Annotated in this window: 29 protein-coding genes (2 of these 29 cut by a window edge); 11 read left to right on the top strand and 18 right to left on the bottom strand. The window is 72.1% G+C overall.

Annotated features, from left to right (window positions below):
* The 6 genes from AB0G01_RS21755 to AB0G01_RS21780 all read right to left on the bottom strand — a co-directional run.
* Positions 1-5,659, bottom strand: partial view of a type I polyketide synthase gene (locus tag AB0G01_RS21755; RefSeq protein WP_360948213.1) — the 5' portion only. Its footprint begins 818 nt before the window's first position; 5,659 of the gene's 6,477 nt are visible here — the first part of the coding sequence; the start codon lies at positions 5,657-5,659; its stop codon lies off the left edge, out of view.
* A gap of 53 nt (positions 5,660-5,712) precedes the next feature.
* Positions 5,713-17,193 (bottom strand): SDR family NAD(P)-dependent oxidoreductase, encoded by an 11,481-nt coding sequence (locus tag AB0G01_RS21760; RefSeq protein ID WP_360948215.1) that lies wholly within the window; start codon positions 17,191-17,193, stop codon positions 5,713-5,715.
* Positions 17,190-27,707 (bottom strand): SDR family NAD(P)-dependent oxidoreductase, encoded by a 10,518-nt coding sequence (locus tag AB0G01_RS21765; protein ID WP_360948217.1) that lies wholly within the window; start codon positions 27,705-27,707, stop codon positions 17,190-17,192. Before AB0G01_RS21765 ends, AB0G01_RS21760 begins: the two co-directional genes overlap by 4 nt.
* 1,271 nt (positions 27,708-28,978) lie before the next feature.
* Entirely contained in the window at positions 28,979-29,614 is a 636-nt protein-coding gene (locus AB0G01_RS21770; RefSeq protein ID WP_360948219.1) for a hypothetical protein, read from the bottom strand.
* A gap of 2 nt (positions 29,615-29,616) precedes the next feature.
* The gene (locus AB0G01_RS21775; protein ID WP_360948221.1) at positions 29,617-30,180 is read right to left on the bottom strand and encodes a sigma-70 family RNA polymerase sigma factor; all 564 of its coding nucleotides are present in this window, start codon (positions 30,178-30,180) and stop codon (positions 29,617-29,619) included.
* Between the two features lie 262 nt (positions 30,181-30,442).
* Complete coding sequence (locus tag AB0G01_RS21780) at positions 30,443-31,291, bottom strand: hypothetical protein (protein ID WP_360948223.1); 849 nt, start codon at positions 31,289-31,291, stop codon at positions 30,443-30,445.
* A gap of 324 nt (positions 31,292-31,615) precedes the next feature.
* On the opposite strand from AB0G01_RS21780, the gene AB0G01_RS21785 reads away from it, so the two are divergent.
* The gene (locus tag AB0G01_RS21785; protein ID WP_360948225.1) at positions 31,616-32,764 is read left to right on the top strand and encodes a histidine decarboxylase; all 1,149 of its coding nucleotides are present in this window, start codon (positions 31,616-31,618) and stop codon (positions 32,762-32,764) included.
* Positions 32,765-32,797: 33 nt separating this feature from the next.
* On the opposite strand, the gene AB0G01_RS21790 is transcribed toward AB0G01_RS21785, so the two are convergent.
* On the bottom strand, positions 32,798-35,770 hold the full coding sequence (locus tag AB0G01_RS21790) for an FAD-dependent oxidoreductase (RefSeq protein WP_360948227.1): 2,973 nt from the start codon (positions 35,768-35,770) through the stop codon (positions 32,798-32,800).
* 248 nt (positions 35,771-36,018) lie between these two features.
* Positions 36,019-36,675: a hypothetical protein gene (locus tag AB0G01_RS21795; RefSeq protein WP_360948229.1), complete on the bottom strand. Its 657-nt coding sequence runs from the start codon at positions 36,673-36,675 to the stop codon at positions 36,019-36,021.
* Positions 36,676-37,022: 347 nt separating this feature from the next.
* Here AB0G01_RS21795 and AB0G01_RS21800 point away from each other — a divergent pair, with 347 nt between their 5' ends.
* The 7 genes from AB0G01_RS21800 (at position 37,023) to AB0G01_RS21830 (ending at position 44,598) form a co-directional block, all read left to right on the top strand.
* On the top strand, positions 37,023-38,096 hold the full coding sequence (locus tag AB0G01_RS21800; protein ID WP_360948230.1) for a hypothetical protein: 1,074 nt from the start codon (positions 37,023-37,025) through the stop codon (positions 38,094-38,096).
* On the top strand, positions 38,093-38,908 hold the full coding sequence (locus tag AB0G01_RS21805; protein WP_360948232.1) for a hypothetical protein: 816 nt from the start codon (positions 38,093-38,095) through the stop codon (positions 38,906-38,908). Before AB0G01_RS21800 ends, AB0G01_RS21805 begins: the two co-directional genes overlap by 4 nt.
* A gap of 126 nt (positions 38,909-39,034) precedes the next feature.
* On the top strand, positions 39,035-39,475 hold the full coding sequence (locus AB0G01_RS21810; RefSeq protein WP_360948234.1) for a hypothetical protein: 441 nt from the start codon (positions 39,035-39,037) through the stop codon (positions 39,473-39,475).
* A gap of 141 nt (positions 39,476-39,616) precedes the next feature.
* Entirely contained in the window at positions 39,617-41,710 is a 2,094-nt protein-coding gene (locus tag AB0G01_RS21815; RefSeq protein WP_360948236.1) for a tetratricopeptide repeat protein, read from the top strand.
* Positions 41,711-41,839: 129 nt separating this feature from the next.
* Complete coding sequence (locus tag AB0G01_RS21820) at positions 41,840-42,127, top strand: hypothetical protein (protein ID WP_360948238.1); 288 nt, start codon at positions 41,840-41,842, stop codon at positions 42,125-42,127.
* 310 nt (positions 42,128-42,437) lie between these two features.
* The gene (locus tag AB0G01_RS21825; RefSeq protein WP_360948239.1) at positions 42,438-43,787 is read left to right on the top strand and encodes a hypothetical protein; all 1,350 of its coding nucleotides are present in this window, start codon (positions 42,438-42,440) and stop codon (positions 43,785-43,787) included.
* Between the two features lie 262 nt (positions 43,788-44,049).
* Positions 44,050-44,598 (top strand): hypothetical protein, encoded by a 549-nt coding sequence (locus AB0G01_RS21830; RefSeq protein WP_360948241.1) that lies wholly within the window; start codon positions 44,050-44,052, stop codon positions 44,596-44,598.
* A gap of 67 nt (positions 44,599-44,665) precedes the next feature.
* Here the strand turns inward: AB0G01_RS21830 and AB0G01_RS21835 are convergent, their stop codons facing one another.
* A complete protein-coding gene (locus AB0G01_RS21835) occupies positions 44,666-45,574 on the bottom strand; it encodes a DMT family transporter (RefSeq protein WP_360948243.1) in 909 nt (302 codons plus the stop codon).
* On the opposite strand from AB0G01_RS21835, the gene AB0G01_RS21840 reads away from it, so the two are divergent.
* A complete protein-coding gene (locus AB0G01_RS21840) occupies positions 45,573-47,006 on the top strand; it encodes a PLP-dependent aminotransferase family protein (protein ID WP_360948245.1) in 1,434 nt (477 codons plus the stop codon). The genes AB0G01_RS21835 and AB0G01_RS21840 overlap by 2 nt on opposite strands.
* Positions 47,007-47,011: 5 nt before the next feature.
* On the opposite strand, the gene AB0G01_RS21845 is transcribed toward AB0G01_RS21840, so the two are convergent.
* The 8 genes from AB0G01_RS21845 to AB0G01_RS21880 form a co-directional block, all read right to left on the bottom strand.
* A complete protein-coding gene (locus AB0G01_RS21845) occupies positions 47,012-47,911 on the bottom strand; it encodes a hypothetical protein (protein WP_360948247.1) in 900 nt (299 codons plus the stop codon).
* A complete protein-coding gene (locus tag AB0G01_RS21850) occupies positions 47,908-48,654 on the bottom strand; it encodes an SDR family oxidoreductase (protein WP_360948249.1) in 747 nt (248 codons plus the stop codon). The genes AB0G01_RS21845 and AB0G01_RS21850 overlap by 4 nt, the downstream gene beginning before the upstream one ends.
* 27 nt (positions 48,655-48,681) lie before the next feature.
* On the bottom strand, positions 48,682-49,797 hold the full coding sequence (locus tag AB0G01_RS21855; protein WP_360948251.1) for a homoserine O-acetyltransferase: 1,116 nt from the start codon (positions 49,795-49,797) through the stop codon (positions 48,682-48,684).
* Between the two features lie 47 nt (positions 49,798-49,844).
* Complete coding sequence (gene cysK / locus AB0G01_RS21860; protein ID WP_360948253.1) at positions 49,845-50,822, bottom strand: cysteine synthase A; 978 nt, start codon at positions 50,820-50,822, stop codon at positions 49,845-49,847.
* A complete protein-coding gene (dapF, locus tag AB0G01_RS21865; RefSeq protein ID WP_360948254.1) occupies positions 50,809-51,651 on the bottom strand; it encodes a diaminopimelate epimerase in 843 nt (280 codons plus the stop codon). The genes cysK and dapF overlap by 14 nt, the downstream gene beginning before the upstream one ends.
* A complete protein-coding gene (locus AB0G01_RS21870) occupies positions 51,648-52,469 on the bottom strand; it encodes an arginase family protein (protein ID WP_360948256.1) in 822 nt (273 codons plus the stop codon). Before AB0G01_RS21870 ends, dapF begins: the two co-directional genes overlap by 4 nt.
* 41 nt (positions 52,470-52,510) lie before the next feature.
* On the bottom strand, positions 52,511-53,260 hold the full coding sequence (locus AB0G01_RS21875; protein WP_360948258.1) for a YqcI/YcgG family protein: 750 nt from the start codon (positions 53,258-53,260) through the stop codon (positions 52,511-52,513).
* Between the two features lie 858 nt (positions 53,261-54,118).
* Entirely contained in the window at positions 54,119-54,991 is an 873-nt protein-coding gene (locus tag AB0G01_RS21880; protein ID WP_360948260.1) for an aminoglycoside phosphotransferase family protein, read from the bottom strand.
* 285 nt (positions 54,992-55,276) lie between these two features.
* Between AB0G01_RS21880 and AB0G01_RS21885 the strand changes: the two genes are divergently transcribed.
* Positions 55,277-56,179, top strand: a complete 903-nt coding sequence (locus AB0G01_RS21885; protein ID WP_360948262.1) for a fibronectin type III domain-containing protein — start codon at positions 55,277-55,279, stop codon at positions 56,177-56,179.
* Positions 56,180-56,329: 150 nt separating this feature from the next.
* On the opposite strand, the gene AB0G01_RS21890 is transcribed toward AB0G01_RS21885, so the two are convergent.
* Positions 56,330-56,782, bottom strand: a complete 453-nt coding sequence (locus AB0G01_RS21890) for a DUF4383 domain-containing protein (protein WP_360948264.1) — start codon at positions 56,780-56,782, stop codon at positions 56,330-56,332.
* A 322-nt stretch (positions 56,783-57,104) separates the two neighbouring features.
* Here AB0G01_RS21890 and AB0G01_RS21895 point away from each other — a divergent pair, with 322 nt between their 5' ends.
* A protein-coding gene (locus AB0G01_RS21895) for a glycosyltransferase family 9 protein (protein ID WP_360948266.1) crosses the window boundary here: on the top strand, positions 57,105-57,671 show its 5' portion. The gene runs 297 nt beyond the window's last position; the window shows 567 of its 864 coding nt (coding positions 1-567); it begins with the start codon at positions 57,105-57,107; the stop codon falls past the right edge of the window.

Genomic DNA, 57,671 nt, shown 5'->3' on the forward strand with positions numbered 1-57,671 from the left:
CCAGCGCATCCAGAAACGCGTTCGCGGCGGCGTAGTTGCCCTGACCGGGGCTGCCGATCAGGGCGGCGACCGAGGAGAACAGCACGAACGCCGAGAGGTTCTGCCCCGCCGTGAGCTCGTGCAGGTGCAGGGCGGCGTCCAGCTTGGGCCGCATGACCCGCTCCACCTGCTCGGGCGTCAGCGATTCGATCACGCCGTCGTCCAGCACGCCCGCCGAGTGCACGACAGCGGTCAGCGGACGTTCCAGCGAACCCAGCAGCCCGGCCACCTGGTCGCGGTCGGCGACGTCGCACGCCGCCACCCGAACCTCGCTGCCCAGGCCCTCCAGCTCCGCGACCAGCTCGGCCACACCTTCGGCCGCCGCGCCACGGCGGCTGACCAGCAGCAGGTGCCGGGCACCGTGTTCAGCGACCAGGTGCCGGGCGAACAACGCGCCCAGACCACTCGTGCCGCCGGTGACCAGGACGGTCCCGTCGGGGTCGATCGGGGCGGGCACGGTCAGGACGACCTTGCCGGTGTTGCGGCCCTCGCGCAGGAACCGGAACGCCTCCGCACCCCGCCGCACGTCCCACGTCCGGATCGGCGAGTGGCTCAGCACGCCCTGCTCGAACAGGCCCACGACCTCCAGCAGCATCTCCTGAATGCGCTCAGGACCCGCCTCGAACAAGTCATACGCCCGATAACGAACCCCCGGGTGCTCCCGCGCCACCACCTCCGGATCACGCAGATCCGCCTTGCCCATCTCGACAAACCGACCACCACGCGGCAACAAATCCAACGACGCATCAACAAACTCACCGGCCAACGCGTCCAACACCACGTCCACACCGGCACCACCGGTCAACCCCAGGAACTTCTCCCGGAACTCCAAGTCACGCGACGACGCGATCCGCTCCTGCGCCACACCCAACCCACGCACCGCATCCCACTTCGGCGCGCTCGCCGTCGCGAACACCTCAGCACCCAAGTGACGAGCCAACTGCACCGCAGCCATACCCACACCACCCGCAGCCGCATGCACCAACACACGCTCACCACGAGACAGATTCGCCAGATCCACCAACCCGTACAACGCGGTCAGATACACCACCGGAACCGCAGCAGCCTCGGCGAAGGAGAAACCCTCCGGCATCGGCACGATCATCCGCCGGTCGGCCACGGCGACGGTGCCGAAGGCGTCCAGCACCAGACCCATGACGCGGTCGCCCACGGCCAGGTCGGTCACACCCGCGCCGACCTCCAGCACGACACCCGCAGCCTCACTGCCCAACGGCGCATCGCCGGGGTAAAGACCCAGCGCGATCAGGACATCACGGAAGTTCAGACCCGCAGCCCGAACCCCCACCCGCACCTCACGAGTGCCCAACGGCCGACCACCGTCGGAACCCAGGATCGCCAGGTCGTCCAGCGAACCCTTCCGCTCGATCGCCAGTCGCCACGCGCCGCCCGTTGACTCGGCGGGGGCGCGGCCGAGTCGGGGCGCGAGGACCCGGCCACCGCGCACGGCCACCTGCGGCTCGTCCAGTCCGGCCAGGGCGGGCCAGTCGGGCGCGGAGTCGTCCACATCCACCAGCAGGAACCGGCCCGGGTGCTCGGACTGCGCGCTGCGCACCAGACCCCACACGGGCGACTGCGCCAGGTCCACGATCTCGTCGCCCACCGCGACGCCGCCGTGGGTCACCACGACCAGGCGCGCCTCGGCCAACCGGTCAGCGGCCAGCCAGCGGCGCAGCAGGTCGAGCAGGGTCGCGGTGACCTGCCGCGCGGTCTCGGCCGCCGAACCGCCCCCGGCGGGGACCGCGACGGCGGTGAGCACCACGTCCGGCGCGGGGGCACCGTCGGCGGCGGCCCGCTCCAGCGCGTCGAGGTCGGCGAAGCGCTCACCGGCGGCGTCCAGGTCACCGAGGACGGCGACCCGCGCCGACGACGCGGAGCCCTCGGCGACCGCGATCCAGTCGAGGTGGAACAGGGAGCGCCGGCTACCGCCCTGGTCGGCCTCCAGTTGCGCGGGGTCGACCGGGCGGACGGCGATGGCGTCGACCGCCACGACCGGTGCCCCGGTCTCGTCCACGACGTCGAGACGACGCGCGGAGTCGGCGGCCGGGCTGATCCTGGCGCGCAGGCGCGGACCGCCGCCGTGGCCGAGCCGGACCCCGGACCACGAGAAGGGCAGGTCCGTCGGGTCACCCGCCGCCTTGTCGAGCAGGCCGCCGTGCAGGGCGGCGTCGAACAGCGCCGGGTGCACGGCGAACCCGGTGCCGCCCGCGTCCTCGGGCAGCGCGAGTTCCGCGTAGACGTGCCCGCCGGACCGCCAGGCCGCGCGCAGGCCCTGGAACAGCGGGCCGTAGTCGTAGCCCGCCTCCGCCAGCCTCGGGTACAGCGACTCCACCGCGACCGGTTCGGCACCTTCCGGCGGCCACACCGCCGGGAACGGCTCGGACGGTGCCGCGCCGGTGGTCAGCCGGCCCCGGGCGTGGCAGGTCACCTCGTCCTCGGCGTCGTCCGCGGCGGTCTCGGGGCGCGAGTAGACGGCCACCTCGCGGCGGCCCTCGTCGTCCGGTGCCGCGACGGTGACCTGCACCCGCCGGCCGGTGTCCTCGGGCAGGACCAGCGGGGCTTCGAAGACGAGTTCGTCGACCACGGGGCAGCCCGCGCGGCCCGCCGCCGCCAGGACCATCTCGACCACGGCCGCACCGGGCACGATCACCGTGCCGAACACGGCGTGGTCGCGCGTCCACGGCTGGGACTCCTGGGACAGGCGGCCGGTGAACACCCACTCGTCGCGGTCGGCGACCTGCACGGCCGCCGCCAGCACCGGGTGCTCCAGGCGGCCGAGGCCCGCCGCCGCCGGGTCACCCGCGCCCACGCCGGGCAGCAGCCAGTACCGCTCGCGCTGGAAGGCGTAGGTGGGCAGGGAGGTCCGCCGCGCGCCGCTGCCCGCGAAGAACGCGGACCAGTCGACCATGACCCCGGCCACGTGGGCTTCGGCCAGGGAGAGGGCGAACCGCTCCGGGCCGCCCTCCTCCCGGCGCAGCGAGCCGACCGCCGCCACCCGGTCCGCGACGTCGGCGGCCTGGGCCGTCTCGGCCACGGCCATGCCGAGCACCGGGTGCGGCGAGACCTCCACGAAGCAGGTCGTGCCGTTCTCGACGAGCGCGCGCACGGCGGGCTCGAAGCCGACGCGCCCGCGCAGGTTGCGGTACCAGTAGCCGGCGTCGAGGCCGGCGGTGTCGATGAACCCGCCCTCGGCCGTCGAGTAGAACGGGATGGTGCCGGTGCGCGGCGCGACGGGTGCCAGGCTCGCCAGCACCTCGTCCCGGATGGCCTCGACCTGCGCGGAGTGCGACGCGTAGTCCACCGTGACCCGCCGCGCCCGCACGCCGTCGCGCTCGCACGCCGCGAGCAGGTCGTCCAGCGCGTCGGGCTCGCCCGCGACGACCACCGTCGCGGGGCCGTTGACCGCCGCCACCGAGACCCGCCCGGCGTAGGGCTCCACGCGCGCCTCGACCTGGTCCACCGGGAGCGAGACGGACATCATGCCGCCGTGGCCCGCCAGCCGTTCGCGCACCGCGCGGCTGCGCAGCGCCACGACGCGCGCGGCGTCGTCCAGCGACAGCGCACCGGCCACGTACGCCGCGGCGATCTCGCCCTGGGAGTGCCCCAGGACCGCGCTCGGCTCGACGCCGTAGGACCGCCACAGCGCCGCCAGGGACACCATCACCGCGAACAGCGCCGGCTGCACCACGTCGACCCGCTCCAACGACGGCGCGCCGGGGGCACCGCGCAGCACGTCCTCCAGCCGCCAGTCGACGTACCGGGACAGCGCCGTGGAGCAGGCGGCCACCTCGGCGGCGAAGACGGGCGAGGAGTCGAGCAGCCCCACCGCCATCCGCTCCCACTGCGAGCCCTGGCCGGGGAACACGAACACGGCCTTGGCACCCGCCGGGGTCCCCTCGACCACGTTCGGGGCGGGCTCTCCCGCCGACAGCGCGCGCAACCCGGCCAGCAGCTCGCCCCGGTCGGCGGCCACGACCACGGCCCGGCGCTCCAGGTGCGCCCGCGTGGTCGCCAGCGAGAAGCCCAGGTCGAGCAGGCTGTCGTCGGGGCGGGCGATCATCTGCGCGCGGACCCGGTCGGCCTGCTCGCGCAAGGCGGCCTCGTCGCGGGCGGACAGCGGCACGGGCACGGCGGGCGGCGGCACGGCCACGGGCGGTGCGCCGGCCTCGTCGGCGGGTGCCTCTTCGAGGATGACGTGCGCGTTGGTGCCGCTGACGCCGAAGGAGGACACGGCGGCGCGGCGCGGCCGGTCGGTGGCGGGCCACTTCTCGGCCTCGGTCAGGAGCCGGACCTCGCCCGCGCTCCAGTCGACGTGCGACGACGGCGCGTCGACGTGCAGGGTGCGCGGCAGCACCTCGTGGCGCATGGCCATGACCATCTTGATGATCCCGGCGACGCCGGCGGCGGCCTGCGTGTGACCGATGTTCGACTTGACCGACCCCAGGCGCAGCGGGCCGTTCGCCCGGTCCCGCCCGTAGGTCGCGAGCAGCGCCCGCGCCTCGATCGGGTCGCCGAGCGGGGTCCCGGTGCCGTGGCCCTCCACGACGTCCACGTCGGCGGGGCCCAAGCCCGCGCCCGCCAGCGCCTGCCGGATCACCCGCTCCTGCGACGGGCCGTTCGGCGCGGTCAGGCCGTTGGACGCGCCGTCCTGGTTGACCGCGCTGCCCCGGACCAGGCCCAGGACGCGGTGGCCGTGGCGGCGCGCGTCCGACAGCCGCTCGACGACCAGCAGCCCGGCACCCTCGGCCCAGCCGACGCCGTCGGCGGCCTCGGCGTAGGCCTTGCAGCGCCCGTCCGGGGACACCCCCCGCTGGCGGCTGAACTCGACGAACACGTTGGGGCGGGCCAGGACCGTCACGCCGCCCACCAGCGCCAGGGAGCACTCGCCGGCGCGCAGCGACCGGGCCGCGAGGTGCAGGGCGACCAGCGACGAGGAGCAGGCGGTGTCCACCGACACCGCGGGCCCCTCGAACCCGAACGTGTAGCTCAGGCGGCCGGACGCGACGCTGCTCGCCGACGCGATCGTCAGGTAGCCCTCGATCTCGGGGCGGCGGTCGCTGGTGCCCGCGACAAATCCGTAGTCCTGGTACATGACACCGCAGAACACGCCGGTGTCCGAACCGCGCAACGACGTCGGGTCGATGCCGGCGTCCTCGAACGACTCCCACGCCGTCTCCAGCAGCAGGCGTTGCTGCGGGTCCATCGCCAGCGCCTCGCGCGGGCTGATGCCGAAGAAGTCCGCGTCGAACTCGCCCGCCCGGTCGACGAACCCGCCGCCCCGGGTGTAGGAGGTGCCGGTGTGGTCGGGGTCGGGGTGGTAGAGCCCTTCGACGTCCCAGCCCCGGTCGCCGGGGAACTCCGAGGTGCCGATGCGGCCGTCGGCCACGAGTCGCCACAGCTCGTCCGGCGACGCCACGCCGCCGGGGTAGCGGCAGCCCATGCCGACGATGGCCAGGGGCTCGACCGCCCGGTCCTCGTGCTCCCTCAGCCGCGCCTTGGTCTCGGTGAGTTCGACGGCAACCCGCTTGAGGTACTTGAGAACCTTCTCCTGCTGAGGGTCGGTGCCCCCGGCACCGGTGGCCACGTCGCCGTCAACGCTCATCTTCGCCTTGCTCCCAGTGGTCGTGCGGTCGTGCGGTCGCGGGGTTGGTGTGGTCACAGGTCACCGAATTCCGCGTCGAGGAGTTGGAAGACCTCGTCGGCCGTCGTGGCCGCCTCGATCTGCTCGCTGGTGCCGCGCTCGCCGTCGTCGGTGAGCGTGGCCAGCAGGGTGCGCAGCCGGCCGGCCACGCGCTGCCGCTCGCCCACCGCGGCGTCGGCCAGGAGTGCTTCGAGCCGGGTCAGCTCCTGCTCGGCGGTGGGGTGTTCGGCCGCGCCGCCCACCTCGTCGAGGAGGAGCTTGGCCACGGCGGCGGAGGTCGGGTGGTCGAAGACCAGCGTGGAGGGCAGCCGCACGCCGCTGGCCTTGGCCAGCCTGTTGCGCAGGTCCACCGCCGCCAGCGAGTCGAAGCCGAGGTCGCGGAACGCGCGCTCGGGTTCCACCGCGCCGGGCGAGGCGTGGCCGAGGACGGCCGCGACCTGGGTGCGCACCAGGTCCAGGGTGACGCTCTCCCACTGCTCGGCGGGCACCCCGGCCAACCGCTGGGCCAGCGACCCCGCCTGCTCGGCCCGGCGGGCCGGGGCGGGCACGAGGCCGCGCAGCAGCGCGGGCAGCGCGCCCGAGCGGGCCTGGACGCGCAGCGCGCCCAGGTCGAGGCGGACCGGCACCAGCAGGGCGGTGTCCGAAGTGGACGCCTGGTCGAACAGCTCCAGGCCCAGTTCCGTCGGCAGGGCACCGACGCCCATGCGCTCCAGGCGGGCCAGGTCGGTGTCGTCCAAGCCACCCGCCATGCCGCCCGCCTCGGCCCACAGCCCCCAGGCCAGCGAGGTCGCGGCGAGCCCTTCGGCACGTCGCCGGGCGGCGAGGGCGTCGAGGAACGCGTTCGCGGCGGCGTAGTTGCCCTGGCCGGGACTGCCGACCAGCGCCGCCACCGAGGAGAACACGATGAACGCAGCGAGGTCCTGACCGGCCGTCAACTCGTGCAGGTGCAGGGCCGCGTCCAACTTCGGCCGCAACACCCGGTCCAACCGCTCCGGGGTCAACGACTCGACCACACCGTCGTCCAACACACCAGCCGAATGCACCACCGCCGTGAGCGGACGACCAAGCGAACCGAGCAACCCCGCCACCTGGTCACGGTCGGCGACGTCACACGCCGCCACCCGGACCTGACTGCCCAGGCCCTCCAGCTCCGCGACCAACCCGGCCACGCCCTCGGCCGCCTCGCCCCGACGGCTGACCAACAGCAAGTGCTTCGCACCGTGCTGCCGGACCAAGTGCCGGGCGAACAACGCACCCAGACCACTCGTACCGCCGGTGACCAGAACCGTGCCTTCGGGGTCGAGAGACATCGGCCGCGTGTCAGCGGGTGCCGCCGAGGCGCGGGTCAGCCGAGGCGCGAACGCCTTGCCCTCACGCACCGCGAGCTGCGGCTCATCAGCCGACACCAACACCGACCAATCCGGCGCGGACCCATCCACATCAACCAGGACGAACCGACCCGGATGCTCGGACTGCGCACTACGCACCAAACCCCACACCGGGGACTGCACCAGATCCGGCGACTCACCACCGACCGCGATGGCCTCGCGCGTCACCACGACCAACCGGGCGTCGGTCAGCAGCTCGGCGGTCAACCACCGCTGGAGCAACGCCAAGGTCTGCCCGGTGACCGCCCGCGCGACCTCAGCACCCGTTCCCGTTGCCTCAACAACGGCCAACACCACGTCCGGCACCGAAGCGCCCTCCGCGACCGCCCGCTCCAACACGTCCAAATCGGCGAACCGCTCCGACACACCAGGCACCTCGCCCAGAGCCACCACCCGCACCGAACCAGCCGACACCCCCACCGGAGCCCAATCGACCTGGAACAGCGAGCCCGAACCGGTCCGCCGCGCACCCGCGAGCTGGGCCGGGTCGACCGGCCGGGTGACGAGCGATTCGACCGAGCCGACGACTTCACCGAGGTCACCGAGGACGTCGACGCGGAGCGCGGCGTCACCCGCCGACCCGATGCGGACCCGCACCGACGCGCGGCCCGCCCGCTCGACCCGCACACCCGACCACGAGAACGGCAGCAGCGCCGACGAACCGTCGCCGCCCAACCACCCGAGACCACCGTGCAGGGCGGCGTCGAACAGCGCCGGGTGAATCACGAACCCACCCGCCGACTCGGCGTACTCGTCCGGGAGGGCGACCTCGGCGTACACGTGCTCGCCGTCGCGCCACGCCTGCCGCACGCCCTGGAACGCGGGACCGTAGTCGTAGCCCGCTTCCGCCAGCCCGGCGTAGAGGGCGTCGACCGCGACCGGCTCGGCACCCGTGGGCGGCCACTGGCCGACGAGCGGCACCACCACCCCGGCCTCGCCGGTCAGCACGCCCCGCGCGTGGCAGATCGCCTCTCCTGCTCCGGAACGGGAGTAGACGGCGACCTCACGGCGACCGTCCTCGTCCGCCTCGCCCACCGTCACCTGCAACTGCCGCGCGCCGTCCTCGTCGAGGACCAGCGGCGCTTCGAGCACCAACTCGTCCACGACCGGGCTGCCGACGTGCGCGCCGGCGGCGAGGGCCAGTTCAACCAGGCCCGTGCCCGGCATGAGTACGGTCCCGAGGACCGCGTGGTCGCGAACCCAGGGCGCGTTGTCCAGCGAGACGCGCCCGGTGAGCACCCACTCGTCGCCGTCACCGACCTGCACCGCCCCGGCCAGCAGCGGGTGGTCCAGCCGCCCGAGACCGACCGCAACCGCGTCCCCGGACGCGGCACCGGACGCGAGCCAGTACCGGTCGCGCTGGAAGGCGTAGGTGGGCAGCTCGACGCGCTGTGCGCTGGCGGGAGCGTAGAAAGCCGCCCAGTCAACCGGGACGCCCGCGATGTGCGCCTGCCCCAGGAACCCGGCGAACGTCTCCGGCTCGGGCTGACGAGCCCGCATCGCCGAGGCGAACACAGCGTCATCACTGTCCACGGCCTGACGGGCCACCGCGGTCAACACCGCATCCGGCCCCAACTCCAAGAACCGCGTAACCCCTTCAGCCTGAAGCGTCCGAACCCCGTCGAAGAACCGCACCGCCTGACGGACGTGATCCACCCAATACCCAGGCTCGGTCAGCTCGGCAGTCACCAAACCACCGGTCAGGTTCGACACCACGGGAATGCGCGGCTGCTCGAACGTCAACCCTTCAGCGACCGCACGGAACTCCACCAACATCGCATCCATGCGATGCGAGTGGAAGGCATGACTCACCCGCAGGCGCGTGGTCTTACGGTCCTGCCACTGCGGCAACCACTCCTCCACCGCCTCAAGATCACCCGACACCACAACCGAACGCGGACCATTCACCGCCGCAATCGACAACCGGCCATGGAACGCCACCAACGAAGGAAGAACCTCCTCCTCCGTCGCCTGCACCGCCGCCATACCACCACCGACAGGAAGTGCACCCATCAAACGACCCCGAGCCACCACCAACGCGGACGCGTCAGCCAAAGACAACACACCCGCCACATGCGCCGCTGCGATCTCCCCCACCGAATGTCCAATCAGGACATCCGGCCGGACACCCAGCGACTCGACGAGCCGGTAGAGCGACACCTCAACGGCGAACAGAGCGGCCTGGGTGAACTCCGTCGAGTCCAGCAACCCAGCCTCGGGCGAACCCTCGGCCGCGAACAGCAACGCCTTCAACGACCGACCAAGCCGCGAATCGAGCTCCGCGCACACCTCGTCGAGCGCTTCGGCGAAGACCGGATACGCGGCAGCAAGCTCAGCGCCCATCCCGGCCCGCTGCGAACCCTGACCCGTGAACAACAACGCCGTCTTACCCGACACCGGACGACCACGAGTCGTCAGCGCCGCCAGACCCACCAACAACTCATCCCGATCCGACGCCACGACCACCGCACGCTCATCGAACTGGGTCCGCGTCGTCACAGAGGAAAAACCGATGTCCACCGGTTCCAGTTCGGGACGGGCGGCAAGGTGCTCGCGCAGCCGTTCGGCCTGCGCCTGGAGCGCCGACTCGTCCTTGGCCGAGAGCAGCACCGGCACCGGCCCGAAGGCGATGCGCTCGACCTGCTTCTCCTCCTGGCGGGGCGCTTCCTCGATGATGACGTGCGCGTTGGTACCACTGATGCCGAACGACGACACACCAGCCCGACGCGGCCGATCACGAGCAGGCCACTGCTCGGCCTCGGTCAACAACCGGACCTCGCCCGCATCCCAATCCACATGCGGCGACGGCTCATCCACATTCAACGACCTCGGCAACACACCATGACGCATCGCCTGCACCATCTTGATCACACCAGCCACACCAGCAGCCGCAGACGTATGACCAATATTCGACTTGATCGACCCCAGACGAAGCGGACCAGCCGAACGCTCCTGACCATAAGTCGCCAACAACGCCTGAGCCTCGATCGGATCACCCAACCGAGTACCCGTGCCGTGGCCCTCCACCGCGTCGACCTCGGCAGCACTCACCCCGGCGTTCGCCAACGCCTGGCGAATCACCCGCTCCTGCGAGGGACCGTTCGGCGCGGTCAAGCCATTGCTCGCACCGTCCTGGTTGATCGCACTACCCCGCACCACACCCAGGATGCGACGACCGTTGCGACGCGCGTCCGACAAACGCTCCAACACCAACAGACCCAGACCGTCAGAGAACCCGGTCCCATCCGCCCCAGCCGCATAGGACTTGCACCGGCCATCGGGAGCCAGGCCGCGCTGCCTGCTGAACTCTTGCAACAGGAACGGCCCGGCCATGATGGTCACCCCACCCACCAAAGCCAGCGAGCACTCACCACTGCGCAACGCCTGAGAAGCCATGTGCAAAGCCACCAACGACGACGAACACGCCGTGTCCACCGACACCGCCGGACCTTCCAACCCCAGCGTGTACGCCACGCGGCCCGAGGCCACGCTGGTCGTCGTGCCGGTCAAGCGGAAGCCCTCCAGCTCCGGCGGCATCGTGCCGCCGTAGTCCGACGCCACCACACCGCAGAACACGCCCGTGTCCGAACCCCGCAACGACGTCGGATCGAGGCCCGCATCCTCGAACGCCTCCCACGACGCCTCCAGCAACAACCGCTGCTGCGGGTCCATCGCCAACGCCTCACGCGGACTCACACCGAAGAACCCGGCGTCGAAGTCCGCCACACCCTCGACGAACCCGCCACCCGACGCATACACACTCCCGACCCGCTCAGGGTCCGGGTCGTACAACCGCTCCAGGTCCCAACCACGATCACCCGGCAACGGACCGACCGCATCACGACCCTCCGCCACCAACCGCCACAACTGCTCAGGCGAACTCACCCCACCGGGGTAGCGGCAGCTCATGCCCACGATCGCCAACGGCTCGTCCGCCTTGACGCGGCGCGCGACCGGCGCGGGCTTGCGCTCCTGCTCCGCGCCGCCCGCCTCGGTGACCAGGAGCCGGGTGACGGCCATCGGCGTCGGGTGGTCGAAGACCAGCGTCGACGGCAGCCGCACACCACTCGCCTGAGTCAGACGATTACGCAGCTCCACAGCGGCCAACGAATCAAACCCGAGCTCCTTGAACGCCCGCTCGGGATCGACAGCCGTGGACGACGGGTGCCCGAGCACGGCGGCGACCTGCGCCTGCACCAGCTCCAGCACCACGGGCAGCCGGTCACCCTCAGGCACGCCCGCGAGCCGCTGGGCCAGCGACCCGTCGGTCTGCACGCGGCGGGCCGCCGTGCGGACCAGGCCGCGCAGCAGCGCGGGCAGCAGGCCCGACCGGGCCTGCGCCCGCAGCGCGCCCAGGTCGAGCGCGACCGGCGCGAGCAGGGCCGCGTCGACCTGGTGGGCCGCGTCGAACAGTTCCAGGCCGCGTTCGGTGGCGAAGGACGCGATGCCCATCCGCGCCCAGCGCGCCACGCTCGCCTCATCCAGCGTGCCCGCCATGCTGCGCTCTTCGGCCCAGAGGCCCCAGGCGAGGGAACTCGCGGCGAGCCCTTCGGCCCTGCGCCGGGAGGCAAGGGCGTCCAGGAAGGCGTTCGCGGCGGCGTAGTTGCCCTGACCCGGACTGCCGACGAGAGCCGCCACCGACGAGAACAGCACGAACGCCGACAGGTTCTGCCCCGCCGTCAGCTCGTGCAGGTGCAGGGCGGCATCCAACTTCGGCCGCAGCACCCGGTCGAGCTGTTCGGCGGTCAAGGTTTCGATCACGCCGTCATCCAGCACCCCGGCCGCGTGCACCACGGCCGTGAGCGGACGTTCCAGCGAACCCAGCAGCCCGGCCACCTGGTCGCGGTCGGCGACGTCACAAGCCGCCACCCGCACTTCACTGCCGAGCTCTTCGAGGTCGGCGACGAGGTCAGCCGTTCCCTCGGCGTTCAGGCCACGGCGGCTGACCAGCAACAGGTGCCGCGCACCGTGCCGGGTCACCAGGTGCCGGGCGAACTGCGCACCCAGACCACCCGTGCCGCCGGTGATCAAGACCGTGCCCTCGGGGTCGAGAGGAGCCGGAACCGTGAGCACGACCTTGCCGGTGTTGCGGCCCTCGCGGAGCAGGCGGAACGCCTCCGCACCCCGCCGCACATCCCACGTCCGGATCGGCGAATGCGACAGCACACCCTGCTCGAACAGGCCCACGACCTCCAGCAGCATCTCCTGAATGCGCTCAGGACCCGCCTCGAACAAGTCATAGGACTGGTAGCGCACGCCCGGACGCGCAGCAGCAACCTCGTCCGCGTCCCGGACATCGGCCTTGCCCATCTCGACAAACCGACCACCACGCGGCAACAAATCCAACGACGCATCAACAAACTCACCGGCCAACGCGTCCAACACCACATCCACACCGGCACCGTCAGTCAAACCCAGGAACTTCTCCCGGAACCCCAAGTCACGCGACGACGCGATCCGCTCACCCGCCACACCCAACGCCCGCACCGCATCCCACTTCGGCGCACTCGCCGTCGCGAACACCTCAGCACCCAGATGACGCGCCAACTGCACCGCAGCCATACCCACACCACCAGCGGCGGCGTGCACCAACACACGCTCACCACGAGACAGATTGGCCAAATCCACCAACCCGTACAACGCCGTCAAATACACCACCGGAACCGCAGCAGCCTCAGCGAAGGAGAAACCCTCCGGCATCGACACGATCATCCGCCGGTCGGCCACCGCCACCGGGCCGAACGAGTCCAGCACCAGGCCCATCACCCGGTCACCGGGCTCAAGGTCCGCGACCTCGGCACCGACCTCCAGCACCACACCGGCAGCCTCACTGCCCAACGGCGCATCACCGGGGTAAAGACCCAGCGCGATCAACACATCACGGAAATTCAGACCCGCAGCCCGAACCCCCACCCGCACCTCACGAGTGCCCAACGGCCGATCACCATCGGAACCCACGATCGCCAGATCGTCCAGCGAACCCTTCCGCTCAATCGACAACCGCCACGCACCCACAGGCGGAACAACAGCCCGCACCAACCGAGGCACCAACACCCGGCCACCACGCACCGCCACCTGCGGCTCATCCAACCCCACCAACACAGACCACTCCGGCTCGGCACCGTCGAGATCGACGAGCAGCACCCGGCCCGGGTGTTCCGATTGCGCGCTGCGCACCAGACCCCACACGGGGGCCTGCGCGAGATCCGCGAGCTCATCGCCGACGGCGACCGCGTTGCGCGTCACCACCACAAGCCGTGCGTCGGCCGGGCGGGTTTCGGACAGCCACCGCCGCACCAGGTCCAGCGTGCGCGCGGCCACCGCGTGGGCGGTTTCGGCGACATCACCCGCCGGGGTCTCCACCGTCGCGATCACGATCCCGGACACCTCGGCCACCGCGTCCAAGTCCCAGTCGGGACCGAGGAGAGCGGTCTCCACCGCGTCCACCGCACCGGGCACGGTGACGGCGGTCCACTCGACCGCGTAGAGCGAGTCGGGACCCGACCCGCCGGCGACGGCGAGCTGGATCGGGTCGACGGGCCGCAGGGCGAGGCTGCCCACGCTCGCGACCGGCTGCCCGTGCTCGCCCGCGATGTCGATCCGCAGCGCGGAAGCACCCGTCCGGGAGATCCGCACCCGCACCCGTCCGACGCCCTGCCCGTCGAGCCGGACCCCGGTCCACGAGAAAGGCAGGTCCGCTGCGGCACCCGGCTCCTTGTCGAGCAGCGCGGCGTGCAGGGCGGCGTCGAACAGCGCCGGGTGAAGGCCGAATTTGCGGGCCGCGTCGGCGTGCTCGTCGGGTAGGGCGACCTCGGCGTAGACGTCGTCGCCGTCGCGCCACGCCGCGAGGAGTCCTTGAAAGACGGGGCCGTACTCGTAACCGATCTCGGCCAGGCGCGGGTAGAGCACGTCGACGTCCACCGGCTCGGCATCCGCCGGCGGCCACTGCGCGGGGAAGGGCACCGGGGTTTCGGAGTCCAGCGCCAGCCACCCGCGCGCGTGGCAGGTCGTCTCACGACCGCCGTCGACCGCACGGGAGTAGAGCGCCACCTCGCGGCGACCGTCGTCGTCGGCCGGGGTGACGGTGACCTGAATCTGTCTTGCACCGTCGCGGTCGAGCACCAGCGGCGCTTCGAGCACCAGCTCCTCGACCACCGGGCTGCCGACGTGCCGACCGGCCGCGAGCGCCAGCTCCACCAACGCGGTCCCGGGCACCAGCACCGTGCCCAGCACGACGTGGTCCCGCGTCCAAGGGGCGGTGTCCGTGGAGATGCGGCCGGTGAGGACCCACTCGTCCCGGTCGCCGACCTGCACGGCGGCGGCCAGCAGCGGGTGGTCCAGTCGCCCGAGACCGGAGGCTGCGGGGTCAGTGGACCAGGTACCGGGCGCGAGCCAGTAGCGCTCATGCTGGAAGGCGTAGGTCGGCAGCTCGACGCGCCGTGCCCCGGTGTGGGCGTAGAAGGCGTTCCAGTCGATCTCGACCCCGGCGATGTGCGCCTGCCCCAAGAACCCGGCAAAGGTCTCCGGCTCCGGCTGACGAGCCCGCATGGCCGAGGCGAACACGGCATCGTCACTGTCCACGGCCTGTCGGGCCATCGCGGTCAACACCGCATCCGGACCCAACTCCAAGAACCGCGTAACCCCTTCAGCGCGCAACGTCCGCACACCGTCGAAGAACCGCACCGCCTGCCGAACGTGATCCACCCAGTAACCGGGCTTCGTCAACTCGGCAGTCACCAGACCGCCGGTCAGGTTCGACACCACGGGAATGCGCGGCTGCTCGAACGTCAACCCTTCAGCGACCGCGCGGAACTCGGCCAACATCGCATCCATACGATGCGAGTGGAAGGCATGGCTCACTCGCAGGCGCGTGGTCTTGCGGTCGCTCCACTGCGGCAACCACCCCTCCACGGCGTCAAGATCACCCGACACCACCACCGAACGCGGACCGTTCACGGCAGCGATCGACAACCGGCCCTCGAACTCGACCAGAGAAGGAAGAACTTCCTCCTCCGTCGCCTGCACCGCCGCCATACCACCACCGGTCGGAAGTGCGCCCATCAGACGACCACGAGCCACCACCAACGCGGACGCATCGGCAAGAGACAACACCCCGGCGACATGCGCCGCCGCGATCTCACCCACCGAATGTCCAATCAGGACATCCGCACGGATGCCAAGTGACTCGACAAGCCGGTAAAGAGAAACCTCGACCGCGAACAACGCGGCCTGGGTGAATTCGGTCGAGTCCAGCAATCCAGCCTCGGGCGAACCCTCGGCCGCGAACAGCAACGCCTTCAACGACCGACCAAGCCGCGAATCGAGCTCCCCGCACACCTCGTCCAACGCCGCAGCAAACACCGGGTAGGCCGCAGCCAACCCCGCACCCATTCCGGCCCGCTGCGAACCCTGACCGGTGAACAACACCGCCGTCTTACCGGCAACAGGCCGACCACGAGTGGTCAGCGCCGCCAGACCCGCCAACAACTCGTCCCGACCCGACGCCACGACCACCGCACGCTCGTCGAGCTGGGCCCGCGTCGTCGCGGCCGAGAACGCGACGTCTACCAGGTTCAACTCGGGCTGAGCCACCAAGTACCCGTGCAGGCGGTCGGCCTGCGCCCTGAGCGCCGCCTCGCCCTTACCCGACACCAACACCGGCACGGGAATCGACACCGGAGCCGGAATGACGGCGGGAGCGTCCTCAACAGGCGCTTCCTCGATGATCATGTGCGCGTTGGTACCGCTGATGCCGAACGACGACACCGCAGCGCGTCGGGGCCGGTCACCGGCGGGCCATTCCTCGGCCTCGGTCAACAGCCTGATGTCACCGGCATCCCAGTCGATGTGCGGCGACGGCTCGTCCACGTTCAACGTCTTGGGCAGCACGCCGTGGCGTATCGCCTGCACCATCTTGATCACACCAGCCACACCCGCAGCCGCAGACGTATGACCGATGTTCGACTTGATCGACCCCAACCGCAACGGACCACCAGCCCGCTCACGCCCGTAAGTCGCCAGCAACGCCTGAGCCTCGATCGGATCACCCAACCGCGTACCGGTCCCGTGACCTTCCACCGCGTCCACGTCGGCCGGGCTCAAGCCCGCACTGGCCAACGCCTGGCGAATCACCCGCTCCTGCGACGGACCGTTCGGCGCGGTCAAACCGTTGCTCGCACCGTCCTGGTTGACCGCGCTGCCCCGCACCACGGCCAACACCTGGTGACCGTTGCGGCGCGCTTCGGACAAGCGTTCCAACACCAACAGACCCAGACCGTCCGAAAACCCGGTCCCGTTCGCGCCTGCCGCGTAGGACTTGCACCGACCATCCGGTGCCAGCCCGCGCTGCCTGCTGAACTCCAGCAACAGGAACGGCCCCGCCATGATGGTCACGCCACCGGCCAGCGCCAACGAGCACTCACCGTTGCGCAACGCCTGAGCTGCCAAGTGCAGTGCCACCAACGACGACGAACACGCCGTGTCCACCGACACCGCAGGCCCCTCCAACCCGAGGGTGTACGCGATCCGGCCGGACAGGACGCTGGACGTGGTGCCGGTCAGGCGGAAGCCCTCCAGCTCCGGCGGCATCGTGCCGCCGTAGTCGGAGCTGAGGCCACCGCAGAACACACCGGTGTTGGAGCCGCGCAGCGAGTTCGGGTCGATCCCGGCGTCCTCGAACGCCTCCCACGACGCCTCCAGCAACAACCGCTGCTGCGGGTCCATCGCCAGCGCCTCGCGCGGGCTGACGCCGAAGAACCCGGCGTCGAAGTCGGCCACGCCTTCGACAAACCCGCCACCCGACGCATACACACTCCCGACCCGCTCCGGGTCCGGGTCGTACAACCGCTCCAGGTCCCAACCACGATCACCCGGCAACGGACCGACCGCATCACGACCCTCGGCCACGAGTTGCCACAGTTGCTCAGGCGAACTCACCCCACCGGGGTAGCGGCAGCTCATGCCCACGATCGCCAACGGCTCGATGTCGCGTTGTTCGAGTTCGCGCACCCGGCGGTTGGCCGTGCGCAACTCGGTGGTCACCTTCCGCAGGTACGTGCGGAGCTTCTGCTCGTCGGTCGTCGAACCGCTGTCAGTGCCCTGGGTCATGCCGATCCGAGCTCCTTGTCGATCAGATCGAAGATGTCGTCGTCGGACACCGAGTCGAGGTCGTCGTCCACCTCGTCGTCCGCGTCGTGGTGCAGGCCCGCCGCCCCGGCGAGCACGGAGAGCAGTCGGTTGTTGAGGGCGCGCAGGCGTGGTTCGAACCGGGCGAGCTCCCGCTCGTCCGTCACCTGGGTCAGCAGCGCCTCGACCTTGCGCACCGCTTCCTCCAGCGGCGGAACTTCCTCCGCCGGCCCGCCGACCTCGGCGAGCAGGTACCGCCCGACCCCGACCGGGGTCGGGTGGTCGAACACCAGCGTGGACGGCAGCCGCAGTCCGCTGGTCTGGATCAGGCGGTTGCGCAGTTCGACACCGGCGAGCGAGTCGAAGCCGAGGGCCTTGAACGGCCTGCCGACGTCGATCGCCTCGGGCGAGGCGTGGCCGAGCACTGCGGCGACCTGCGCGCGCACCAGGTCGAGGACGACCCGCTCACGATCGGCTTCCGCAACGCCCACCAGCCGTTGGACCAGCGACCCTCCTGCGGACTCCGCGCGCCGGGCCGGGGCCTTGACCAGGCCGCGCAGCAACGCGGGCAGCAGGCCTGATCGGGCCTGGGCCCTCAGCACGCCCAGGTCGAGCAGGACCGGCACCTGGAACGGCGCGTCGACCCGGTGGGCCGCGTCGAACAGGTCCAGGCCGAGGTCGGTCGGCAGCGCCTTGATGCCCATCCGGGCCCACCGCGCCACACCGGCCTCGTCCAGCGTGCCCGCCATGCTGCGCTCCTCGGCCCACAGGCCCCACGCCAGCGAGGTGGCGGGCAGGCCGGCCGCGTGCCGCTTGGCCGCCAGCGCGTCGAGGAACGCGTTCGCCGCCGCGTAGTTGCCCTGACCGGGATTGCCGATCAACGCGGCGACCGAGGAGAACAGCACGAACGCCGACAGTTCTTGGTCTGCCGTGAGCTCGTGCAGGTGCAGGGCGGCATCCAGCTTGGGCCGCATGACCCGGTCGAAGTGCTGCGGGGTCAACGACTCCAGCAACCCGTCGTCCAGCACGCCCGCCGCGTGCACCACGGCCGTCAGCGGACGTTCCAACGAACCCAGCAGCCCGGCCACCTGGTCGCGGTCGGCGACGTCACAAGCCGCCACCCGCACTTCACTGCCCAGACCCTCCAACTCCGCGACCAGCTCGGGGACGCCCTCGGCGTTCGGGCCACGGCGGCTGACCAGCAACAGGTGCCGCGCACCGTGCCGGGTCACCAAATGCCGGGCGAACAACGCACCCAGACCACCCGTACCGCCGGTGATCAAAACCGTGCCCTCGGGGTCGACAGGAGCCGGAACCGTGAGAACGACCTTCCCGGTGTTGCGGCCCTCGCGCAGGAACCGGAACGCCTCCGCACCCCGCCGCACGTCCCACGTCCGGATCGGCGAGTGGCTCAGCACGCCCTGCTCGAACAGGCCCACGACCTCCAGCAGCATCTCCTGAATGCGCTCCGGACCCGCCTCGAACAAGTCATACGCCCGATAACGAACCCCCGGGTGCTCCCGCGCCACCACCTCCGGATCACGCAGATCCGCCTTGCCCATCTCGACAAACCGACCACCACGCGGCAACAAATCCAACGACGCATCAACAAACTCACCGGCCAACGCGTCCAACACCACGTCCACACCGGCACCACCGGTCAACCCCAGGAACTTCTCCCGGAACCCCACATCACGCGACGACGCGATCCGCTCACCCGCCACACCCAATGCCCGCACCGCATCCCACTTCGGCGCACTCGCCGTCGCGAACACCTCAGCACCCAAATAACGCGCCAACTGCACCGCAGCCATACCCACACCACCCGCAGCCGCATGCACCAACACACGCTCACCACGAGACAGCTTGGCCAAATCCACCAACCCGTAGTAGGCGGTGAGGAACACGAGCGGCACCGATGCCGCTTCCGCGAAGGACCACCCGTCGGGCATTGGCACGACCATCCGCCGGTCGGTGACCGCCGTGTTGCCGAAGGAGTCGGGCACCAAGCCCATGACCCGGTCGCCCACGGCCAGGCCGGTCACGTCGGCACCGACCTCCAGCACGACACCCGCAGCCTCACTGCCCAGCGGTGCCTCGCCCGGGTAGGTCCCGAGGGCGATCAGGACGTCACGGAAGTTCAAGCCCGCAGCGCGAACCCCCACCCGTACCTCGCCCACACCCAACGGCCGACCACCATCGGAACCCACAATCGCCAGATCGTCCAGCGAACCCTTCCGCTCAATCGACAACCGCCACGCACCCACAGGCGGAACAACAGTCCGCACCAACCGAGGCACCAACACCCGGCCACCACGCACCGCCACCTGCGGCTCGTCCAACCCCACCAAGGCGGGCCAGTCCGGCACCGAGTCGTCCACATCAACCAACACCAACCGGCCCGGATGCTCCGACTGCGCCGTACGCACCAAACCCCACACCGGAGACTGCACCAAATCCGGAGACTCCACCCCCACCGCCACCGCACGCCGCGTCACCACCACAAGACGCGCGTCGACCCAGCGGTCATCGGCCAGCCAGCGGCGCAGCAGCCCCAACGCGTCGGCGGTGGCGCTGCGAGCGCCCTGGGCCACGTCGTTCTCCGCGACGGTCGGAATCGGGGCGACGACGACGTCCGGCAGCTCGGCGGTCCCGTCGGCCAGCGCCGACTCCAGGTCGTCGAGGTCGGCGTACTCCGCGCCCAGCACCGCCACGCGGCCCGGCGCGTCTGCCCCGGTGTCGGTGACCTCGGTCCAGTCGACCTCGTAGAGCGAGGTGGGACCGGACTGCCCGGCCCCGGCGAGCCGCGCCTGGTCCACGGGGCGGAACGCCAGCAGCTCAACGCCCGCCACCGGTTCGCCGTGCTCCCCGGCGAGGTCGACGCGCAACCCGGAGTCGCCCGCCGACCCGATGCGGACCCGTGCCGAGGTGCGCCCGGTCTCCCGGAGCCACACCCTGGACCACGAGAACGGGAGCTGGGTCGTGGAGGTGTCACCGCCCGCCACGCGGTCGAGACCTGCGTGCAGGGCTGCGTCGAACAGTGCCGGGTGGATGCCGAAGCCCGCGCCGCCATCCTGTTCCGGCAGCACGAGTTCCGCGTAGACGTGCTCGTCGTCCCGCCAGGCCGCCCGCACCCCTTGGAACAGCGGGCCGTAGTCGTAACCCGCCTCGGCCAGCCCGGCGTAGAGGGCGTCGACCGCGACCGGCCGGGCGTCGGCGGGCGGCCACACCGCCGGGAAGGGCGCGAACGGCACCGCCTCGGCGACCAGCGCACCCCGCGCGTGGCAGGTCGTGTCCTGCCCGTCCCCGGCTTCGGAACGCGAGTAGAGCGCCACCTCGCGGCGACCGTCCTCGCCCGCCTCCCCCACGGTGATCTGGAGGCCGACCGACCCCGTCCCGGGCAGGAGCAGCGGTGCTTCGAGCACCAGCTCCTCGACCACCGCACTGCCGACGTGCCGACCGGCCGCGAGCACCAGCTCCACCAGCGCGGTCCCGGGCACGAGTGCCGTGCCCAGCACGACGTGATCGCGGACCCACGGCACCGCATCCGACGACACCCGGCCGGTGAACACCCACTCGTCCCGGTCCGCGATCCGCACCGCAGCCGCCAGCAACGGGTGGTCGACCCGTCCCAGGCCCGCCGCGACGGGGTCACCCGCGTCGCCGCCGGAGGAGATCCAGTAGCGCTCGCGCTGGAAGGCGTAGGTGGGCAGCGCGACGCGTTGTGCGCCGGTCGTGGCGTAGAAGGCGTTCCAGTCGATCCCGACGCCGGCGATGTGGGCCTGCCCCAGGAAACCCGCGAAGGTCTCCGCTTCCGGCTGGCGCGCGCGCATGGTGGAGGCGAACACCGCCTCGTCGCTGTCCACGGTCTGCCGCGCGAGGGCGGTCAGCACCGCGTCCGGACCCAGCTCCAGGAACCTGGTCACGCCCTCGGCGCGCAGAGTCCGCACACCGTCGAGGAACCGCACCGCCTGGCGGACGTGATCGACCCAGTAGCCGGGCTCGGTCAGCTCGGTGGTCACCAGACCACCGGTCAGGTTCGACACCACGGGAATGCGGGGCTGCGCGAACGTCAACCCTTCGGCCACCGCGTGGAACTCGGCCAGCATCGGGTCCATGCGGTGGGAGTGGAACGCATGGCTGACCCGGAGAAGCGTGGTCTTGCGGTCACTCCACTGCGGCAACCACTCCTCCACCGCGTCCACGTCGCCGGACACCACCACCGAGCGCGGACCGTTGACCGCCGCGATCGACAACTGGTCCTCGAAGCCGATCAGGGAGGGCAGAACCTCTTCCTCGGTCGCCTGCACCGCCGCCATACCGCCACCGGCGGGCAACGCGCCCATCAGACGACCCCGGGCCACCACCAACGTGGACGCATCGGCCAAGGACAGCACACCCGCGACGTGCGCTGCCGCGATCTCACCGACCGAGTGTCCAATCAGGACATCCGGACGAACACCCAACGACTCGACGAGCCGGTAGAGCGACACCTCAACAGCGAACAACGCGGCCTGCGTGAATTCGGTCGAGTCCAGCAACGCGGCCTCGGGCGAGCCCTCGGCCGCGAACAACACCGCCTTCAACGACCGACCAAGCCGCGAGTCGAGCTCCGCGCAGACCTCGTCGAGCGCTTCGGCGAAGACCGGGTAGGCCGCAGCCAACCCGGCACCCATCCCGGCCCGCTGCGAACCCTGACCGGTGAACAACACCGCCGTCTTGCCCGGCGTCGGCCTGCCCCGCGTTGTGAGCGCGTCCAGCCCGGCCAGCAGCTCTTCCCGGTCCGATGCCACGACCACCGCGCGCTCGTCGAGCTGGGCCCGCGTCGTCGCGGCCGAGAACGCGACGTCTACCAGGTTCAGCCCGGGTCGCGCGGCCAAGTGGTCGCGCAGCCGGTCGGCCTGCGCCCGGAGTGCCGCTTCCCCCTTGCCCGACACGAGAACGGGCACCGGTCCCGCGTAGGAACCCTCGGGCCGCACCTGCTTCTCACGCGGTGCCTCTTCGATGATGACGTGCGCGTTGGTGCCGCTGATGCCGAACGACGACACACCGGCCCGGCGCGGCCGATCACCAGCAGGCCACTGCTCGGCCTCGGTCAACAGCCTGACCTCACCGGAGGACCAGTCGACCCGAGGCGAGGGCTCGTCGACGTTCAACGTCCTGGGCAGCACGCCGTGGCGCATCGCCTGCACCATCTTGATCACACCGGCCACACCAGCAGCCGCAGACGTGTGACCGATGTTCGACTTGATCGACCCCAGTCGCAACGGACCGGCCGAGCGCTCCTGGCCATAGGTCGCCAACAACGCCTGCGCCTCAATGGGATCACCGAGCTTGGTGCCCGTGCCATGACCCTCCACCGCGTCGACCTCGGCAGCACTCAGACCCGCGCTCGCCAACGCCTGCCGGATCACCCGCTCCTGTGACGGACCGTTCGGCGCGGTCAAACCGTTGCTCGCACCGTCCTGGTTGACCGCACTGCCCCGCAGCAACCCGAGGATCTGACGGCCGTTGCGACGCGCGTCCGACAACCGCTCCAGGACGACCAGGCCCAACCCGTCCGAGAACCCGGTTCCGTCCGCCCCGGCCGCGTAGGACTTGCACCGGCCGTCCGGCGACAACCCGCGCTGCCTGCTGAACTCCACCAGCAGGAACGGTCCGGCCATGACAGTCACGCCACCGGCCAGCGCCAACGAGCACTCACCGTTGCGCAGCGCCTGGGCGGCCATGTGCAGAGCGACCAGCGACGAGGAGCACGCCGTGTCCACCGTGACCGCAGGCCCCTCCAACCCGAGGGTGTACGCGATCCGGCCCGAGACGACGCTGGGGGTCGTGCCGGTCAGCCGGAAGCCCTCCAGCTCCGGCGGCATCGTGCCGCCGTAGTCGCCCAACGACATGACGCCGCAGAACACGCCGGTGTCCGTGCCGCGCAACGACGTCGGGTCCATCCCCGCGTCCTCCAGCGCCTCCCACGACGCCTCCAGCACCAACCGCTGCTGGGGGTGGGTGGCCAGCGCCTCGCGCGGGCTGATCCCGAAGAACCCGGCGTCGAAGTCGCCGGGGTTGTCGAGGTAGCCGCCGCCACGGGTGGACAGCGTGCCCGTCCGCTCCGGGTCGGGGTCGGTCAGGCGCTCCAGGTCCCAGCCGCGATCCTCGGGCAACCCGGAGATCGCGTCACGCCCCTCGGCGACGAGTCGCCACAGCTCCTCCGGCGACGTGACCCCGCCCGGGTAGCGGCAGCTCATGCCCACGATCGCCAGCGGCTCGTCCGATGCGGCGGGCCGCGCCCGGGTCGACGTGGCTGCCGCGCGCCGGCCGGTGCCGTCGACCCGGGAGAGCAGCAGGCGGGCGACGGCCGCCGGGGTCGGGTGGTCGAAGACCAGGGTGTCGGGCAGCGTGATCCCGGCGACCTCGGCCAACCGGCCGCGCAGCTCGACGCCGGCGAGCGAGTCGAAGCCGAGTTCCCGGAACGCCCGGTCAGGGTCGACGGCGGTGCCCGAAGCGTGCCCCAGCACCGCCGCGACCTGAGCCTGGACGACGTCGAGCACGACGCGCTCGCGATCGTCCTCGGGCACGCCCGCCAGCGTGCGGGCCAGCGATCCGCCCGCTTCGCGGCGCACCTGCTTCGACACCGGCCCGCGCAGCACGGCGGGGGCCTGCTCGTCGAGCGCGTCCCGGTCCAGCCGCACCGGGACCAGCAGCGCTTCGTCCGAGCGCAGCGCCTCGTCCAGCAGTGCCAGGGCGGACGCGGTGGGCAGCGGCCGGACGCCCATCCGCGCCCAGCGCGCCAGGCCGATCTCGTCCAGCGCTCCCACCATTCCGCGCTCGTCGGCCCAGAGGCCCCAGGCCAGCGAGGTCGCGGGCAGCCCGGCCGCCCGGCGGTGCGCCGCCAGCGCGTCCAGGAACGCGTTCGCGGCGGCGTAGTTGCCCTGACCCGGGCTGCCGACCACAGCGGCCACCGACGAGAACAGCACGAAGGCCGACAGGTCCAAGCCCGCCGTCAACTCGTGCAGGTACAGCGCACCGTCCACCTTGGGCCGCAGCACCCGATCCACCTGCTCGGGCGTCAACGACTCGACCACACCGTCGTCGAGGACACCGGCGGCGTGCACCACGGCGGTCAGCGGGCGCTCGATCGAGTCCAGCAGAGCGGCCACCTGGTCGCGGTCGGCGACGTCGCACGCCACCACCCGCACCCCGCTGCCGAGGTCTTCCAGTCCGGGAGCCTCGCCACGGCGGCTAGCAAGCACGAGGTGCTTGACTCCGTGCCGCCGCACGAGGTGGCGGGCCACCGACACGCCCAGCGCGCCGCTGCCACCGGTGATCAGCACCGTGCCGTCGGGGTCCAGCGACGGCACCTCGGACGGCACGGTCCGCCCGACCGGGGCGAGCCGGGGCACCAACACCCGGCCACCACGCACCGCCACCTGCGGCTCGTCCAACCCCACCAACGCAGACCAGTCCGGCGCGGAGTCGTCCACATCAACCAACACCAACCGGCCCGGATGCTCCGACTGCGCAGCGCGCACCAAACCCCACACCGGAGACTGCACCAAATCCGGAGACTCCACCCCCACCGCAACCGCACGCCGCGTCACCACCACAAGACGCACGTCGGCCGTCCGCGCACTGGCCAGCCACCGCCGCACCAGGTCGAGCACGGTCGTGGTGACCGCTCGCGCGGATTCCGCCACGCCACCGGACACGCGCGGGACCTCGACGAGCACGGCATCCGGAGCCGGAACACCATCGGCCAGCGCCCGCTCCAGCGCTGCCAGGTCGGCGTAGTGGTCTCCCGGGACGTCGAGGTCGCCGAGAACGGCGACCCTCGCCGGCACCGCAGCGTCGGGGGCCGTCGTCCAGTCCACCCGGAACAGCGCACCGCGCTCCTCGGCGGGGCGGTCGGCGGCACCGACGGGGTGTGACGGGAGCCAGTGGCGTTCGCGCTGGAAGGCGTACGTCGGCAGCGGCACGCGTCGGGCACCGAGAGGGCGGTAGAAGGCGTCCCAGTCGATCTCGACGCCGGCGTTGTGCGCCTGACCCAGGAAGCAGGCGAAGACCCTCGCCTCGGACTGACCCGCCCGCATGGCCGAGGCGAACACCGCGTGCTCGCCGTCGAGGACCTGCCGCGCCAGGGCGGTCAACACCGCGTCCGGCCCCAACTCCAGGAACCTGGTCACGCCCTCGGCGCGCAACGTCCGCACACCGTCGAAGAACCGCACCGCTCGGCGGACGTGATCGACCCAGTAGCCAGGCTTCGTCAGCTCGGCGGTCACCAGACCACCGGTCAGGTTCGACACGACCGGGATACGCGGCTGCTCGAACCTGAGTCCTGCGGCTACCGCACGGAACTCGGCCAACATCGGGTCCATGCGGTGGGAGTGGAAGGCGTGGCTCACCCGAAGACGGGTGAACTTGCGGTCTTGCCAGTGCGGCAACCACTCCTCCACCGCGTCCACGTCACCCGACACCACCACCGAACGCGGACCGTTCACCGCCGCGATCGACAACCGACCCTCGAACTTGGCCAGAGAGGGGAGAACTTCCTCCTCCGTCGCCTGCACCGCCGCCATGCCGCCACCGGCGGGCAACGCGCCCATCAGACGACCTCGGGCGACGACCAGCGCGCTCGCGTCAGCAAGAGACAGCACCCCGGCGACGTGCGCCGCCGCGATCTCACCGACCGAGTGTCCAATCAGGACATCCGGCCGGACACCCAGCGACTCGACGAGCCGGTAGAGCGACACCTCGACGGCGAACAGAGCGGCCTGGGTGAACTCCGTGGAGTCCAGCAATCCAGCCTCGGGCGAGCCCTCGGCCGCGAACAGCAACGCCTTCAACGACCGACCAAGCCGCGAATCAAGCTCCGCGCACACCTCGTCCAACGCTCGGGCGAACACCGGGTAGGCAGCAGCCAACTCCGCACCCATCCCGGCCCGCTGCGAACCCTGACCAGTGAACAACACCGCCGTCTTACCCGACACCGGACGACCACGAGTCGTGAATGCGGTCAGACCGGCCAGCAGTTCCCGGCGGTCCGTGGCGACGACGGCCGTCCGATCGGTGAACCGGGCGCGCGTGGTCGCGAGGGAGAACCCGAGGTCGGCCACTCCCAGCTCCGGCCGGGCCACCAGGTGCTCGCGCAGGCGTTCGGCCTGCGCCAGGAGGGCCGCCTCGCCCTTGCCCGACACCAGCACCGGCACCGGCACCGCGAGCGGCTCGGCGGCGACGGGCTCGGGCGCGGCGGGTGCGGCGGTGAGGAGGACGTGGCAGCACGTGCCGCCGATACCCAGCGAGGTCACCCCCGCCGTGACCGGCTGCTCGGCGGCGGGCCACGCCTCGGCGGCGGTGGCGACGCGCAGGCGCAGCTCGTCCAGGGGGATGTCCGGGTGGGGACGGGCGAAGTGGAGGCTCGGCACGAGTTCGCGCCGGTCGACGCACAGCGCCGCCTTGATCAGGCCCGCGATCCCGGCCGCGCCTTCGAGGTGGCCGATGTTGGTCTTGACCGAGCCCACCGCGAGCGGGGTGGTGCGCGACCGCCCGTAGGCGGTGCCGAGCGCCTCGGCCTCGACGGGGTCGCCGACCCGGGTGCCGGTGCCGTGGAGCTCGACGTACTGCACCGCGTCCGGGGCGATCCCGGCCCGGTCCAGGGCCTCGGCGATGGTGCGGGACTGGGCGGTGGCGCTCGGCACGGTGAGGCCGCCGTCGCCGGTGCCGGTGCTGACGGCGCTGCCCTCGATGACCGCGTAGACGTGGTCGCCGTCGGCGATGGCCCGGTCCAGCGCCTTGAGGACGACGACGCCGCCGCCCTCGCCGCGCACGTAGCCGTTCGCCCGCTCGTCGAAGACGTGGCACTTGCCGTCCGGCGAGAGCGCGCCCGCCGCCTCGACGACGGGGGTGCTCAGGGGTGAGACGTTGAGGTGGACACCGCCCGCCAGCGCGATGTCGGACTCGCCGTTGCGCAGGCTCTCGCACGCGAGGTGGACCGCGACCAGCGAGGACGACTGCCCGGTGTCGACGGTCATGCTCGGGCCGCCCAGGCCCAGCGCGCGGGAGACCCGGTTGGCGACCATCGCGCGGCCGAGGCCGGTGAGGGTGTGGCGGGTGACGGAGCCGGACATCGCGACGAGGTCGGCGTAGTCGGCGGCCATGACGCCCAGGTAGACGCCGACCCGCCCGGTGGCGTCGCGCGCGACGACGCCCGCGTCCTCGAAGCCCTGCCACGCCAGTTCGAGGGCGAGCCGCTGCTGGGGGTCGGTCTCGGCGGCCTCCCTCGGGGGCAGGGCGAAGAAGCCGGCGTCGAACTCGTCCACGCCGTCGACGAACCCGCCGCGCTCCGGGCCGACCGCGCGGTCGGCGGCGCGGTCCCGGGTCGCGTCGACCCCGTCCCGCAGCACGCGCCAGAACTCCTCCGGCCCCGAAGCGCCCGGCAGGCGGCACGCGATTCCCACGATGGCGATCCGCTGCCTGTCCGAGCGCGCTGCGGTACCCCTCATGTCGTCCCCTCATGAAGGCGTTGGTCAATTCCCCGCCGGTGGCTCGACGGGGTGCGGTGGTGATGGGCATGTCGACGATCAGTCATGTCGTGTGGCTCTGATTCCGCGCGGACCCGACCCGGACGTGAATAGTTTTCACTCTCCGGCCGTCGACTCAGCACCTGCGCCCCGCGACCACCGGCACGAGCCGGTGCCGCGAACCACAGCTTTTCCCGGTCAAAACACGGCGCGACCTGATCCCCCTCGGAAGCAAACAACAAACAGCAGAGACACCCCGCGCACGCGTACGGCAACCACCGAGCGATGTCACGGATTTTTCGGCGGCACGGCGGTGTGCGGTGCGGGGACCGTACCTGGGAATCATGCGCGACCGACAGAAAACGACAAAACCAACTGGCGAGAAACGGCCAAATGGACGCGTCCGTACACGCCGATGGCCCCCTTTGCTGCGCCAAAGGGGCCAGTGGACCTCACGGAGCGTGCCCGCCATGTACGGCCAGACGAGTGAGGCACAGCCGAAGACCAAGCGGCGTGGCTTCGCGGGCCAGGGGTGCCACCCCCGCCGTGGTCAGCAAGTTCTCACCGCACGCCACCCGCGAGCCCTTGCGTGACGGCCGCCACCACGGGCGCGGGCCGACCAGCCCGGGGCCGGACGGGTGGTGAACAAGACGACGGCGTGCCGCAAACCGTGCTCGCGCCGTGAGTCGAGGCTCTTCACCGAGGCGCGCCGGCCAACATAATCGAAAGCGGTGATTGCCAAAGCGAGAACTGGTTCTGAAATGTTTTAGGTCTGGTTTTTCCCCGCCGAGGCGCAGCCCTGCCCGGCGCGACGCGGAGTTAAGTCTCCACTGAAATCACTATACGTATCGCATAACGTTCCACCTGCTCAGCCCGCCATGACCGAGGACTTCACTTCGGCCGGGAGGCCCCGCGCCGCCATGTGAGACGCTAAACCTTCGCCTGACCCGACGCCGACCAACTTTTCGACGTCTCGTGGACGCGGTATCGTAGCGGACCTGTTGATGGCGGGTTGCGCGACGCCGAAACATTCGTCCGGAACGTGTCCGGCAAGGGTGTTTTCCGCAGTTCGGAGATGTCCGGAACACGGCTGCCCCGGGATCACCGCCACCCCCGTCCGCTCCCCCTCGGTATCGCCCACCACGCGGGGGTGCGCCCGTCGTTCAGCGACCGCCAGGTCTTCGTCCCGTTCCGTTGCGGCACGACGCGCCTACCTGGCCACCCGGTCCGGGCTGCCGGGTGGCGGGGCGGGATCACCCGCCCAGCTCAGCCACCGGCAGCCCCATGTCCGCGCAGGTCTGTTCGGTGCCGGGGAACACCGCCGCAGCACCCTCGAAGACCTCGGTGGCCGCTGCGGCGGTCTCGTCGAGCACGCAGGCCACCAACTGCGGCACGAGGTAGGTCTCGCCGTCGCGGATCGGGCCCTGCCAGCCGTAGAGGTTGTCGCGCCAGGCCATGCCGCAGATGTTCAGCAGCCGTGCGGCGACGTCGCCTCGACCGTTGGGGTCGTTGCCGGCCAGACCGATCATCACGTGCTGGTCGGGTTCGTCGGTGGTGATGTCGGCGGTGCGGTAGCAGTAGGCGGCGGTGCGGGTGATGGGCACCGCCGTGCTGATCCGCGCCGGTGTGGACACCGTGGAGGCGGTCTGGCCGGAACCGGCGACCTGGGCCGTCCGGTCGGCATCTCCATTGCCGGTGCCGGTGAGTGCCACGACGCCACCGACCACCACGACCGCAGCGGCTGCGGTCAGGGCCGGTACGGCGGCGCGGCGGCGGCGCAGCGACCGTGCTCCGGCCTGCTCGATGGCTTCGAAGTCCAAACCCAGGGGCGGTTCCCCGGCCAGAGCCCGCTCGAACGCCTTACCCGGTCCGTCATCGTGTCCGTTCACCGCTACCCCCGCAGTCGCTCGGTGTGTCGCCGTTCGGTGTGCCCGGTCGGCCTGGGTCGTGCCGGCGGTGCCCAGTCCGGCTCCACCGGCAGGCCCAAGGCGGTCTGCAGGGCCTGCAACCCCCGGGCGCTCTGCGATTTGACCGTGCCCTGGCTGATCCGCAGCGCCGTGGCGGTCTCGGCCACGGTCAGCTCGTCGTAGAAGCGCAACACCAGCACCGCCCGCTGACGCGGCGGCACTTTCCGCAATGCCGCGCGCACGTCCAGCACCCCGCTGACCGCCTCGTCCACCGCGACACCGGTACCGGCCAGGTCGGGCACCTCGCCCAGCACCTCTCCACGCCGCGCGGCGCGTTGCGCCTCGTCCACCGCCAGCCGCGAGATGATCCGGCGGACGTACGCCTCCAGCCCGTTTTCGTCGATGCGGTGCCACTGCCGGTACAGCCGGATCAGCACCACCTGCATCAGATCCTCGGCGCGGCCCCAGTCCCCGCAGATCAGGAACGTGACACGCCGCCACGGCACCGCTCGTTCACGCACCACACGCGTGAAGTCGTGACGATCCACCAGCAAGCCTCCCCGCTATCACCACCTCATACAGCCGCCGGCGGTCGCGGGTTGCACGCACTGGATGATTTTGTGCCGGATCACCGACGTGACAGGTCGATCCGGGCACGGGCAAGCGGCTGCAACAGCCGCTGCGGGTCGTCGACGTGTCCTCCCGGCGCGGCGCGCATCCGGCGGGGCCGCCGCGACCACCTCACGCCAGACCTGCGGCCGACGGGGTGTCCCCCGCCGGCCGCGTCCCCCACCTCTCCGAGCAGAACGGCTAGCTGTCGGCCAGGTCCTCCAGACCCCGCCGGTCGAGCAGTTCGAGCCGCTGGCCGTCCGCCGCCTCGGAGCGCTTGACCAGACCCTTCCGCTCCAGGTGGCCCAGCGTCTTGCGCAGCTTCTCGGTGGCCAGCGAACCCTTGCCCTTGACCGCGAACTCGGTCTTCTGCTCGGCCGTCAGCGTCGGCGTGACGGTCTTCTTCCACTCGGCCAGCAGCGCGGCGCGCGGGATCGACGTCATGTCGCCCGCGACGTCCAGGATGATCCCGGCCAGCACGCGCCCGAAGTCGTCCTGCCGCTCCGCGTGGCGCTGGACCAACTCCTCCACCGACGCGCGCCCCTCGCCGTCGGGCGCGTCCAGCGCGACCAGCTTCTCCCACAACGCCCGGTCGGCGTCGGTGGGCTCGTGCCCGGCGTCCAGGACGGCCGTCCGGTGCGCGTCGATCGCGGACCCCAGTGCGAGCACCAGATCCGTCAGTTCGTCACGGACGTCGTCGCCGCGCAGGCGGCGCGCCGCCTGTCCGATCACCCGGTACTGCTCCCGGAGCAGCGTCTCGAAGTGGGCCGTCTTCGTGGCGCGGGTGGCGTCCTCGGCCGTGTCGCGCTGGTACTCCTCCTGGGTGATCTCCCCGGAGAGCGCCCGCGCCCGCGCGGTGGCCCGCTCGGCGGTGTGGTGCTTGCGCGCCACCGCGATCCGGTCGAGCATCGCCCGCATCACCCGATCGGTCTGCTCGACGTGGGCGTCGGAGGCCAGCAGCTTCCACGTCTCGGCCTCACGGGCGCGCAGCGTGGCGTTGATGAAGTGGTAGGCGGCCGAATCGTCGTCGGGCCCGTAGGGCAGTGTCACGTGTCGTTTCCTCGGTAGTGGTGTGCGGCCCCCCGCGGCGACGAACAGGCCCGGGTACAAGGGTGCCTGAGCGTCGTCGGGCGCGCGGTCCCGGGGTGGCCGGGCGGGCCGGGGAGCACGGCGGGGGCCGGGACGTTGAAGGTGTTGAACGGCCCTCGGCCCGACCCCGGACCCGTGCCACACTTCACCTCGTTACGCGGTCCGCCGCCCTTCGTGCACGGCGTCTGCGATGCCGCGGCGGCGTTCCGCGACCGACGCGGCCGAGGCCGTGTCGGCGGTGGTGGTCTTCGCTCGTCCGCCACTACCCACGGAGGCGACAGCGCCATGGGATTCCTCGACCCGGAACGGCTTCGCATCGGCGAGCACGGCACGCCACCGGACCTCGCGCCGCTGCGCGAACTGGCGCGGCGGATGCGCGAGGAACGCGATCGGATGCTCGGTTTCCCGTTCAACCTCGACTTCGACTACCGGCCGCTGGCGGAGTTCCTCGCGGTGCACGGCAACAACGTCGGCAGTCCGCGCACGGACAGCCACTACCGGATCGACACCAGGCCGTTCGAGGTGGCGGTGCTCGACTTCTTCACCGGGGTGGCGGGCGGCGACCCCGCGCACGTGTCCGGGTACGTGACCACCGGCGGCACCGAGAGCAACCTGTTCGCGGTGTGGGTGGCGCGCGAGCGCCACCCCGACGCCGTGCTGTACGCCTCGGCCGAGGCGCACTACTCGCTGCCGAAGATCGGCGGGCTGCTCCGCATGCCCTACGTCGAGGTGGCCACCGCCGACGACGGCACCATGGACACCACCGCCCTGCTGCGGGAACTGGTCCGTCATCCCGGCCGGGCGGCCGTGGTGACGGCCACGATCGGCACGACCGGGCGGGGCGCGGTCGACGACCTGCCCGGCATCCGCCGCGCGCTGGCGGCAGCGGGGGTCGAGCGGAGCCGGGTGCACTGCGACGCGGCGTTCGGCGGCCTGCTGGCGGAGTTCGGCGACGAGGCGATCCCCTGGAACCTCGCCTCGGGCGCGGACAGCGTCGCCCTGAGCGGGCACAAGGTGATCGGGGCCCCGATGCCCTGCGGCGTGGTGCTCGCCCCGGAAGCCGACGTCGCCGGCATCCGGTCGGCGGGCGTCGCGGTCGGTGCCGACGACGACACCGTCACCGGCTCGCGGGACGCGGTGTCGCCGCTACTGCTCTGGCACCGGCTGCACGGCCTCGGCAGGGAGGGGGTGGCCGAGCTGGTCCGCCGCTGCCACCGCACCGCCGCGCACGCCCAGCGCGAACTGGCCTCGATCGGCCGGAACCCGAGCCGGGCCAGGGGCGGGACGATCGTGCTGTTCGACGCGCCGGCCGAGGAGGTCTGCCGCCGCTGGCACCTGGCGTGCAACGAGCGGCACGCGGCCCTGGTGGTCATGCCGCACGTCACGGAGCAGCACGTCGACCGGCTGTGCGACGAGCTGCGGAAGGCCGGCTGAGGCCGGTCCTGGTGAGCGCCGGGGCCTCGGCGCTCACCCGAGCCGGACGACGCCGTCCTGCATCACGAAGTCGACCCGGCCCATGACCTCGATGTCGTGGAGCGGGTTGCCGGGCACGGCCACCAGGTCGGCGACGGCACCGCGCCGCACGCGCCCCAGGTCGGGGCGCTCCAGCAGGTCCGCCGCCACGGACGTGGCGGACTTCAGCGCCCGCTCCGCACCGATCCCCACCCGCGCCAGGGCGGTGAACTCCCGCCACGTCTCGTCGTAGGGGATCATCCCGGCGTCGGTGCCGAAGGCCAGCAGCACGTCGCTGTCGGCGAGGTGCGTGGCCGAGGTGCGCAGCGGTTCGGCGAGGTCCCGGAACTTGGTGCGCAGGAAGCCCGGCTTCTGCGCCCAGAACTCGTCGTCGTCGAGCCGGTCGAGGTGGTCGAACACCACCTGGAGCGTCGGCACCAGGTAGGTGCCGTGCTCGGCGAGCAGCGCGAAGGTGTCGGGGCCCGCCATGTTGGCGTGCTCCACCGAGCGGACGCCCGCGCGGACCGCGCGGCGCACCGATTCGTCGTTGAAGGCGTGCGCGGCGCACCGCAGCCCGAGGTCGGCTGCCGTGGCGACGAGGGCGTCCGCTTCCTCCTGGGTGTAGGTCACCGTGGCCGGGCTGTCCACCGGCGAGGAGAAGCCGCCGCTGATGGCGAACTTGATCCAGTCGGCCTTCGCGCGGGCCTGCCGGCGCACCTGGCTGATCACCTCGGCGATGCCGTCGGCCACGGTGCCGACCTCGACGCCGAACCGCGTGGTGAGCTGCGGCTCCTTGTCGCCGTGCGCGCCGCGCGCCGAGATGATGTTCGGGGCGGTGATCATGCGCGGCCCGACCACGATCCCCTCCTGGACCGCCTGGCGCAGGTCGACGGTGATCGGGTCGTCGCCGCTGCCGAGGTCGCGCACGGTGGTGAACCCGCCGTGCAGCAGCGCGCGCATCGCCGGGAGCGCCTGGAGGGTCTGCTCGCCGATCGAGGAGGTGTTCAGCCCCTCGTCCAGCACGTGCATGTGGCAGTCGATCAGCCCCGGTAGCAGGGTGTGGCCCGGCAGGTCCACCGTCCGCGCGCCCGGTGGCACCTCGGAGCCGACCGCCGCGATCAGACCTCCGCGCACCAGCACGCGCGCGTCGGCACCGCCGCACATCCGCTCGCCGTCCCACAGGTGGTCGGCGGTGACGACCACCTCGTCGGGTCCGTCGCCGCGCGGCGCGGTCGTGGTGGGCCGGGTGCGGGCCTCGTCGCCCGGGGGCGGCAGCGGACGGCCCTCCTCCCGCTGCCACACGTCGCCGGGACCGGGGTTGTCCGCCGAGGTGGTGCCGCCCAGGCACCGCAGCACGCCCCAGGCGGCGTTGAGCCCCGAGCACATGGCCCCGTTGAGCCAGCCGGTGGACCACGCCGTGTCGTCGCCGGCCAGGAACAGCGGGTTGGGTGCCTCCCCCGGCACGGCGGACGGGCCGGCGAAGTCCTTCACGAAGTGCGAGAACAGGTCCCACTGGTAGGGGTACTCACCCGGCCTGGAGAACCGGCACAGGCCCCGGAAGTTGCGCTCGCGTTCCCAGGAGATGGTGCAGGTGCCGCCGGTGGCGGCCTGCCGGCGCAGCTCCTCGGCCACGTCGGGGTGGATCTCGCCCAGCTCGCGCACGAACGCGGCCACCCGCTCCTCCAGCGTAGAGGTGCCGACCTTCATCGCGTCCTCGGCCCAGGTGAAGCTGAGCACCAGGACCGCGCGCCGGCCCCCCGGTTCGCGCGGCTCGCCGTAGTCCAGCGTGTAGGCGGCGCGCGGCAGCCGGTCGGTCAGGGTCGTGCCGTCCAGGCTCGTGCCCTCCCAGAACGGCGTCCGGGTCACCAGCGCGGTCTTGGCGGACTGCCAGTAGCTGAGCCTGCGGATGGCCCGCAGCAGCCTCGGGCCGAAGGGGGCGGGGCCGTCCGGGCGCAGCGGGGTGACCCGCACCGAGGTCTCCAGCACGTGCAACTGCGGGGTGAAGATCGCGGCGGGGAACCGGTCCGCGCGGCCGTCCTCGTCGTGCACGACGACGCCCTCGGTGGCGTCCGCGCCGACCTCCAGGGCGGTGACCGCCGGTCGCGGAGCGCCGTCGTTGACCGCCGACAGGCTGGTGAAGCGGCCGTCGGGCGTGCTGGTGCGGCGGGTCCAGAACGCCTGGGCCAGCGCGCTGATGCCCTCGGTGAGGTGCAGCACGTCCGCGCCCTCGGTGGACAGCAGCAGCCGCAGGACTTCCAGGAACCCCAGCTCGAAGAAGCAGTCCCAGGCCGCCGTGCCGACCCCCGAGGTGCCCAGCAGGCGGGCCTGGTCCCGGGTCAGGGCGGCTCCGCCGGGGTCGAGCAGGAAGCGGTGGAAGCTCCAGTCCTCGTAGCGGTCGAGCAGGTCGGCCCACCGCCGCCGCACCGCGGTCAGGTCCCGGTCGGCCACGGCGCGCTGGAGGTCCTCCAGGCCGACGCGCTCCAGCGCCGCCAACCACCCGGTGTGCGCCTGCCGGAACAGCTCGTCGCGGGGGTAGAGGTCGGTGATGCCCCGGACGACGTGGCTGACGCCGTCCACGTCGAGGACGGTGCGCGGGGTGACGTCCTCCTGGTACTCGTCGCGGAACGGCTGCCAGGTCAGCCCGAACTCCCCGGTGTACTGGAGCAGCAGCCGCGCCGAGTCGGGCACGCGCATGCAGCCCAGCTCCACGACCGCGCTGTCCTCCGGGGCCAGCCGCAGGGAGTGCATGCGCCCGCCCAGCCGCCGCCCACCGGGGCCGGCGGGGTCGCGCTCGGCCTCGTACAGGATCGGGACGCACCCGATGCGCAGCAGTTCGTACGCCGCCGTGAGCCCGCTGCCCCCGGTGCCGATCACGGCGACGCGGGTGCCCAGGGCAGCGGCGGGCAACCGGCCGATGCGCCGCCCGCCCGCCACGTGGGCGGCGTAGTCGAAGGGGAAGTCGACTTGCAGGTCTGCGGCAGGGGTCACCGGGGTCCTCCTCGGAACGGGGCCGGCCAGGCGGGTACCGGCTGGGTGGTGGCGCTCGGCGGTGGCGGCGGACCACGGCTCGGCGCGCGGCGCGACCGGGTGCGCGTGGTCCCCGGCCGGGTGCGCGTGGTCCCGGCCGGGTCGGTGGGAGCGCGGCCGATCCGCCGGTCGTCGTCCGGCGCGCGGCCAGGGCCGCCGGGAACGTCACGCCGGCGACCCCGCGCTCCCCCGTCGGGTGGTCCCCCGGTTCAGCCGGCGGCGGCGAAGTGCCACAGGTCGCCGATCACGGCGTCCATGTGCGGCGCGCTGCGGGGAATCCGCTCCGGGTCCTCGCCGGTGGCCAAGGCGTAGTCGATGACCTCCACCGCGCCGTCCACCACCTCCGGGGGCGGCTCCGCGTACTGGCGGAGGTAGGCGACGAACTCGGCGGGGACAGCGCCGCCGTCGGGCCCGTCGAGGACGTCCACCAGGGTGGCGCACGCCGCGGTCCACAGCACGAAGTCGACCCGGGCGGTCATCGCGGCCTCGCCCGCCCCGGCCTGCAACCCCAGCCAGGACACCAGTTCCGCGGTCCGCCTCGGCGCGGGTGGCAGCGGGGCCCGGCGCATCTCGTCCACGTCCAACCCGAGGGCGGGTGCCACCTCCTTGACCAGGAACGTCCTGGCCTTGCGCACCGTGTCGGCGACGAACAGGAACAACCCGTCGGGCACCTCGTGCCGGAAGCGGACCACGAGCAGCGGGTAGGCGCTGAATTCCACCTCCTGGGTCTGGAACTCCAGCAGCAGCAGGCGGTGGATCTGACCGGTGTCCAGCCGGCCCGCCCGCGCCGCCGCGATGAACTCGTTGTGCTCCACGTGCTTGCGAACCGGGATCTCGTACCGGTTCACGATCGTGCCGGCGTCCATGCTCACCTTCTCCTGATCGCTTTCGCCCCGAAGGTTCCCCTCCCGAGTCAACGCCTCCGGGAGCGGGAGCGACAGGCTTCGGGGGGAGCGTGGTGTTGAAACAGTTGAACGCCAACGGGTTCGCGGATCACCGCCGCGAGGGCGGCCCGGTCCGGCACGCGGTCCGGCACTTCGACCGTCCGGGAGGTGCAGGGCGACGCGGACTTCGCGGCACCGGTCGCCGCCACCGGCCCCGCCGACCACGATCCGCAATTCAGCGGATATCCGGAGAAGCGTTGTTCGGGCTCCTGTCACGTTCGTGCGGTTTGCTATCGTCCACGGCACCGGCCCAGCGGCGTTGGGGAGTCATGGGACCAGACTCGTTAGCGGAATCGGCCTTCGAGGTGCTCACCGCGAAGAACGCGCTCAAGTCGAGCCGGGACCACTTGCACGACATCGTGGAATCGCGGCTCGTGAACGACCCGGACACCGCCGCGTCCTGGGCGGGGTTCGCGGCCGGCGGCCAGGTGTCCCCCGACCTCACCGCCGCCCTGGCGGGGAAACTGCGCCAGGACGAGGGCTTCGCCGCGCGGGTCGAGGAGTTGGTGAACCGCGCGATGTGGCGTCGACGGCTGCTCCCGCGACGTGACCTGCTGCTCGGGGCCGGGCTGGTGGTAGCCGGCAGTGTCGCCGGTGCGATCTCCGCGCCGTTCGGCGAACCGCGAGCGCAGGAGAACGTCAAGCGGGCCGAGGAGGCCAAGGCCCGGTCCAAGGGGCTGCTCGTGGCGAAGGTGGAGCCCCAGATCCGGGTCGACGACGCGTTCGGCTGGGCGTTCGCCGAGCCGCTGTCGGACCTCCAGGTGCGGGACCTGCTGGCGGTTGAGGGCGGACCCGAGCTGGGGCCGCTGGCCGGTGCCGCGCGGCCGGTCCACATCGCGTCCAACTCGTTCGGCAAGCCCTACAACTTCACCAGGACGAGGATGACGGTCGTCAACCACTGGCCGAAACCGGTGCTGATCACCGACGTCAGGGCCGAGGTGAAGCGGACGGCACCGCTGTCCGGCGCGCTGGTGTGGGCGGGTGCGCAGGGCGGCGTACCGGTGATCGACCTGACCTTCGACCTGGAGGAGGACGAGCCGCGAGCGCGGGCCGCCAAGGAGGACGGCACGCTCGGCGAGCCGTGGACCTACGGCGAGAACGTGGAGCTGGAACCCGGCCAGACCCAACCGTTCAACGTCGTCGGGCGCGCCACGACATCGTTGTGCGAGTGGTACCTGAAGATCGACGCGGAGATCGGCGGGGAGAAGCAGGTCTTCGAGGTGAGGGACGCGGACGGGCCCTTCATGACCACGGCGTTCGCCGCCCACTACCGGCAGCGCTTCAGCTACGAGATCAACGGCGGCACGTGGGTCGAGCGCGGCGAAGGCGGGATGTTCCGGTGAGGACCGCGCTGCGGAGGACGCTCATCGTGGTCGTCTGCTTCGCCGTGGGCTTCTCGGTGAGCCGCGCGGTGCGGTGGGAGGCGGAACCCGGGCCGGTGCCGCCCACGTCGCAGAGCACGGTGCCCGCCCAGGAACCGCGCCTCGACGCCCGCGTCGTGCCCGGCGCGCTCGACGACGACGCGGCGTGGGTGCTGATGGCGTCGGAGGACCTCGCCCACGCCGAGCCGCCCGATGACGTGACCGACTGCGGCGCGTTGCGGGACTGGGCGTTGCGCGAGGGCGCGTTGCCCGCAGGCGATGCCCCGCACACGATCGAGGTCGAGGCGAACTACCGGACGACGCTGGAGGCGGTGCACGTTCGCGTCGCGCCCGATCCCACGCCGTACTCCGGGAAAGCGCCGATCGTGCGGCTGATGTGCCTGCCGCGCCCCGATTCCGCCCCGGCGGCACCCGGCCCCGACGCGGTGCGGTTCAAGGTCAACGGAGAACCCTCGCCCTTCGACCCGGTGTACAAGCAGGCGTCCCTGCCCGGCAGGCACGAGGTGCGGCCCAGGTCACCGGCGGAACTGGAGGTCGTGATCGACCTGTCGGGGTCACCCGGGCCGTTCGCCTACCGCGTCGAGGTCGACGTCGTGGAGCAGAACGAGTTCCGGAAGATCCCGGTGGGCGAGCCGCTGTTCGCCACCGAGGACGGCGGCGGGATGGGCTACTGGCCGGCGACCGCCACGTGGACGATGAGCCCCGACCGCACCCACACCTACTGCGAGCCGGTCCGCGACCCGGCTCCCGACGCGAAGCCCACGTGCACCTGACCGCACCTGCCGCCAGTGCGGTGCCTCGACATCGCGGCACGACGAGGTCGTGGCCGGGGCTGTGCGGGTGGTGGCCGCTGCGGGTGCGGTGCGCGGGGCCGGTGGCCGGCAGGCTAGTTTGCTCGGGTGAGCCTCCTCGATGACGTGGCCCGGCGTGACGGCTGGCGGTGCTGGGTGTGCGACGAACCGGTCGACCCCGACATGTCGGTGAACGACCCGCGCGGGCCCAGCGTCGACAGCCGGACCGCCGACCGCAAGGCCAAGGTCGCCGAGCGGCTCGCGCACCGGGGGTGCAACACCCGCAAGGGCGCGGTCAAGGTGGTCATCGCCTGGCCGGACCGCCTGCACGTCGCCGAGCCCGCGCCGTTGATCACCGTCGCCGGGAGGCTGGAGCGCAAGGGGGGCCGCGAGATGGTGGCCCGCTGCCCGACCAGGCAGGACGCCCAGGAGACGGCGGAATGGCTGGTGGACCGGTTCTCCCGCCTGGTGCCGGGCCTGCCGGTGACCGCCGACGTCGAGGCGGGCGGCGGCCAGTTCCTCGTCATCCTGACCACCGGCCGCCGCTGACCCGGGGCGCGTGCGCCTCCCCGCCCTCATCCATCCGGTGTCGCCGGGCCCGGTCCCGTTGGCGGCGTTCGGGCGAAATCTCTGGTTTCATTGCGTTCACGCGCATCCGCTGCGGACTCGACCTTGCGGAGAGGCGGACCCGTGACGAGGAAGAACACCGCGCACGCCCAGGCGGTCGAGGCCCTGGTCCAAGCCGGGATCGTCAATGGGGGCATCCACGTCCACGCCGGTTCGACGCCCTCGCCCACGCCCCACAACCTGCCACCCGACACGCGCCGGTTCTCGGGACGCCACGCCGAGCTCCAACGGCTGAACGCGCTGGTCAGGGCACCGTCCGGGAGCCGCCTCTGCGTACTCGACGGGCCACCGGGGATCGGGAAGACCACCCTGGCGGTCCGATGGGGAAGCGTCGAGCGGGAGTTGTTCCCCGACGGTCAGGTGTACGTCGATCTGCGCGGTTTCGACGCGGCCCGCGCCGCCGTGGGGGCGGACGCGGCGGCGCGGTTGATCCTCGGCGCACTGCACGTGCCGCTGGAATGCGTCCCGCACGAGCCGGACGCGCAGTCGGCGCTGTTGCGCAGCATGCTCGACCAGCGCCGGCTGCTGCTGATCCTGGACAACGTGCGCGACAGCGCACAGGTCCGGCCTCTGCTGCCCAACTCGCGCACCTGCTTCACGATCGTGGCCTCGCGGCACCGCCTCGACGGTCTGGACCTGCACCACGGGGCTGAACGCGTCCCCGTCGGTCCGCTGGCCCCTGACGAGGCCGTCCACCTGCTGGCCCAGCGCCTGGGAACCCACCGGGTGACCCAGGAATTCCCGGCGGTGTCGCGGATCGTGGCGGCGTGCGGAGGCCACCCGCTGGCGCTGAACATCGTCGCCGCCCGTGCCGTCGACGACCCCGCCAACTCGCTCAACCCCATCGTCAAAGCCTTGGAGAACAGAAGAGAAACGCTGCTGAACACGCTGCGGCTGCCGGACGTGGCCGACATGCGGACGATCTTCACCCTGTCCTACGACAACCTGACGCCGTCGGTGGCCGAGGGGTTCCGGTCGCTCGCGCTGCACCCCGGTACCCGGTTCGACGCGGCGGCTGCGGCGGTGATGATCGGTGGCGACCTCTTCCACGCCCGGGAAACCATCCACGAGCTGGTCCGGTGCCACTTCGTGGAACGCACGTCGGCCGGGCACTACGCCTTCCACGCGCTGACGCACGCCTACGGTCTGGAAGCAGCGAGGCAGCACGACTCCGCGGAGCGGCGGGCCTCGGTGCTCACCGCACTGCTCAACCACCAGTTGCACGCGGCCGGCCGCGCGGACCGGCTGATCAACAGCCATCGACGGGCCGTGCCGCTGGAACCGTGCCTGCACCCGGATCTCCTGCCGGTGCTCGCCAACCGCGCCGACGGCCTCGCGTGGTTCGGCTCGGAGTACGACAACGTGCTGGCCGCGCTCGCGGTCGCCGTGGACCGGGAACTCCACCACTACACCTGGCAGTTGGCGTGGACCACGTCGAACTTCGCCTACCTCACGGCGCGGTGGCAGGACTGGATCACCACCCACACCGCGGCCCTGGCCGCCGTCCGCCACCTCCGCGACCCGTTGGTCGAAGTCCGGATGCTGCAACAGCTCGCCCGCGCCCACTGCGAGAACGGCGACTACCCGCGATCCGTCGAGCTGTACCTCGCCGCGCTCGACCACCTCGACCAGCGCGGTGACACGGCCGGGCGGGCCAACGCCTTCAACGGGCTCGCGGCGGTCCAGTTGCGCGCCGGGGCGTTTCGCGAGGCGTTCGAGACCGCGTCGAAGGCGCTCGCGTTGTACGAGGACCTCGACGACGACGCGGCAACGGCGAGCACCGTCAACCTTCTCGGTCAAGCCAGTCAGGCCATGGGCGAGCTCCGGGAAGCCTCGCGGTACCACCGGCGCGCCGAGGAGATCTACCTCCGGACCGGGAACCTCTACGGGCTGGCCCACGTCGCGGACGCGATGGCGACGGTGGAATCCTCGGCAGGGCGCGAGGACGCGGCCAGGGTGCACCTCAAACAGGCGGTCAAGCTGCACCACGAGGTCGGGAACCTGTACTACACGGTGAAGGCGTGCCGACGGTTGCGCTCGCTGCTGGACGACACGGACCCGGTGGCCGGCTTGGTCGACGCAGCGGTCGCGGCACTGGAGAACAACCACCGGGCCGCCGTCGCCGAGCTCGTGGACGCGATCACCCGGTCGGGCTGACCTGGATGTGCGACCGCCGGGCGACAAGGCCTTCCGCACGCAGACCAGCGCGTTCGAGATCCGCACCACAATCGTTCCACGCGCCGATGTGAGGGTGGTTCCGGAAACCACGACGGATCGGAGTACCGCATGACGGGCAAGCGAGTCGCAGCCGGGCTGGTGGCGACGACGGCGGTGATCGGCCTGGCGTTCGGCGCGGGCACGGCGAGCGCGGGCACGGCGAGCGCCGGCACTACGACCGCCACCACCGGGGACGCACCGGTGGTGGCGGCGGGGACCTGGCACTACTTCAACGAGTACCGGACCGCCGACGCCTGTCTCACCACGGGCGACCGGGGAATGGGCGCGGGGCGCTGGCAGGCGTTCCGGTGCCCGAAGAAGTCGACCGGCACCTACCTGCTCTACGTCTGGTACTGACCGGGCGCTCGGCGGGCGGGAACCACCTCCGACCACGGCGGAGTTCCCGGTCGCCGAGCTCGCCCCTTCCGGTACACCGACACGTGCCCGCCCACCGCCGGCCACCCGCACACCTGAGCTCGGCGGCCGGACGCGCGTGCGGGGACCACGACCGGCTTCACCCCTGCGGGCCATACCGGAAGCACGGCTGCGCGACTTGACTGGAGTCGACCTCCGGAGGACGGGCGACCGGGCTCGCCCACCCGCCGGCCACGCCACCGGGGCGGTGGTGCTCCACCGCTCCGAGGACTCGCATTCGACCGGGAGAACCGTGACATCGCGGAACCGAGTGCCCAACGACCAGCTCCGCGCGCTCCTGAGAGAAGCGCGGTGGACGAACCACAACTTCTCCCTGGCGGTGAACCGCGTCGCGGCCGAAGCGGGCTACGCGCTGCACTACGACCGCACCAGCGTCTCGCACTGGCTGTCCGGGAGCCGGCCGCGACCACCGGTTCCGGAGTTCGTCGCCGAGGCGCTGGGGCGCAGGCTCGGCCGCCCCGTCCCGTCGGCCGCCACCGGGATGGTGGACGCGAGCGCGGAGCACGTCGTGCCCGCGCCCGATCCGGGTGCCGGGCTGCCGGCCCTGCGCCGGCTGCTGGCGGTGGACCTGGACCCGTGCCGCCGCGTCGCCCTGTTCGACCAGCCGTTCCGGGCGGACTGGTCGGCGGTGCCACCGTGGCGGCACCGCTCCGGGGGTCCCGGCCGGCACCGGGAGGGGACCCCCGAGGACGGGCTTGGAATGACGCTCGCCGTGATGACCTCGGCGTTCGCCACCGCCGACGAGGCGTTCGGCGGGGGGCACGCGCGCTCGGCGCTCGCCACCTTCCTGGCCGACGACGTCCTGGGCTGGCTGCGCTCGCCCTCCGGTCGGGTGCGGGAGCAGCTCTTCAGCGGCACCGCCGCCCTCATCCACCTGATCGGTTCCATGTGCTTCGACGACTTCCACCACCGCCTCGCCCAGCACTACTTCCGGATCGCGCTGCTGCTGTTCGGCGAGGTGGGCGACGGGATCGGCCACGCCCTGGTCCTGCGCGCCATGAGCACGCAGGCGTACTTCCTGGGCCACCACCGGCTCGCCGCGCAACTGGCCGACACCGCCGCGAGCCGTGGCGGCACCTCCATGCCCCCCGGCTCGCACGCGGTGCTCCTCGCGCAGGCGGCCGTCGCCCACGCCGCCCTCTCCGACCGTGCTACCGCGTTGGCCAGGTTGGCCGAGGCCGAACGACGTGTGGAGAAGACCGACGACGTCCGGCAGCCCGGTGCGTGCACCGACCGGGCCGACGTGGAGCACCTGGTCGGTCAGGCGCTGGCGCTCCTGCACGACCACCGGCGGGCCGAGAACGCGCTGTGCGCCTCGCTCCGGCACCGCCCGGAAGGCGAGCGCCGCTCACGCCTGCTGACCACGCACCGGCTGGCCGAACTGCAACTGCGCCGGGACAAGCCCGAACAGGCGTGCGTGACCTGGCAACGGTTCCTCGACGAGTGCTCCTGGGTGCGCTCGGGTCAGGTCCGCTCGGCCCAGCGCTCCTTCCGCCGGAGCCTCCAGCCCTATCGCGGCAACGCCGCCGTGCGCCGGGTGTTGTGGAGGGCGGCTGCCAGACCGCCTGGAAAGTCCTCTTAGGACGGACTGCGGCGGGCCAGGGCGGGTGGTGCGGCCGGGGCCTCGACGCGTTCTGCTCGTTCGCCGCGTCGCACCGGCCGCCGAACGAGTGATTGTCGGCCTGCCACCAGGGCCGACGCCCCGTCCTGCGATCGGGCACCCGCGCAAGCCCGGAAATGGCCACGTCACTGGGTATGCTGGTGCGCGCACGGGCGTTGCCCCGATCACCGCCGGCAACGGTGCGGGCGTCGACGCGGTGTAGCGCATTCTCCTGGGAGAGAAGATGTTGAGGGTGCACTTCAGCCTCGCCGACCTCGCCGGGGTCCGGTTCGGCGGTGCCTTTCCCGAGAACCTCGCCGGGGCGAGCCTGGAGGAGGTGCTCAACCGGTTGCACCCGGACATCCGGTGGCGCTCACCCACGCTGCTGGTCGACGGGTACCCCGACCAGGAGGTCCACCTCGACGGCCACGGTTTGGTGCTCGTCGTGGGGAACGGGTGCGCGAAACCCACTCTGACCGAGGGCGACGACCGGCCCGTGACGCTGTGCTGTCCGATCGTGCCCGCACCACGGGTGGACGAGGAGCGGCTGGACGCGCTGACGGGCGTCTTCGGGCGCACGCGCGTGCGCATCCTCCACGCGCTGCGGCAGGAAAGCTCGACGTCGGACCTGGCCCAGCGGTTGGAGGTCAGCCTCTCCACCGCCTCGCAGGGGGCGACGGAGCTGCGCAAGGTCGGGTTCATCGCGTCACGCCGGGACGGCGGCGCGGTCCGCCACCGGCTGACCGGGCTGGGCTGGCGAATCCTGACGGAATCGCCTCTCCGGGCACCCTGAAAGGCGTGGGGCCCCGCGCGGTCGGCCGGTGCCCGCGCGGGACGGTGCCCGCCGCGCCCGTCCCCGGTCAGGAGGCTCTCGCCCGCTGCGTGACCACGATGCACGCGAGCACGAGGACCGCGGTGAACGGGACGGCGGGGTTCAGGTGCTCCCCGAGCAGCAGGACCGCCCACACGAGCGTCATCAGCGGCTGGGCGAGCTGGAGCTGGCTCGCCCGTGCCACGCCGATGAGCCCCATCCCCCGGTACCACAGGACGAACGAGCCGAACTGGGAGATCGCGGCGATGTAGGCCATCCCGGCGACGGCCTTCACGGTGAGGTGCACCGGTTCCTGGGCCAGCGCGACGGCCGACACCGCGAGGTTCACCGGTGCGGCGAGCACGACGCCCCACGCGATCACCCGCCAGCCCGGCATCCGCGCCGACAGCCGGCCGCCCTCGGCGTAGCCGGCCGCGCAGACCACCAGGGAGGCGAACAGGTACAGGTCGGCGACCGTCGGCGTGCCGTGGTTCTGCGCCAGGGTGAACCCGATGACGGCCGCCGCGCCGGTCCCCGCCGCGCCCCAGAACAGCGCGGACGGGTAGCGCTTGGTCAGCAGCGCGGCGATCACGGCGGTGGCCATCGGCAGCGCGCCGATGACGACCGCCGAGTGCGCCGTGGACGACGTCCGGAGCGCGAGCGTCGTCAGCAGCGGGAAGCCGACCGCGCAGCCGCCGGCGACCACGGCGAGCGCGGGCCAGTCGGCGCGCGCCGGGATCGGGGCGCGGGTCGCCAGGAGCGCGGCCAGCGCGATCAGCGCGGCCAGCACGCCGCGCACGCCGGCGGCGCTCCACGGGCCGAACCCGTCCAGCGCCCACACCGTGCCCGGGAAGCTGAAGGAGAAGGTCAGGACGGCGAGCGCGGCGTAGAGGGTGCCGTGGCGGCTCGACAGTGGCGATACTCCGACCAGAGCGGTAGCGCTACTATCCCGTTTCATGTTCCACCGTAGCAGTTCGCAGGAATTGGCCGACCTTCTCGCGCGGGAGATCGAGGTTCTTCCCGCAGGGGCACGGATCACCACCCACCGCGAACTGGTGCGGCGTTTCGGGGTGAGCGCTACTACCGTCTCGCAGGCGCTGGCGGTCCTCACCCAGCAGGGGCTCATCACGTCCCGCCCCGGTGCCGGTGCCTACCGCACCGCGGCGCGGCCGGTCGCGCGCACCGGGGACACGTCGTGGCAGCAGGCGGCGCTGGAGCTGTCCCACCACATCGGCTCGGCGGGCACCCCGCGCAGCTTCCGGGCACCCGCGCTGCTGCACACGCTGCTGCCGTCGGGACCGGACGTGGTCGACCTCAACGGCGGCTACCTCCACCCGGACCTGCAACCGCTCCGGGCGCTGGGCACCGCGCTGGCCCGCGCCGCCCGGCGCGCGGAGGCGTGGGACCGACCGCCGGTGGGCGGGCTGCCCGAGCTGTGCGACTGGTTCGCCGCGGACGTCGGCGGCGGCCTGGGCCGGCACGACGTCCTGGTCTGCGGCGCGGGGCAGGGCGCGCTGGCCACCGCGCTGCGCGCGCTCGCCCAGCCGGGGGACCCGGTGGTCGTCGAGTCGCCGACCTACCCGGGCACGATCGCGGCGGCCCGGTCCGCCGGGCTGCGGATGATCCCCGTCCCGCTCGACGCCGAGGGCATCCGCGCGGACTACCTGGACCAGGCGCTCACCCGCACCGGTGCCCGCGTCGCCGTGGTGCAGCCGCTGTTCCAGAACCCGACCGGGGCGAGCCTGTCGGCGGACCGGCGGCGCGACGTCCTCGCGGTCGCCCGCGCGCACGGGGCCTTCGTGGTGGAGGACGACTTCGCCCGCCACATGGCGCACCCCGACGCCGGGCCGGTGCCGCCGCCGCTGGTCGCCGACGACCCGGACGGCACCGTGGTCCACATCCGGTCGCTGACCAAGGTGACCTCGCCGAACCTCCGCGTCGGCGCGATCGCGGCCCGCGGGCCGGTCAGCGCGCGGCTGCGCGCCGCGCACGTGATCGACTCGATGTTCGTGCCCGCGCCCCTCCAGCACACGGCGCTGGAGGTGGTGACCGCGCCGGGGTGGAGGCGCGCCCTCGCCGCGCTCGGCTCCGCGCTGGCGCACCGCCGGGAGGTCGCCACCGGTGCGGTCGAGGCGACGTTCGGCCCGCGCGCGCTCGCCCTCCGGCCGCGCGGCGGCTACCACCTGTGGGTGTCGCTGCCGGACCACCTGGACGGCGGGGAGCTCGCGTCCGCCGCGCTCGCGCACGGCGTCGCGCTCACCCCCGGCGAGAACTACTCCCCCGCCGGCGGCGGCACCCGCCACGTGCGGCTCAGCTACGTGGCGGCGGCCTCGGCGTCGGACGTCGACAACGCCGTCCGACGCCTGGCCGGCCTGGTCTCGGAGACCTGACCGCACTACGCCCCCAACCGCCTCGCCAGCGCCTCGGCGAACCGCGTCGCCCCGGTGTCGGTGAACGGCAGGTTCAACGACGGTTCGCAGAGGTCGAGCTCCAGCACCACCGGTCGGCCGTCGTCGTCGCGGATCAGGTCCACCCGCCCGTAGAGCAGCGGCCGTTCGACGCCCAGGTGCGACGCGGCGGCGTCGAGCGCGACCAGGGCGACCGCCCGCTCCTCGGCGTCGGCCTCGCGCGGCGCGCGGGCGTCCAGCGTCGGCACGTTCACCGTGCCGTCCGGGCTGAGCATCGCGTCCTTGCGGATGGAGTGGCTGAACACCTCCTCGAAGAAGACCAGGTCGGTCTCCCCGTGGCGGTCCACCGACCCCAGGTACGGCTGGACCATCACGTGGGCACCGCCGCCCAGCAGCTTCTCCGCGTACCGGGCGGCCTCCTCCGCCAGCGGCCGGGCGAACCGCTGGACGTTCTTGGAGTAGGCACCGACGGTCGGCTTGACCACGACCTCCTCCGCCCCGGGGTGCCCGGCGAGCACCTCGCGCACCACCGGGAGCGGGTCGGTGCCGGGCGCGACGAACCGGGTGGGCACGACCGGCACGCCGCGAGCGGCGAGGTCGGCGACGTAGTGCTTGTCGAGCACCCACCGCGCGACCGCCAGGGGGTTGAGCAGGAGCGTCGCGGCGTCGACCGCCGCGCACCAGGCGAGGAAGTCCGGCAGCCGGTCCACGTAGGTCCACGGCGAGCGCGGCACGACGGCGTCGAACCGCGACCAGTCGACCGAGGTGTCGCACCAGTCGTGCACCTCGGGCGCGAGGCCCGCCGCCCGGCAGGCGGCCAGCAGCGGTGGCATGTCGTGGTCGATGGGCAGGCTGATCTCGTCGGTGACGAGCGCGACGGTCTTCACCAGGGCACCACTTCTCCCATGTGCACGTAGGTACCGCTCGGTCCGTCGTCGTCGAGCAGGGCCATGCCGACGCCCGTCCGGGCACCGGTGCGGACGTCGAGGTCGCCCGCGCCGTCGTTCATGTCGGTCCTGGTGTAGCCGGGGTGCACCGAGTTCACCTTGATCGGCGTGTCGCGCAACTCGTAGGCGAGGTGCACGGTCCAGGAGTTGACCCCGCTCTTGGACGCGCTGTAGGCGGGCAGCGCCTTGAACGTGTCGCTGTAGGTGTACGAGGTGGTGTCGCTGTGCCTGGTCAGCGAGGCGAGCATGCTGGAGACGTTGACGATGCGGCCAGCCGGGGACCGGCGGATCAGCGGCAGGAAGGCGAGGGTCACCTCGACCACGCCGAACAGGTTGGTGTCGAAGGTTTCCCGCCACTCGCGCAGCGACTGCTCCGACGGCATCCGGCCGTACCGCTCGACCCGGACGGCCGCGTTGTTGACCAGGACGTCGAGGCTGCCGTGCCGCGACCCGACCTCCTCGGCGGCGGCGCGGATGCTCTCGGTGCCGGTCACGTCGAGCACGAGCGGCTCGACGTCCAGGCCCTCCTCGCGCAGGTCCCGCGCCGCCCCCGTGACGGCCGCGCGGTCGCGCCCGGAGAGCAGCACGTGGATGCCGTGCCCGGCGAGCTGCCGGGCGATCTCACGGCCGATCCCGCGGTTGGCTCCGGTGACCAGTGCTGTTCTCGGCTGGTGTGCGGTCAATTCGGGCTCTTTCCGTTCCGGGGGTGGTCACAGCTCGGACAGGAACTTCGACACCGGCGGTCCGAAGCGCGCGGTGTCGACCAGGAAGGCGTCGTGCCCCTGCGGCGATTCCAGCGCCAGGAACCCGACGTCGGCGCTGCCGGCGCTGAGCCCCTCGACGATCTGCCGCTGCTGCCGCAGCGGGAACAGCACGTCGGTCTGCACGCCGATCACCAGGGCCTTGTCCAGGCGCAGCGCGGCGAGCGCCTCCTCCGGGGTGCCGCCGCACGACTCGCCGAGGTCGAACCAGTCCATGCTGCGGCTGAGGTAGAGGTAGCTGTTCGGGTCGAACCGGCGGGTGAAGCGCTGGGCGTGGCACTCCAGGTAGCGCTCCACCTCGAACTCGGTGCCGAAGGGCGTGGCACCCGCACCCGGTTCCGCCACCACGCGCGACCGCCCGAATCGGGCGTCCCACTCCGCCGCCGACCGGTAGGTCATCATGCCCAGCTTGCGGGCCGTGCGCATGCCCTGGTCCGGGTAGCTGTCCTCGTGGTAGCGCCCCGAATCCCAGCGCGGGTCGGTGCGGATCGCCTCACGCTGGAAGGAGCGGACGGCGATCGAGAACGGCAGCGAGTGGACCGCCGAGGAGATGTTGACGTGGTTGCGCGTCAGGCCGGGGTGCCGGGCCAGCAGCGCGAGCGCGGTCATGCCGCCCATGGACGCCCCGACGACGCAGGCCAGTCGTTCGTGCCCCAGCGCGCGCACCACCCAGGCGGCCGCGTCCGCGATGTCCTCGACGGACAGGTCGGGGAACCGCAGCCGGTAGGGCTCGCCCGTGGCCGGGTCCGGCGACGGCGGCCCGGTCGAGCCCATGCAGCTCCCCAGCGAGTTGACGCAGACCACGTGCCAGCGCCGGGTGTCGATCGGCTTGCCCGGCCCCACCATCGCCTCCCACCAGCCGGGGGTGGGGTCGTCGGGGTGCGCGGCGACGTGCGCGCTGGGTGAGAGGCCGGTGACGACCAGGACGACGTTGTCGCGGGCCGCGTTCAGCTCGCCGACGGTCTCGTAGGCGATGCGCGCGCCGTGCAGCACGCCGCCGAGCCTCATCCCGAACGCGGCGGGCAGGTCGACGAAGCGCGTTGCCGGGGGGACGAACTCTGCCATGCGCCTGCTCCTGTTCCGCTCGGGCGCGCGTCCGGGGTGGTGGCCGTTCAGGGTTCGCGGGGGGCCGGGTCGAGCGATGCCAGCCACTCGTCGTCGGATTCCTCGCTTACCCCGTCGAACAGGAACGTGGACAGGTAGCGCTCGCCGGTGTCCGGCAGCATCGCGAGCAGCACGGAGCCCTCCGGCGCGGTCTCCGCGACGTGCAGCGCCGTGGCGAGCGTGGCACCGGCGGAGATGCCCGCGAAGATGCCCTCCTCCACGGAGAGCCGGCGCGCGACGTCGCGCCCCTCGTCCTCGTCGACGGTCCGGAGCTCGTCGATGACGGTCCGGTCCAGCACGCCGGGCACGAAGTTGGGCGACCAGCCCTGGATCTTGTGGACGCTCCACTCCTTGCCGGACAGCACCGCGGCGTTCTCCGGTTCGGTGGCGATGACGCGCACCCCGGGCCGCGCGAGCTTGAGCATCTGGCCGACGCCGGTGAGCGTGCCGGTGGTGCCGAAACCGGTGACGAAGTAGTCCAGCCGCCGGCCCGCGAAGTCCGCGAGGATCTCCGCGGCGGTGGTCTCCCGGTGGTAGGCGGGGTTCGCCTGGTTCTCGAACTGGTTGGCGCGGAACCAGCCGTACTTCTCCGCCAGCGCGTCGGCCCTGCGGTTGCCGCCGGCGCTGCCCTCCTCGCCGGGGAAGAGGATGACCTTGCCGCCGTAGGCGCGGATCAGCTTGCGCCGCTCCACCGAGTACGTGTCCCCCATCAGCGCCACGAACTTGTAGCCGCGCGCGGCGGCGACCATCGCCAGCGCGATGCCGACGTTGCCGGAGGTGCACTCCGCGATCGTGTCGCCGGGCTTGAGCTGCCCCTTCTCCTCGGCGTCGAGGATGACCGCGAGCGCGAGCCGGTCCTTCACCGAGCCGCCCGGGTTGAACGACTCGACCTTGACGTAGACCGTGGTGTGCGCGGGGGCCAGCCGGTTGAGCCTGACGATGGGCGTGCGGCCGATGGTGTCGAGGATGCTGTCATAGAGCGGCATGGGAGAACTGCCCTTCGAAGGAGAAGGCGGCCGGGCCGGCCAGGACGATCGGTGCCGAGGGGTCGGGCCACCCGACGTGGAGTTCACCGCCGGGGAGGGAGACGACGAGGTCGCGATCGACGCGGCCCTGCCGCATCAGCACCGCCGCGGCGGCGCACGCACCGCTGCCGCAGGCCAGGGTCTCCCCCGCGCCGTACTCGAACACGCGCAGGCGGACGCGCTTCGCGGAGACGACCTCGACGAAGCCGACGTTGACCGTGGGCGGGAAGATGCCCGAGCCCTGGAGCGCCGGTCCGACCTCGGCGACGGGCGCGGCGGTGACGTCGTCGACCTCGATCACGGCGTGCGGGTTGCCGACCGAGGCGGCGGCGAAGCGCAGCCTCGTCCCGCCCACCTCGGCCTCGTACAGGTCCTGCTCGTCGTCGAAGCCGAACAGCGGGACGCGGTCGGGTGCGAACCTCGGCACCGCCAGGGCGACGCGGAAGCCGCCCCCGCCCAGCACGTCCACCCGGTGGGTGCCGGACGGGCTGTCGAGCAGGAAGCGGTCCCCCGGTGCCAGCCCGGCGCGGACGACCCAGGCCGCGACGCAGCGCGCCCCGTTGCCGCACTGCGGGGAGGGCGCGCCCCCGGCGGTCCAGATCCGGTAGGAGGCCACGGCTCCGGCGGTGCGCGGTGCCCCGACACCGAGGACCAGGTCGCAGCCGACCCCGGTGTGCCGGTCCGCCAGCGCGCGGCACAGCTCCGGGGAGGGGTCGGCCGCGTCGAACAGGTCGAGCACGACGAAGTCGTTGCCGGCACCGTGCATCTTGCTGAACGCCAAGGCGGTCACCGACTGCCCGCCCGCGCTTCGAACACGGGCGCGAGCACGTCGAGGATCGTGGCGACGCCCTCGGCGACGGCCTCGTCGTCGAGCGGCGCGTTGAACTCCGCGACCTCGACGCCGACGAGCCGCTCCGGTGGGATGGCCGCCAGGATCGCCCGGATCTGGGCGGGCGACATCCCGTCCGGGACGACGTAGTCGGCGGGCAGGTACGCCGGGTCGAGCACGTCCCAGTCGATGTGCACCCACACCCGCGCCCCGCCGACGGCCGCCAGGACGTTCGCCGCGGTGGCCTCGGCGGGCGGGATGACCCGCACCCCGGCCTCGTCCAGCAAGGCGCGCTCGGGGGCGTCGATGTCGCGCGTCCCGACCAGCACGGCCCGCTCGGGCCGGAGCCCGGAACCGTGCCCGCTGTCCCACAGCCCGCACGCGGCCGAGAGCACCATTCCGCCCAGGTAGCCCGAATCCGTCGTCTGCGGGGTGTTGAAGTCGCCGTGCGCGTCGATGTAGAGCACCACGGCGTCCGGGTGCTCCCGGGCCACGACCGGCAGCGTGGCGAGGCTCGCGGAACAGGTGTTGGCGATCATCACCGGCACGTTCCCGGCCCGGAAGCTGGCCTCCACCGCCCGGCGCAGCCCGACCAGCGTGTCCTCGGCCTGCGGCAGGCTCTCGGTCCAGTCGTCCACGACCGCGGGCGCGGGCTCCCCGACGAAATCGCCCCGCACCCCGTAGCGGTCCTCCAGCGCCCGCGCGGTGCGGGCCGCGCCCTCGATCATCCGCGCTGCCCGGTCGGCCACCCGACCCTGGGAGACAACAAGATCAATCATCGACCAGGACTCCGTATCTGTTTTTCACCGACGTATCGACTTCAGGCGCGGCGGAACGCGAACGGGCACCTGTCGGTGCGCTCGGCGTTCTCCTCGATCAGCCCGTACTGCCGCCACTCCAGCGCGCCGTCCCCGTAGGAACCGAGCTGCCACGCGTGCGGTGTGCCGTCGTAGCGCTCGACCCGCTTGCGGATGTTCGCCCGGACCCGCCGACCGCTGGGCGTGTCGCCGGCGAAGACGTCGAACCGCTCGCGCGGGTTGACCACCAGCGCGAAGTGCCCGCCGAGGTTGCGGCTGCGGCGGACCCGGTGCGCGGGGTTGCTCATGTTGAAGAACAGCGGCATCCCGTCGAAGCACATGGACCAGTCCTCGGCGTCGGGGTTCGTGCCGACCCCCTCCGGCCAGCCGGCCGGGTCGAGTTCGTGCAGCGCGGTGAGGACCTCCCAGCCGAAGGCGTGGCACCCGGCCACGGACCGCGCGGCCACGGCGTCCGGCCAGAACACCACGACCAGCGGGCTGGCCGAATCCAGCCGGCCGTCCCACCGCCGGGACAGCGCGACGTACTCCGCCAGGCCCTCGGCCAGGTGGCGGAGGCCGTCGCTCCCGACGTCCTCGACGAAGAGGAACTGGACGATCTGCTTCCGGAAGGCGTTCTTCGAGAAAACGCAGGGGAAATCGGGGTGGGCGAGCCGGTCCGCGATCTCGCCGAAAGCGGTGCGGTGCCACCCGCGCGCGCTGTCGCCGACGCGCGCCTGGGAGATCAGCTTGGTGCGCTCATTCGTCTTGATCACTGGGACATCCATCCGTCAACACAGGGCGGGCTCCGTTCGATCCGACACGACCTGCACCGCACGTACCAGCGGTTCGAGCATCTCCGAAGAAGCCCGTGACGACCGCGAGACGTACCAGGACAACGTGCGCACCACGGCGAACAAGTGGTGCGGCGGACCGGTATCCGCGCAGCACGAACAGCTCCGCGCGATCCGGCGGGAAGAAAATCAGGTGATCACGGTACGGTAACGGTAAAAACGTGCACTGCTCTCGACAAAAGCGGCACAGCCGCCGCGCTTCAGCACCCAGAAGCTACGACCGGGCCCGACGGGATGTCAACCGCGCCGGACCGGGCGCACAAAACTGTGGATCATTCCGGCACAGAGGCGGCAATTCCACCGGGAGACGAATTCGGATATGCGCGAAAGGGTTGCCCTACCAAGATCCTTCTGTCGTCGGTCGCGGCGAAACCCGCACCGCGTGGTGCGGATCGGATACCCTGAACCGAGTCACCGGCGGCGCGCGCACCTGGCCCCGGACCCGTTCGGTTGAGTTGTCGCGGCCATCGTGACGCTCCGCGAAACACGGCTCCGGGAATCGGGTGATGTTGTGTCAACGGTGAAGGCGGCGGCGATTCCGGGGACCCCGGCCGGGAGCCCGCGACAACGCGATCCCCGGTCGATCCGCCCGTCCGCGCGAGGGTGCAAGATCGACCGGGACCACGCCCGGAACCGCCGGTGGACGCCGTCCCACCCGCGCAAAGCGGGACTGCGGCTACCCGAAGGGCGGCACCACCACAGCGGTGCGTGACCGCAGGCGCGGGACCGGCCGCCCGTGGCGGACCTTCCCCGGCCGGAACCCGCGCGATCAGCTCGTGGTCAAGGCGCGGTCGAGCGCGGCCGACCGGCCGGTTCCCACGTCGGTTTGCCGCCGGGCAGACCGAGCCGGCCGTTGCGCCCGATGCCGATCAGGTGCAGGGCGCGCAGGACGGCCCACCCCCGGGCCCGCGCGAGGGTGGCCTCGTCCGCTCTCCCGTAGGCGTCGAAGAACCGGCCCGCCGCGCCCGCGGGCAACAGAATCCAAGCTGCGGACAGGTCGGTCGCGGGATCACCGGCGCACATTTCCCCGAAATCGACCACACCCGACAGCGTCCCGTTCCGCACGATCACGTTCGCGGGATGCAGATCGCCGTGCAGCCACGTCGGCGTCCCGTGCCACGCCGGCACCGCGACGGCCTTTTCCCAGAGCTCTCGGGCGGCACCGGCACTGACGTCGTCGACGACCGCCGACGCGCGGAGGAATCCGTCCCGCAGGCCGGCCAGCGGAATGCCGCGCGTGGGATTGGCCGGGGCTCGCGCGGGTGCTCGCCGGTGCAGGGCCCGGAGAAAACCCGCGAGCGTCTCGGCCGCGTCGGCGCGGACGATCGGCGCGTGGTCCGCCGGCTCGCCCTCGACCCAGCGGGTGATCGTCCAGGTGTGGTCGAACAGGGCCGAGGGTTCGCCGACGCGCACGGGGACGGGCGTCGGCAGCGGCAGGTGCCCGGCGAGAACGGGCAGCCACTCCTGCTCGGTGCGCAGCAGCGCCGGGGCGCGCTCGGTGCGCGGCAGGCGCACGGCCAACTCCGTCCCGAGCCGCCACAACTGGTTGTCCCAGCCGCCCGCGACGTCGCGGAGCCCGAGGTCGGCCAGGTCCGGGTGCTGCTCGCGCAGCAGCGCCCGCACCAGGTCTTGCCCGAACCTGAACTCGACCACGGCTGAACCCCCGACCACCGACGTCCGTTGAGATGCCGGCTCACGTTCTCATGCGCGGCCGTCCGAACCGGAACCGCGCCGCGAAACACCCGCCGGCAACTGTTCGGAGGACGCGTACCCGATGAACGCGGCGGTCGGGACGCGGGGTTTCCCTAGGTGGCCGGGCGGACCCGTGCGGAACAGTTCGGGACAGGCGTCGAACAGTCGCCGGGCTGTGGCACCCTGGCGATGGGCGCACGATCTGTCACTTTGTCGGTGTACTTCCCCTGCGGAAAGGGAGAACTCGTGCGAATTGCCAACAGACCTCTGCGCTTCGCGGTCAGATCACTCGTCTTGGGGCTGTTCTGCTCCGGGATGGTGGTCGCGGTCGCCGGGACCGCGTCGGCCACTCCGGTCGAGGCGGGTTACGACTACCGGTGCGCCCTGCCCAACGGGCACAGCCTGCCGGTGCGGGCCGAGATCACGGCCGGGCTGCCCGACGACCTGCCGGGGCGGCTCAACAGCATGGCCTACTTGGACGAGTACTTCATCGACGTGGACGTGACCCTCAGCCTCGACCACTCGGTCCTCGGTGGTGGTGGTGGAGGAGGGCTGCGCATCGACGGCGACAGCACCGCGACGCTCGCCATGACCTTCGAGGGCCCGAGCGGGACCACGACCACCGAGGCGGGCCTGACCTTCGCCCCGACCCGCGTCGGTCGCGGTCCGCTCTCGCTGAAGGCCGCGGGCGGCTCCCCCGCGCTGAGCCTGCGGCGTGGGGGTGACCACACGCTCCACCCCGGCGACCTCACCCTGACCCTGCGCCCGGAACTCGCGAACGGCAGGCCGCTCGGGACGATCACCACGACCTGCACCCGCGCTCCGGGGCAGACCCACGTGCTGGGCAGCGTGTTCGTCCAAACCATCATCATGGAACGGCCGAATCACCCGACCGACCTGAGCGTGACGGCCTTGACGCCGACCAGCGTGGCGATGGCCTGGAAAACACAGCCGTGGTGGTACCCGGACCTGGGCTACGAGGTGTACCTCGACGGGACCAAGGTCGCGTTCGTCCAGGACCACCACGCGACGCTCACCGGGTTGATCCCCGACACCCAGCACCGGCTGAAGATCGTGACGAGGGGTTGGTTCAACCTCTTGTCGAGCCCCGGCGAGGGGATGGTCTTCGCCACGCCACCCGTCCGGTAGCGCCTGGTTCGCGCCGGGACGAACCGGGGAAGCCGGTGGGGCACTGCCTGACATGACGTGGGCCGGGCGGCGAGCCCGGCCCACGTCGCGCCAGGGCCGGCAGGACGTCGGTACGCCCCGCTGGAGCCGAGGCCGGGTGGTCCTCCCGGTTCAGACCCGCCGGCCGTCGCGAGGCACCACGCGCCGGCTCAGCGCGACCCCGAGGGCCACCATGCCGATCGCGAGGCCCAGGTGCAGCCAGTTGTCCGCCTCGTTGACCGGGATGAAGTTGGCGGCGCTGTCGTGGTCGATCACCAGGCCGTACAGCCACAGCACCAGGTAGACCACGCCGCCGCCGATCAGGTAGCCCCGCGCGCCGCTCGCCGTCCTGGCCAGGGCGAGCCCGGCGATGCCGAACAGGAGGTGCACGGCGTTGTGCAGCACGGACACTTCGAAGATGCCCAGCAGCTTGGCTCCCGAGTGGTGCCCGGCGAAGCTGAGCGAGTCGTAGTCGGTGGTGATACCGGGGATGAAACCGGCCACGCCGACCAGCAGGAACACGACGCCGACCGCGAGCGCCGCGGCCTGGACCGGGGTTCGGGTGGCGTTGCCTGTACTGGACATGTCGCCTCCTTAAGGTTGCCCACCGGTTACCCGTGATACGCGCGATAAACGTGTGGTCATTGTTCCCACCACCGGGGTCGACCCGCTCCGGTGTTCACCCGATCGGGTCGTTCGCGAGACGGCGGCGGCCACCGGAAATCCGCCAACCGGGGGAACTCCCCTCTCGCCACTTCCCCCACCCGAGCGGTGCACCCGCACGGTCCCGACGCGGGAGAGCGGCTATTTTCGGCTGAGATCGACCGTTCGGCGGCGGGGCGACTTCCCGGAGTCGCGGGCCGGGGACGAGTGGCCCCGGGGACGAGGTGACCATGGGAGTGCGGCGGTGAACGTGCTGGTGCTGCGCGCCCTGGGGTTGGGCGACCTGCTGACCGCCGTGCCCGCGCTGCGCGGCCTGCGGCGGGCCTTCCCGGCGGCGGTGATCACGCTCGCCGCGCCGGAGTGGCTGGCCGACGCGGTGGCCCGGATCGACGCGGTGGACCGGCACCTGCCGGTCGCGGCGCTCGAACCGGTCCCCTTCCCGGAGCCCGACCTCGCGGTGAACCTGCACGGTCGCGGCCCGCGGAGCACGGCCGTCCTGCGCGCGACCCGGCCCCTGGGGCTGATCAGCGCGGAGGACTGGGACGAGGAGCGGCACGAGGTGCTCCGGTGGTGCGACCTGCTGGACCGCCACGGGATCGCGTGCGACCCCGACGACCTGCGGCTGCCACCGGTCGAGCGGAACGACCACGTGGTGGTGCACCCCGGCGCGAGTCACGCCGCGCGGCGGTGGCCGGCCGACCGGTGGGCCGCCGTGGCGCGGGCGCTGGGGCCGACCGCCGTGGTGAGCGGCAGCGAGTCGGAGCGCGACCTCGTCGAAGCCGTCGGGCGGCCCGCGATCGGTGCGCTCGGG

This window comes from Actinosynnema sp. NPDC023587 (genome assembly GCF_040640215.1).
Taxonomy (GTDB): domain Bacteria; phylum Actinomycetota; class Actinomycetes; order Mycobacteriales; family Pseudonocardiaceae; genus Actinosynnema.

Bases quoted from the DNA above. Each gene is read 5' to 3' on its own strand.
- AB0G01_RS21760 (WP_360948215.1), bottom strand. From the start codon at position 17,193: ATGACCCAGGGCACTGACAGCGGTTCGACGACCGACGAGCAGAAGCTC.
- AB0G01_RS21765 (WP_360948217.1), bottom strand. From the start codon at position 27,707: ATGAGGGGTACCGCAGCGCGCTCGGACAGGCAGCGGATCGCCATCGTG.
- AB0G01_RS21785 (WP_360948225.1), top strand. From the start codon at position 31,616: ATGGGATTCCTCGACCCGGAACGGCTTCGCATCGGCGAGCACGGCACG.
- AB0G01_RS21795 (WP_360948229.1), bottom strand. From the start codon at position 36,675: ATGGACGCCGGCACGATCGTGAACCGGTACGAGATCCCGGTTCGCAAG.
- AB0G01_RS21800 (WP_360948230.1), top strand. From the start codon at position 37,023: ATGGGACCAGACTCGTTAGCGGAATCGGCCTTCGAGGTGCTCACCGCG.
- AB0G01_RS21820 (WP_360948238.1), top strand. From the start codon at position 41,840: ATGACGGGCAAGCGAGTCGCAGCCGGGCTGGTGGCGACGACGGCGGTG.
- AB0G01_RS21830 (WP_360948241.1), top strand. From the start codon at position 44,050: ATGTTGAGGGTGCACTTCAGCCTCGCCGACCTCGCCGGGGTCCGGTTC.
- AB0G01_RS21840 (WP_360948245.1), top strand. From the start codon at position 45,573: ATGTTCCACCGTAGCAGTTCGCAGGAATTGGCCGACCTTCTCGCGCGG.
- AB0G01_RS21835 (WP_360948243.1), bottom strand. From the start codon at position 45,574: ATGAAACGGGATAGTAGCGCTACCGCTCTGGTCGGAGTATCGCCACTG.
- AB0G01_RS21855 (WP_360948251.1), bottom strand. From the start codon at position 49,797: ATGGCAGAGTTCGTCCCCCCGGCAACGCGCTTCGTCGACCTGCCCGCC.
- cysK (WP_360948253.1), bottom strand. From the start codon at position 50,822: ATGCCGCTCTATGACAGCATCCTCGACACCATCGGCCGCACGCCCATC.
- AB0G01_RS21870 (WP_360948256.1), bottom strand. From the start codon at position 52,469: ATGATTGATCTTGTTGTCTCCCAGGGTCGGGTGGCCGACCGGGCAGCG.
- AB0G01_RS21890 (WP_360948264.1), bottom strand. From the start codon at position 56,782: ATGTCCAGTACAGGCAACGCCACCCGAACCCCGGTCCAGGCCGCGGCG.